The sequence below is a fragment of the Variovorax sp. N23 genome (assembly GCF_025486315.1).
Taxonomy (GTDB): domain Bacteria; phylum Pseudomonadota; class Gammaproteobacteria; order Burkholderiales; family Burkholderiaceae_C; genus Variovorax.
Genome location: NZ_JAOOPY010000015.1, coordinates 1 through 55,901 on the forward strand (window position 1 = coordinate 1; position 55,901 = coordinate 55,901).

53 protein-coding genes, 2 tRNA genes and 1 other RNA gene (1 of these 56 running past the window's edge) are annotated in these 55,901 nt (G+C 68.1%); 35 read left to right on the top strand and 21 right to left on the bottom strand.

Features of this window, described 5'->3' with window-relative positions; translation table 11 throughout:
- Positions 1–74: 74 nt before the first annotated feature.
- The 6 genes from N8A90_RS19825 to N8A90_RS19850 form a co-directional block, all read right to left on the bottom strand.
- Positions 75–545: a hypothetical protein gene (locus N8A90_RS19825; RefSeq protein ID WP_262076753.1), complete on the bottom strand. Its 471-nt coding sequence runs from the start codon at positions 543–545 to the stop codon at positions 75–77.
- 568 nt (positions 546–1,113) lie between these two features.
- Complete coding sequence (locus tag N8A90_RS19830; protein ID WP_262076754.1) at positions 1,114–2,352, bottom strand: tyrosine-type recombinase/integrase; 1,239 nt, start codon at positions 2,350–2,352, stop codon at positions 1,114–1,116.
- A 171-nt stretch (positions 2,353–2,523) separates the two neighbouring features.
- Positions 2,524–2,600: transfer RNA gene (locus N8A90_RS19835), tRNA-Arg, on the bottom strand.
- Positions 2,601–2,730: 130 nt separating this feature from the next.
- Positions 2,731–2,807, bottom strand: a tRNA-Pro gene (locus N8A90_RS19840).
- A gap of 54 nt (positions 2,808–2,861) precedes the next feature.
- A complete protein-coding gene (locus tag N8A90_RS19845) occupies positions 2,862–3,566 on the bottom strand; it encodes a glutathione binding-like protein (protein ID WP_262076901.1) in 705 nt (234 codons plus the stop codon).
- Positions 3,567–3,650: 84 nt separating this feature from the next.
- Positions 3,651–5,342: an FAD-dependent oxidoreductase gene (locus tag N8A90_RS19850; protein WP_262076755.1), complete on the bottom strand. Its 1,692-nt coding sequence runs from the start codon at positions 5,340–5,342 to the stop codon at positions 3,651–3,653.
- A gap of 123 nt (positions 5,343–5,465) precedes the next feature.
- Here N8A90_RS19850 and N8A90_RS19855 point away from each other — a divergent pair, with 123 nt between their 5' ends.
- The 3 genes from N8A90_RS19855 to N8A90_RS19865 all read left to right on the top strand — a co-directional run bounded on the left by N8A90_RS19855 (position 5,466) and on the right by N8A90_RS19865 (position 9,087).
- Positions 5,466–6,332 (top strand): GNAT family N-acetyltransferase, encoded by an 867-nt coding sequence (locus N8A90_RS19855; protein WP_262076756.1) that lies wholly within the window; start codon positions 5,466–5,468, stop codon positions 6,330–6,332.
- 145 nt (positions 6,333–6,477) lie between these two features.
- Positions 6,478–8,610, top strand: coding sequence for a polyphosphate kinase 1 (gene ppk1 / locus N8A90_RS19860; RefSeq protein WP_262076902.1), 2,133 nt, complete (start codon positions 6,478–6,480; stop codon positions 8,608–8,610).
- Positions 8,611–8,625: 15 nt separating this feature from the next.
- Positions 8,626–9,087, top strand: a complete 462-nt coding sequence (locus N8A90_RS19865; RefSeq protein WP_262076757.1) for a SixA phosphatase family protein — start codon at positions 8,626–8,628, stop codon at positions 9,085–9,087.
- 34 nt (positions 9,088–9,121) lie between these two features.
- Here the strand turns inward: N8A90_RS19865 and N8A90_RS19870 are convergent, their stop codons facing one another.
- Positions 9,122–10,639 (bottom strand): Ppx/GppA phosphatase family protein, encoded by a 1,518-nt coding sequence (locus N8A90_RS19870; protein WP_262076758.1) that lies wholly within the window; start codon positions 10,637–10,639, stop codon positions 9,122–9,124.
- A gap of 228 nt (positions 10,640–10,867) precedes the next feature.
- Here N8A90_RS19870 and pstS point away from each other — a divergent pair, with 228 nt between their 5' ends.
- The 7 genes from pstS to phoR are packed head-to-tail and all read left to right on the top strand — an operon-like array spanning position 10,868 to position 17,488.
- Positions 10,868–11,905: a phosphate ABC transporter substrate-binding protein PstS gene (gene pstS / locus N8A90_RS19875; protein WP_262076759.1), complete on the top strand. Its 1,038-nt coding sequence runs from the start codon at positions 10,868–10,870 to the stop codon at positions 11,903–11,905.
- Positions 11,906–11,923: 18 nt separating this feature from the next.
- A complete protein-coding gene (gene pstC / locus N8A90_RS19880) occupies positions 11,924–13,006 on the top strand; it encodes a phosphate ABC transporter permease subunit PstC (protein WP_262076760.1) in 1,083 nt (360 codons plus the stop codon).
- Complete coding sequence (gene pstA / locus N8A90_RS19885; protein WP_262076761.1) at positions 13,003–13,887, top strand: phosphate ABC transporter permease PstA; 885 nt, start codon at positions 13,003–13,005, stop codon at positions 13,885–13,887. The genes pstC and pstA overlap by 4 nt, the downstream gene beginning before the upstream one ends.
- 13 nt (positions 13,888–13,900) lie before the next feature.
- Complete coding sequence (gene pstB / locus N8A90_RS19890) at positions 13,901–14,683, top strand: phosphate ABC transporter ATP-binding protein PstB (RefSeq protein WP_262076762.1); 783 nt, start codon at positions 13,901–13,903, stop codon at positions 14,681–14,683.
- A gap of 10 nt (positions 14,684–14,693) precedes the next feature.
- The gene (phoU, locus tag N8A90_RS19895) at positions 14,694–15,395 is read left to right on the top strand and encodes a phosphate signaling complex protein PhoU (RefSeq protein ID WP_262076763.1); all 702 of its coding nucleotides are present in this window, start codon (positions 14,694–14,696) and stop codon (positions 15,393–15,395) included.
- A 15-nt stretch (positions 15,396–15,410) separates the two neighbouring features.
- Complete coding sequence (gene phoB / locus N8A90_RS19900) at positions 15,411–16,103, top strand: phosphate regulon transcriptional regulator PhoB (RefSeq protein ID WP_262076764.1); 693 nt, start codon at positions 15,411–15,413, stop codon at positions 16,101–16,103.
- A 41-nt stretch (positions 16,104–16,144) separates the two neighbouring features.
- The gene (gene phoR / locus N8A90_RS19905; RefSeq protein WP_262076765.1) at positions 16,145–17,488 is read left to right on the top strand and encodes a phosphate regulon sensor histidine kinase PhoR; all 1,344 of its coding nucleotides are present in this window, start codon (positions 16,145–16,147) and stop codon (positions 17,486–17,488) included.
- Here the strand turns inward: phoR and N8A90_RS19910 are convergent.
- From N8A90_RS19910 to N8A90_RS19920, 3 genes are all read right to left on the bottom strand, one after another.
- Positions 17,442–18,794 carry an MATE family efflux transporter gene (locus tag N8A90_RS19910; protein ID WP_410087717.1) on the bottom strand — a complete coding sequence of 451 codons (1,353 nt, stop codon included), beginning with the start codon at positions 18,792–18,794 and terminating at the stop codon, positions 17,442–17,444. The genes phoR and N8A90_RS19910 overlap by 47 nt on opposite strands.
- 14 nt (positions 18,795–18,808) lie before the next feature.
- Positions 18,809–20,557 carry a hypothetical protein gene (locus N8A90_RS19915; RefSeq protein ID WP_262076767.1) on the bottom strand — a complete coding sequence of 583 codons (1,749 nt, stop codon included), beginning with the start codon at positions 20,555–20,557 and terminating at the stop codon, positions 18,809–18,811.
- Positions 20,558–20,647: 90 nt separating this feature from the next.
- Positions 20,648–20,917: a type B 50S ribosomal protein L31 gene (locus N8A90_RS19920; RefSeq protein ID WP_140838007.1), complete on the bottom strand. Its 270-nt coding sequence runs from the start codon at positions 20,915–20,917 to the stop codon at positions 20,648–20,650.
- 185 nt (positions 20,918–21,102) lie between these two features.
- Here N8A90_RS19920 and N8A90_RS19925 point away from each other — a divergent pair, with 185 nt between their 5' ends.
- Positions 21,103–22,182 (top strand): oxidoreductase, encoded by a 1,080-nt coding sequence (locus tag N8A90_RS19925; RefSeq protein ID WP_262076768.1) that lies wholly within the window; start codon positions 21,103–21,105, stop codon positions 22,180–22,182.
- Between the two features lie 130 nt (positions 22,183–22,312).
- Here N8A90_RS19925 and rho read toward each other — a convergent pair whose 3' ends face one another.
- Positions 22,313–23,578, bottom strand: coding sequence for a transcription termination factor Rho (gene rho, locus N8A90_RS19930; RefSeq protein WP_262076769.1), 1,266 nt, complete (start codon positions 23,576–23,578; stop codon positions 22,313–22,315).
- A 177-nt stretch (positions 23,579–23,755) separates the two neighbouring features.
- Positions 23,756–24,088, bottom strand: coding sequence for a thioredoxin TrxA (gene trxA, locus N8A90_RS19935; RefSeq protein ID WP_262076770.1), 333 nt, complete (start codon positions 24,086–24,088; stop codon positions 23,756–23,758).
- A gap of 141 nt (positions 24,089–24,229) precedes the next feature.
- Here trxA and N8A90_RS19940 point away from each other — a divergent pair, with 141 nt between their 5' ends.
- Positions 24,230–25,486: a TIGR03862 family flavoprotein gene (locus N8A90_RS19940; protein ID WP_262076771.1), complete on the top strand. Its 1,257-nt coding sequence runs from the start codon at positions 24,230–24,232 to the stop codon at positions 25,484–25,486.
- A 69-nt stretch (positions 25,487–25,555) separates the two neighbouring features.
- Positions 25,556–25,837, top strand: coding sequence for a hypothetical protein (locus tag N8A90_RS19945; protein ID WP_262076772.1), 282 nt, complete (start codon positions 25,556–25,558; stop codon positions 25,835–25,837).
- A gap of 116 nt (positions 25,838–25,953) precedes the next feature.
- Here the strand turns inward: N8A90_RS19945 and ffs are convergent.
- Positions 25,954–26,050: signal recognition particle sRNA small type (gene ffs / locus N8A90_RS19950), an RNA gene on the bottom strand.
- A gap of 76 nt (positions 26,051–26,126) precedes the next feature.
- Here ffs and dnaX point away from each other — a divergent pair.
- The 7 genes from dnaX to N8A90_RS19985 all read left to right on the top strand — a co-directional run bounded on the left by dnaX (position 26,127) and on the right by N8A90_RS19985 (position 32,366).
- The gene (dnaX, locus tag N8A90_RS19955; RefSeq protein WP_262076773.1) at positions 26,127–27,974 is read left to right on the top strand and encodes a DNA polymerase III subunit gamma/tau; all 1,848 of its coding nucleotides are present in this window, start codon (positions 26,127–26,129) and stop codon (positions 27,972–27,974) included.
- Positions 27,975–28,015: 41 nt separating this feature from the next.
- Positions 28,016–28,348 (top strand): YbaB/EbfC family nucleoid-associated protein, encoded by a 333-nt coding sequence (locus N8A90_RS19960; RefSeq protein WP_262076774.1) that lies wholly within the window; start codon positions 28,016–28,018, stop codon positions 28,346–28,348.
- Between the two features lie 36 nt (positions 28,349–28,384).
- The gene (recR, locus tag N8A90_RS19965; RefSeq protein ID WP_262076775.1) at positions 28,385–28,975 is read left to right on the top strand and encodes a recombination mediator RecR; all 591 of its coding nucleotides are present in this window, start codon (positions 28,385–28,387) and stop codon (positions 28,973–28,975) included.
- A 31-nt stretch (positions 28,976–29,006) separates the two neighbouring features.
- Complete coding sequence (locus N8A90_RS19970) at positions 29,007–29,396, top strand: MAPEG family protein (protein ID WP_262076776.1); 390 nt, start codon at positions 29,007–29,009, stop codon at positions 29,394–29,396.
- A 111-nt stretch (positions 29,397–29,507) separates the two neighbouring features.
- The gene (locus tag N8A90_RS19975; protein WP_262076777.1) at positions 29,508–30,542 is read left to right on the top strand and encodes an ABC transporter substrate-binding protein; all 1,035 of its coding nucleotides are present in this window, start codon (positions 29,508–29,510) and stop codon (positions 30,540–30,542) included.
- Between the two features lie 70 nt (positions 30,543–30,612).
- Entirely contained in the window at positions 30,613–31,527 is a 915-nt protein-coding gene (locus N8A90_RS19980; RefSeq protein ID WP_262076778.1) for an ABC transporter ATP-binding protein, read from the top strand.
- 2 nt (positions 31,528–31,529) lie between these two features.
- Complete coding sequence (locus N8A90_RS19985; protein WP_262076779.1) at positions 31,530–32,366, top strand: ABC transporter permease; 837 nt, start codon at positions 31,530–31,532, stop codon at positions 32,364–32,366.
- A gap of 25 nt (positions 32,367–32,391) precedes the next feature.
- Here N8A90_RS19985 and N8A90_RS19990 read toward each other — a convergent pair whose 3' ends face one another.
- Both N8A90_RS19990 and gloB read right to left on the bottom strand, forming a co-directional pair.
- Positions 32,392–33,951: a transglycosylase SLT domain-containing protein gene (locus N8A90_RS19990; RefSeq protein ID WP_262076780.1), complete on the bottom strand. Its 1,560-nt coding sequence runs from the start codon at positions 33,949–33,951 to the stop codon at positions 32,392–32,394.
- The gene (gene gloB / locus N8A90_RS19995) at positions 33,948–34,733 is read right to left on the bottom strand and encodes a hydroxyacylglutathione hydrolase (RefSeq protein ID WP_262076781.1); all 786 of its coding nucleotides are present in this window, start codon (positions 34,731–34,733) and stop codon (positions 33,948–33,950) included. Before gloB ends, N8A90_RS19990 begins: the two co-directional genes overlap by 4 nt.
- Before the next feature lie 19 nt (positions 34,734–34,752).
- Between gloB and N8A90_RS20000 the strand changes: the two genes are divergently transcribed.
- On the top strand, positions 34,753–35,529 hold the full coding sequence (locus tag N8A90_RS20000) for a class I SAM-dependent methyltransferase (RefSeq protein WP_262076903.1): 777 nt from the start codon (positions 34,753–34,755) through the stop codon (positions 35,527–35,529).
- Positions 35,526–35,975: a ribonuclease HI gene (rnhA, locus tag N8A90_RS20005; RefSeq protein WP_262076782.1), complete on the top strand. Its 450-nt coding sequence runs from the start codon at positions 35,526–35,528 to the stop codon at positions 35,973–35,975. Before N8A90_RS20000 ends, rnhA begins: the two co-directional genes overlap by 4 nt.
- 37 nt (positions 35,976–36,012) lie before the next feature.
- Here the strand turns inward: rnhA and glp are convergent, their stop codons facing one another.
- The 3 genes from glp to moaA are packed head-to-tail and all read right to left on the bottom strand — an operon-like array spanning position 36,013 to position 39,106.
- On the bottom strand, positions 36,013–37,338 hold the full coding sequence (gene glp, locus N8A90_RS20010; RefSeq protein ID WP_262076783.1) for a gephyrin-like molybdotransferase Glp: 1,326 nt from the start codon (positions 37,336–37,338) through the stop codon (positions 36,013–36,015).
- Positions 37,335–37,970, bottom strand: a complete 636-nt coding sequence (gene mobA, locus N8A90_RS20015) for a molybdenum cofactor guanylyltransferase MobA (protein ID WP_262076784.1) — start codon at positions 37,968–37,970, stop codon at positions 37,335–37,337. The genes glp and mobA overlap by 4 nt, the downstream gene beginning before the upstream one ends.
- Positions 37,967–39,106, bottom strand: coding sequence for a GTP 3',8-cyclase MoaA (gene moaA, locus N8A90_RS20020; protein ID WP_262076785.1), 1,140 nt, complete (start codon positions 39,104–39,106; stop codon positions 37,967–37,969). Before moaA ends, mobA begins: the two co-directional genes overlap by 4 nt.
- A 179-nt stretch (positions 39,107–39,285) precedes the next feature.
- On the opposite strand from moaA, the gene N8A90_RS20025 reads away from it, so the two are divergent.
- The 4 genes from N8A90_RS20025 (at position 39,286) to N8A90_RS20040 (ending at position 43,729) form a co-directional block, all read left to right on the top strand.
- Positions 39,286–39,774: a hypothetical protein gene (locus N8A90_RS20025; RefSeq protein WP_262076786.1), complete on the top strand. Its 489-nt coding sequence runs from the start codon at positions 39,286–39,288 to the stop codon at positions 39,772–39,774.
- Positions 39,775–39,818: 44 nt separating this feature from the next.
- Positions 39,819–40,442 carry a superoxide dismutase gene (locus N8A90_RS20030; RefSeq protein ID WP_262076787.1) on the top strand — a complete coding sequence of 208 codons (624 nt, stop codon included), beginning with the start codon at positions 39,819–39,821 and terminating at the stop codon, positions 40,440–40,442.
- Positions 40,443–40,455: 13 nt separating this feature from the next.
- Positions 40,456–41,361: a ZIP family metal transporter gene (locus N8A90_RS20035; protein WP_262076788.1), complete on the top strand. Its 906-nt coding sequence runs from the start codon at positions 40,456–40,458 to the stop codon at positions 41,359–41,361.
- A 154-nt stretch (positions 41,362–41,515) separates the two neighbouring features.
- Entirely contained in the window at positions 41,516–43,729 is a 2,214-nt protein-coding gene (locus N8A90_RS20040) for a TonB-dependent receptor (protein WP_262076789.1), read from the top strand.
- A 12-nt stretch (positions 43,730–43,741) separates the two neighbouring features.
- Here N8A90_RS20040 and N8A90_RS20045 read toward each other — a convergent pair whose 3' ends face one another.
- On the bottom strand, positions 43,742–45,175 hold the full coding sequence (locus tag N8A90_RS20045; RefSeq protein WP_262076790.1) for an aldehyde dehydrogenase family protein: 1,434 nt from the start codon (positions 45,173–45,175) through the stop codon (positions 43,742–43,744).
- Positions 45,176–45,328: 153 nt separating this feature from the next.
- Between N8A90_RS20045 and N8A90_RS20050 the strand changes: the two genes are divergently transcribed.
- The 8 genes from N8A90_RS20050 to N8A90_RS20085 all read left to right on the top strand — a co-directional run bounded on the left by N8A90_RS20050 (position 45,329) and on the right by N8A90_RS20085 (position 52,369).
- Positions 45,329–45,691, top strand: a complete 363-nt coding sequence (locus N8A90_RS20050) for a hypothetical protein (RefSeq protein ID WP_262076791.1) — start codon at positions 45,329–45,331, stop codon at positions 45,689–45,691.
- Positions 45,678–45,911, top strand: a complete 234-nt coding sequence (locus N8A90_RS20055; protein WP_262076792.1) for a hypothetical protein — start codon at positions 45,678–45,680, stop codon at positions 45,909–45,911. Before N8A90_RS20050 ends, N8A90_RS20055 begins: the two co-directional genes overlap by 14 nt.
- Positions 45,912–46,131: 220 nt before the next feature.
- Complete coding sequence (locus N8A90_RS20060) at positions 46,132–46,704, top strand: hypothetical protein (RefSeq protein WP_262076793.1); 573 nt, start codon at positions 46,132–46,134, stop codon at positions 46,702–46,704.
- Positions 46,705–46,785: 81 nt separating this feature from the next.
- Entirely contained in the window at positions 46,786–47,778 is a 993-nt protein-coding gene (locus N8A90_RS20065) for a Bug family tripartite tricarboxylate transporter substrate binding protein (RefSeq protein ID WP_262076794.1), read from the top strand.
- A 46-nt stretch (positions 47,779–47,824) separates the two neighbouring features.
- The gene (locus N8A90_RS20070) at positions 47,825–48,604 is read left to right on the top strand and encodes a sterol desaturase family protein (RefSeq protein WP_262076795.1); all 780 of its coding nucleotides are present in this window, start codon (positions 47,825–47,827) and stop codon (positions 48,602–48,604) included.
- Positions 48,605–48,614: 10 nt separating this feature from the next.
- Positions 48,615–49,532, top strand: a complete 918-nt coding sequence (locus tag N8A90_RS20075) for a fatty acid desaturase (RefSeq protein WP_262076796.1) — start codon at positions 48,615–48,617, stop codon at positions 49,530–49,532.
- Between the two features lie 7 nt (positions 49,533–49,539).
- Positions 49,540–51,450 (top strand): iron-containing redox enzyme family protein, encoded by a 1,911-nt coding sequence (locus tag N8A90_RS20080; protein WP_262076797.1) that lies wholly within the window; start codon positions 49,540–49,542, stop codon positions 51,448–51,450.
- 1 nt (position 51,451) lies between these two features.
- On the top strand, positions 51,452–52,369 hold the full coding sequence (locus N8A90_RS20085) for a DUF6999 family protein (protein WP_262076798.1): 918 nt from the start codon (positions 51,452–51,454) through the stop codon (positions 52,367–52,369).
- Between the two features lie 3 nt (positions 52,370–52,372).
- On the opposite strand, the gene N8A90_RS20090 is transcribed toward N8A90_RS20085, so the two are convergent.
- A complete protein-coding gene (locus N8A90_RS20090; protein WP_262076799.1) occupies positions 52,373–52,927 on the bottom strand; it encodes a peroxiredoxin in 555 nt (184 codons plus the stop codon).
- Positions 52,928–52,948: 21 nt separating this feature from the next.
- On the opposite strand from N8A90_RS20090, the gene N8A90_RS20095 reads away from it, so the two are divergent.
- A complete protein-coding gene (locus N8A90_RS20095; protein WP_262076800.1) occupies positions 52,949–54,541 on the top strand; it encodes a phospholipase D family protein in 1,593 nt (530 codons plus the stop codon).
- Between the two features lie 22 nt (positions 54,542–54,563).
- Here the strand turns inward: N8A90_RS20095 and N8A90_RS20100 are convergent, their stop codons facing one another.
- Positions 54,564–55,901 carry the 3' portion of a sodium-translocating pyrophosphatase gene (locus N8A90_RS20100; protein ID WP_262076801.1) on the bottom strand. It continues 732 nt past the right edge of the window, so 1,338 of the gene's 2,070 nt are visible here — the last part of the coding sequence; its start codon lies off the right edge, out of view — the gene reads right to left on this strand; its stop codon occupies positions 54,564–54,566.

Sequence of the window (55,901 nt, forward strand, 5' to 3'; positions counted from 1 at the left end):
GGGTGAGAACTTGTTCGACTTGCTCATGGCTCAATCCTCTCAGAGTGTTGAGCCTCCTCAAAAACCGGGGCGATTCAGTTGTGCCTGGTCGCCAACGCCTCGGCCGCTGTACGAACATCAGCGGGCGTCTCGCGGTTTGTGGTCAGCGCGAAGACGACAGAGATGAGTTCGGGATGCGCGGCGCGCAGAGCAGTGATTTCTTCGATGCCTTTGACCAAGTCGCCGGCGGGCTGGGTCGGCCTTCCTGATGCTCCGCGAGGAGTGACAGTGGCGGGGTCGTGCAGCCACTTTCCATCAAGCTTGTTCTGCTCAGTGGTCGAATGCGCGGCGCAAACGAATGTGGAGCCCCCGGGCGTATTCACCCACCCCACGTTGTCGAATGGCGCCGGCACGGTTTTGCCGCCCGGCTGCGTGCCCGGGTGCGAGATGTTGCCGTAGACAGCAGGGCGGGCCCGCCTCAGGACCGCGCTTGCGAGACGCTCGAAATCTGCTGCATCTGTCATCGCGGCCAGGCGGCGCGCGGTTTCACCGGCCAATGAGCTCATCGAGAGTAAGTCTACTTGGGCGAGGGGAGCGAACTGGGGCGCTCAGCATCTCATGGTGTTGCGGCGCCTGAACCGTGCCCCGCCTCAGCGCGTTCCTGTGTACAAACACGACCCCGGGGTTTCGAGGTAGTGAGCTGGGTTCACCTGCAGCATGGGCGCTCCAGATATGTTTTTGATAATACTTGGACTACCTGCTAATTTTCGAGATTTCGGAACTGCCATCTCGCCAGACGAATCAGCCGATGCCAAATCGATACAGTGCGGGGCATCGCCGTCAGGCTGGATGACCAGGAGCGTGGAGGGTATCGCGTGTTCATCTCGGGCCCGAATGGTCTCCCCGTACACCGAGCCGCCCGAAAGGTCCATGGCGTCTCCGTCGATGATGCCGGCGACCTCGATGCCCCCTAGATTCAGCGCGCCCGTCTATGCCAGGAACCGTCGATTCGCGCTATGCGTCGTTCAGCACGCTCGGCAGCGGGCATTGATCAGCGCATCCCTAGAGGTTTGATTCGCGCGTCTGCGCTGGGGCGCGACTTGGCTCCATTGCCAATCGTTTCCCCCCTCAAATTCACGCCGCGCGAAGAGGAATCACCTTCGCACCGGCGCGCAGTTCGTCGAGATAGTCCGCCCAGGACTGCATGAGAGTGCGTCGCTTGCCCACGAACTCCGCCCGGTCATACGCGGCACCGAGCGGTCCGCTCTTGCCGTGTGCCAGTTGGGCCTCGATGACATCGGGATTGACGTCCATCTTCTCGACCATGATGGTCCGCGCCATTGCGCGAAATCCATGGGCTGTCATCTCGGTATTGGAATAGCCCATGCGGCGCAGCGCGGTGTTGACGGTGTTCTCGCTCATGGGTCGTTCGCCCGTCAGTAGGCTGGGAAAGACGAAGGAGCCGTGACCTGTGAGCGGTTGCAAATCTCTCAGTGCCTCGACCGCCTGCATCGCAAGAGGAACAAGATGGGGGCGGCCATTCTCTTTGTCATGCTTGCGACGCTTCATGTCCGCGGCCGGAATAGTCCACATCGCGTTATCCAGATCGATATCTGCCCAACGCATCTGGCGAATGTTGCCGGGGCGTTGAAAGAGAAGGGCAGACAGGAGGAGGGCGGCTCGGGTAGCTGGTTGGCCAGCGTAGTTGGCAATGGAACGCATGAGCTCACCGGCCTTGGATGGCTCCAATACAGCGGCCATGTGTTTTACGTTCACCGGGACCAGTGCGCCGTGTAAATCCGGAGCGGGGTTGTGCGTGCACTTGCCAATGGCAATGCCATGGCGGAACGCTTGGCCAGACCATTGCCGCAGGGTGTGGGCAACCTCGTGGGCGCCCCGTGCCTCGGCGCGCCGTAGTACCTGCAGCAGCATCGGTGCCGTGATGTCGCGCATGGGCAATCGACCAATCCACGGGAACGCATCGCGCTCCATCAAGGAAAGCCAGCGCTCGCCGTAGCGAGGACTCCAACTGCTTTTCTTCACCTTGTGAAACTCGCGGGCGACGGCTTCGAAGCTGTCATCCGTGGTGCTCCGACCCGTCAGTTTTTGGATCTGCCGCTGCTTTGCGGGGTCCACGCCGGTACGTTTGAGCTGCCGGGCTTCGTCACGGGCAGCTCTCGCGTCCTTGAGCGCGGTTTCAGGATAACTTCCCAGAGCTAGACGTTTTTCTTTGCCTTCGGAATAGAACTTCCAGAACCAGCGTTTACGTCCGTTGGGTGCTACCTCGAGGTAGAGGCCGCCTTCGTCGGCGAAACGGGCGCGAGCTTTATCGGCAGGACACTCGGCGCGCTTGCACTTGAGATCGGTCAGCATGGGGGAACAATCCTCCGGAATGGGCCCAGATGGTAACTGTTCCCCGTTCTGTGCCCCTACGTTCCCCTGGATTTGATTGGGCGCGAACGGAGGTTGATGGAAAAATCCCCGAGCCGTTCAGAGGAGAAGAGCAATCCAAAAGACCACGGTGGACTTTGATGGACGCCGAATTGGCCTGCCCGGAGGGGATCGAACCCCCGACAACCTGCTTAGAAGGCAGGTGCTCTATCCAACTGAGCTACGGGCAGCAGGTGCAGGTCGAGGGGCGCGGAGCGCGCCGTCGCTGCGGCGCGGATTTTGCCACGCATGCCGTGGTGGGGCGTGAAAGCGAAAAGCCGGTGACGACCTCGCAGTCGTCACCGGCTTTCACTTTTCCAATGGTCGGGGCGGTGGGATTCGAACTCACGACCCTCTGCTCCCAAAGCAGATGCGCTACCAGGCTGCGCTACGCCCCGACAAGCCTTCGATTCTAGCCTGACTTGCGGGGGCGATTTCGGGAGGCTGGGCGATCAGCGTTTCGTGTACTGCGATTTGCCGAAAAGAATGTCCCGTTCCTTGTCGCCGGTGAGTGGCTTGCGCAGGTCGGCCAGCACCTTCACGCCGCGCTGCACGGCCGGCCGCGCGGCGATGCCGTCGAACCACTGTTTCAGGTGCGGGAAGTCGGTCAGCACGATGCCCTGGTTCTCCCAGCTGCGCAGCCACGGGAAGATGGCGATGTCGGCGATGGAATAGTCCGGCCCCGCGATGAAGGCGCTCTGCGACAGGCGCTTGTCGATCACGCCGTAGAGGCGCTTGGCCTCGTTGGTATAGCGCTCGATGGCGTAGGGGAGCTTCTCGGGCGCGTAGAGCCGAAAGTGGTGCGCCTGGCCCAGCATCGGGCCGACGCCGCCCATCTGGAACATCAGCCACTGCAGCACGTCATAGCGGGCGCGGTCGCCCTCGGGCATGAAGCGACCGGTCTTGCCGGCGAGGTACACGAGGATCGCGCCGGACTCGAAGAGCGAGATCGGCTGGCCGTCGGGCCCCTGCGGGTCGACGATGGCCGGGATCTTGTTGTTGGGGCTGATCGCCAGGAAGTCGGGGGCGAACTGGTCGCCCTTGCCGATGTTGACGGGGTGGGCCACGTAGGGGAGGCCGCATTCCTCCAACATGATGTGGACCTTGTGGCCGTTGGGCGTGGGCCAGGAATAGACGTCGATCGGTGCTTGGGGCATGTCGTTGTTACCGGCGATGGAAAAAAGGGCTGTCAGCATATACGCGGCCTCGTTTTCTCGCAGGCGCCGCGCCGGGCGCCCCTGTCAGGCGCGGCTCGTCGTGGCCGCCTGGGCGGCGGCGAGGTGCTGGTGGATCTGCGCGACCACCGCGGCGCCTTCGCCGATGGCGCCGCCCACGCGCTTGACCGAGCCCGAGCGCACGTCGCCCACCGCGAAGACCCCGGGCACGCTCGATTCGAGCGGCGCCGCCGGCCGCGCCGGAAAGCCGCCGCTGGCCGCCGCGCCGGTCAGCACGAAGCCGTTGCGGTCGGTCGCCACCTCGCAGCCCGCCAGCCAGCCGGTCTCGGGTTCGGCGCCGACGAACAGGAAAAGGTTGTGCGCCGCGCAGTCGTATTCCTCCTGGGTGCGGCGGTGGCGCCAGGTGGCGCCCTGCAGGCCGGTGGTGAGCGGGTCGCCGTGCAGCGACACCAGCTCGGTGTAGGGATGCAGCTCGATGTTCGGCGTGGCCTCGATGCGGTCGATCAGGTAGCGCGACATGCTGGCCGCCAGCGAGGGCCCGCGCACCAGCACATTGACCTTGGCGGCCTGCTGCGACAGGAACACCGCCGCCTGGCCGGCCGAGTTGCCGCCGCCGACCAGCGCCACTTCCTGCTTCGCGCAGGTGCGTGCCTCCAGAGCCGACGCCCAGTACCAGATGCCGCGGCCCTCGAACTCGCGCAGGCGCGGCACGTCGGGCCGGCGGTAGCGGGCGCCGCTGGCGATCACGACGGTGCGGCCGCGCAGCCGACGGCCGTCGGCCAGCGCAATCGACATCTCGCCGTGGGCCGCGCCGCTACAGTCGAGCGACGAAACCTCCGACGGGATCAGCATTTCGACGCCGAACTTCTGCGCCTGCACGTAGGCCCGGCCGGCCAGCGCGCCGCCGGAGATGCCGGTGGGGAAGCCCAGGTAGTTCTCGATGCGTGCGCTGGCGCCGGCCTGGCCGCCGTAGGAGCGGCAGTCGAGCACGATGACGCGCAGGCCTTCCGACGCGGCGTACACCGCGGTGGCCAGCCCGGCCGGCCCGGCACCGACGACGATCACGTCGAACAGGTCGTCGTGCGCCACGCTGTCGATCATGCCGAGGCAGCGCGCCAGCGCGTCTTCGCTCGGGTTCATCAGCACCGATCCGTTGGGGCAGGCCACCAGCAGCGTCGCCTCGCCGTACTGCTCGAGCAGCGCGGCGGCGTCGGCTTCCAGCGTCGAATCGACCACCTGGTACGGGTGGCCGTTGCGGGTCAGAAAATTCTGCAGGCGCCGCACGTCGGCGGTGTCGGGCGGGCCGATGAGCACCGGGCCGCTGGCGCCGGATTCGATCAGCGCCACGCGCCGCAGGATCAGCGCCCGCACCAGACGTTCGCCCAGGTCGGCCTCCGCGATGATCAGCGCGCGCAGCTGATCGGGCGGGATCAGCAGCGCCTCGACGTCGGTGTCGGCATGGCCGTCGACCAGCGACGGCCGCCCCGAGAGCTGCGCGATCTCCGCCATGAACTGCCCCGGGCCCTGGCGCCCGATCGGCACGGTGTGGCCGAGCCCGTCGCGCTGGGTGATCTCGACGTGCCCGTCGAGCAGCACGAACAGGCCCAGCCCGGGCTCGCCGGCCCTGAACATGCAGTCGCCCCGCGCGTAATGCCGGACGGTGCCGAAGCGGCGCATCCGGTCGATATCGGCGTGCGACAGCACGGGGAACATCTGATGGCGTCGGGTCTCGACTTCCACTCTCACTTCGTCGGCCATGGCAACTCCTGTCGGAATGAACGGCATTAGACAACCGCTGGCCGCCGTCACGTAACTGCCATCGGAGAGACACGGCACTTTCACTTCTGGCCTGGAGACTCGCCCGAACAAAGAAGGGTCCCCATGCAAGAACTGCCCAATCCGATGTTCCCGCTGTCCCAACTGGGCGCGCGCCCGGCCTTCTGGCGGGCCCCCCCGTCGACCCGGCTGCCGGCCCCGGTGCCCGCCGCCCCGGCCGCCGTCGAGGCGCCGCGCGCGGCAGGGCAGGGCGTCACCGTGAGCTGGGCCCGCCACCAGGACGACGTGCGCGCCGCGCAGCGCCTGCGCTACGACGTCTTCGCCGGCGAGATGGGCGCCCGCCTGACCACCACGCTCGAAGGCCACGACATCGATCTGTTCGACGACTTCTGCGAGCACCTGCTGGTGCGCGAGGAAGACAGCGGCCAGGTGATCGGCACCTACCGCGTGCTGACGCCCGCACAGGCCCGCCGCATCGGCAGCACCTACAGCGACACCGAATTCGACCTGACCCGGCTGCGCGACCTGCGCGAGCGCATGGTCGAACTCGGCCGCAGCTGCGTGCACCGCGACCACCGCCAGGGCGGCGTCATCCTGGCGCTGTGGGGCGCGCTGGCCGGCTTCATGCATCGCAACCGGCTCGACACGATGATCGGCTGCGCCAGCATCCCGATGCAGCACAACGGTGTGAACGGCGGCGACGCGGCGGCCAGCATCTGGCGCCAGCTCTCGACCACGCACATGGCGCCGATCCAGTACCAGGTGCAGCCACGGCTGGCGCTGCCGGTCGAGCGGCTGAACACCGACCTGATCGTCGAGCCGCCCGCCCTCATCAAGGGTTATCTGCGCCTGGGCGCCAGGGTGCTGGGCGCGCCCGCCTGGGACCCGGACTTCAACACCGCCGACCTGCCGATGCTCATGCGCATCGAGGACCTGCCGCCGCGTTACCGGAAGCACTTCCTGGGGAATTGACGCCCGTCATGGGGGTGTGTGACAACGTCACGAAAATGTCATGAGGGAATTCGACACTGTCATCTACCCGCTGACAGAGACCTTCGGTGTCCTTGCGACAGAATCATTGACCATGCAGCCTTTCACGGCCTCTCCATCGGCCGACATGCCGGCCGCCCCCGAGGCGACTTCCGCACCCCCGCTGACGTTGCTCGACCGCGACCACAGCATCCTCGCGTTCAATCAGCGCGTGCTCGACTGGACGCAGCGCCCCGAGGTGCCGCTGATCGAGCGCTTGCGCTATCTGTGCATCGTCTCCTCGAACCTCGATGAGTTCTTCGAGGTGCGGGCCGCGCCGCATCTGATCGCCGCCAGCCTGGGCGAGGCCAAGGGCAACGAAACCGTCGACTCTTTCGAGCGCCTGGCCGAGGCCGCCCATGCGCTGGTCGACACGCAGTACGCGCTCTACAACGACGAGCTGATGCCGGCCTTTGCGGCGCACGGCGTGCAGATCGTGTCGCACGGCGAGCGCAACCCGGCGCAGCGCAAGTGGGTGTACGACTATTTCGAGCGCGAAGTGCGGCCGCTGCTCATTCCGGTCGGGCTCGACCCGTCGCACCCCTTTCCGCAGGTGGCGAACAAGTCGCTCAACTTCATCGTGCGGCTGGGCGGCAAGGACGCCTTCGGCCGCGAGAACCCGATCGCCATCCTGAAGGTGCCGCGCGTGCTGCCGCGCATCATCCGCATGCCGGCCAAGGTGTCGGGCGGCCAGACGCTGTTTGTGGCGCTGTCGAGCGTGGTGCGGGCGCATCTGTCGAACATGTTCCCCGGCCGCGAGGTGGGTGACTTCTCGCAGTTCCGCGTCACGCGCCATTCGGATCTGGCGGTGGACGAGGAAGACGTCAAGAACCTGCGCACCGCGCTGCGTCAGGGGCTGGAGCACCGGCACTACGGTCAGGCCGTGCGGCTCGAGGTGTCGGCCAGCTGCGCCGAGTCGCTGGCGAGCTTCCTGCTGGCCCAGTTCAACCTGCCGCCGCAGTCGCTCTACCGGGTGCACGGGCCGGTCAACCTGGCGCGGCTCACGCAGGTCATCGACCTGCTCGGCGAGCCGCAGTTCAACGCGCTGCGCTTCGCGCCGTACACGGCGTCGTACCCCGTCACACTGTCGCCGGGCCAGTCCTTCTTCGACCGGCTGCAGCGCAGCGACGTGCTGATCCACCAGCCCTTCGAGAGCTTCGACGGCGTGCTCGCCTTCCTGCGCGAAGCCGTGCTCGACCCGCAGGTGCTGGCGATCAAGCAGACCATCTACCGCACCGGCACCGATTCGGCGCTGATGGACCTGCTGCGCGAGGCGGTGCGCCGCGGCAAGGAAGTGACCGTGGTGGTCGAACTCAAGGCTCGCTTCGACGAAGAGGCCAACATCAACTGGGCCGAGATGCTGGAGTCGATCGGCGCGCAGGTGGTGTACGGCGTGGTGGGCCTGAAGACGCACGCCAAGATGCTGCTGGTGACCCGGCGCGAGGGCAAGCGCCTGGTGCGCTACGGTCACCTGTCGACCGGCAACTACAACCCGCGCACCGCGGCGCTCTACACCGACATCAGCCACCTCACGGCCGATCCGCTGCTCACGGCCGACATGGAAGCCGTCTTCGTGCATCTGGCGAGCCAGAGCCGGCTGCCCAAGCTCCACCGCGTGTGGCTCGCGCCCTTCGACCTGCACCGCAACCTGGTCGCGCAGATCGATGCGCTCGGCGCCGCGGCCGCGCAGGGCGAGCCGACGCGCATCGTCGTCAAGATGAATGCGCTGACCGACGAGCTGCTGGTGCATGCGCTGGTACGGGCCGGGCAGCAGGGCGTGAAAATCGACCTGATCGTGCGCGGTGCCTGCACTCTGCCGGCGCAGGTGCCGGGGTTGACCGACAACATCCGCGTGCGTTCGGTCATCGGCCGCTTCCTCGAGCATTCGCGGGTCTTCTATTTTCGCAAGGGCCCCGACGAGTCGCTCTACCTGTCGAGCGCCGACTGGATGAACCGCAACATGATGCGCCGCGTCGAACTGGCCTGGCCGGTGACCGACCCGGTGCTGCGCCAGCGCCTGATCGACGAGTGCCTGGTGGCCTACCTGCACGACGGGCAGGACGCCTGGGACCTGGGGGCCGACGGGGTGTACCACCGCGTCCAGGGCAGCCAGCTTCCTTCGGGCGAAGCGGGCGCGTCGCGCCGTATCGAGGCGCATGGGGCACAGGCGGCATTGATGGGCCGGTACGCTTCGCGCGGGCTGGGTGGACGGCCGAACTGACGGAGGAATTCAGTGATGGACTTGATCTTCTGGCGCCACGCCGAGGCCGAGGACTGGACAGAGGGCTGCGACGACATGCAGCGCTCGCTGACCGCACGCGGCGAAAAGCAGGCCAAGCGCATGGCAGGCTGGCTCGACCGCCAACTGCCCGAGGGCACGCGCATCGTCTGCAGCCCGGCGCGACGCTGCGAGCAGACCGTGCTGGCCCTGGGCCGCAAGTACAAGCTGCGGGACGAACTGGCACCCGACGCCACGCCCGACGGTCTGCTGGCGGCAGCCGGCTGGCCCAACGGCAAGTCGGTGATGCTGGTGGTCGGCCATCAGCCGGCGCTGGGCCAGGCGATCGCGCTGCTGCTGGGCATGCAGCAGGACAGCTGCCCGGTGCGCAAGGGCTCGGTCTGGTGGATTCGCACGCGGGAGCGTGACGGCGACGTTCAGACCGTCGTGGTCACGGTGCAGGCGCCCGAACTGCTGTAGCCGGCGCGCGCGGGCCCGGGCGGGTTTCGACGGATCAGCCGCCGCTGAGCAGCATGCGCCAGCCGGTCTTCTGCCAGGCCAGTGCCTCTTCGCGCAGCAGGTGCGCCGATTGCGGATAGGCGTCGGGCCAGCTCGCGCGGCAGGTGATCGAGAAGGTGCGCGCGTCGGGCTTCGCGAGGCGCAGCCCCTGGGTGTCGGGGTCGCGCCGCGCGTGGCAGAGGATCACGGCCAGGCGCAGCGCCACCAGTTGCGCCACGAAGGTCTCGTCGTCGAGGGACGCTTCGAGCTTGCGCAGCTTGCCGCGGTGGCCCAGCACCAGCTGGCTCAACTGGTGCAGCTCATTGGTGGCGAAGCCGGGCGCATCGGCGTTGTCGAGGATGTAGGCGCCATGCTTGTGGTAGTCGCTGTGCGAGACGAGCGCGCCGATCTCGTGCAGCTGCGCGGCCCATCCCAGCTTGCGCAGGGCACGGCCGGCCCGGCTGGTGGTGCTGCCGCCGCGGGCGGCCGGGTCGAGCTGCACGTACAGCGCCGAGGCCGTCTCGCCCACGCGCCGGGCCTGTGCGGCGTCGGTGGCGAAGCGGGTCGCCAGCCGCGTGACCGTGCCGGTGCGCAGGTCGGCCACGCTGTCGTCGCGCTCCAGCAGTTCGTAGAGTGCCCCATGGCGCAGCGCCCCCTGGGCGATCTTCATCTCGCGGATGTCGAGCAGGTCGAACACCGCGCGCAGCACGCTGAGGCCGCCGCCGATCACGGCCTTTCGGTCTTCGCGCATGCCGTCCATGCGCAGCTTGTCGACGCTGCCGGCCTTGAGCAGGCGGTCGAGCAACCAGTCGAGGCCGTCGCGTGTGACGACGCCCGGCTCGGCGCCGGAGGCGGTCAGCACGTCGCCGACGGCTCCGATGGTGCCGGACGCCCCGTAGGCGACATCCCACTGGTCCGAGGCATAGGTCGACAGCGCGTCGTCCAGCACGGCCTTGGCCGCCACCTCGGCGGCGCGGAAGGCCGTGGCGGTGAACTGGCCCTGCGGAAAATGCTTCATCGACCACGCGACGCTGCCGACGCGGTACGACTCCATCACCTGCGCCTCGAGCGCACGGCCGATGATCATCTCGGTGGAGCGGCCGCCGATGTCGACGACCAGGCGGCGTTCGCGGTCGGAGAGGTCGCTGTGCGGCAGCATGTGCGCCACGCCCTGGTAGATCAGCCGGGCCTCTTCGCGGCCGGGGATCACGTCGATGCCGAAACCGAGCGCCGTGCGGGCGCGCAGCAGGAACTCGTCGCGGTTGCGCGCCTCGCGCAGCGTCTGGGTGGCCACGGCGCGCACCTGCGATCGCTTGAAGCCGGCCAGCCGCTCACCGAAGCGGGCCAGGGCGTCCCAGCCGCGCTGCATGGCCTCGGGGGTCAGGTTGCGGCTGCTGTCCAGGCCATTGCCCTGGCGCACCACCTCTTTCAGGTACTCGGTGCGGTGGATCTGGCCATGGTCGACGCGGCCGATTTCGAGGCGAAAGCTGTTGGAGCCGAGGTCGACCGCAGCGAGAAGGGTGCCGTTTTGCATGAAGGAGGAGGGCGGTCGCAGAGAGACGCAGAGGAGAGAAAAGCAGGCGCCATGGTAGCCGCAGCGCTCGTAGCCAAACGTGACGGTTCTGTGACGGCGTCACGAAGTCTCGGCCGTCGCGAGGCCTGTTTTCATTGGGGCGTGCAGTGTCATATCGATGTCACACAAGCTTCCTACAGTCCGCTTCAACCCGATTTCGGGATTGCCTGACTTCACAAAGGAAGCCTCATGAAAACGACCTTCAAATTTGCAGCCGCCGGCCTCGTGGCCGCCGCTTTCGCCCATGTTCCCGCCTTCGCACAGAACGTGACCGGCGCCGGCGCCAGCTTCCCCGCACCCCTGTATGCCAAGTGGGCCAGCGACTTCGCCAAGGCCACCGGCACGCAAGTGAACTATCAATCGGTCGGTTCGGGTGCTGGCATCAAGCAGATCGAAGCAAAGACCGTCGACTTCGGCGCCTCCGATGCGCCGCTGAAAGACGAAGAACTGCAGGCCAAGGGCCTGATGCAGTTCCCCACCGTGATCGGTGGCGTGATTCCCGTCGTGAACATCACCGGCATCAAGCCGGGTGAGCTGAAGCTCACCGGCGAAGTGCTCGGCGACATCTACCTGGGCAAGATCACCAAGTGGAACGACCCGGCCATCAAGGCCCTGAACGGTTCGCTGGCACTGCCTGACGCTGCCATCGCGCCGGTTCGCCGCGCCGACGGTTCGGGCACCAGCTTCCTGTTCACCAACTACCTGAGCAAGGTCAACGCCGAGTGGAAGAGCAAGGTCGGCGAAGGCACGGCCGTGAACTGGCCCGTTGGCGCCGGCGGCAAGGGCAACGAAGGCGTCGCCGCTTTCGTGAACCGCCTGCCCAACTCGATCGGCTACGTCGAATACGCGTACGTCAAACAGAACAAGATGACCTTCGCGCAACTGAAGAACGAAGCAGGCAGCTTCGTGTCGCCCGAAGACACGGCCTTCAAGGCCGCCGCAGCCGGTGCCGACTGGAGCAAGTCGTTCTATCAAGTGCTGACGAACCAGCCGGGCGCGCAATCGTGGCCCATCACGGGTGCCACCTTCATCCTGATGCAGAAGTCGCAGGACAAGCCGGCCAACGCCGCCACGGTCCTGAAGTTCTTCGACTGGGCTTACAAGACCGGCGACAAGACCGCCGACGACCTCGACTACGTGCCGATGCCCGCCGCCGTCAAGGCCACCATCGCCAAGAGCTGGGGCGAGATCAAGGACGGTTCGGGCAAGGCCATCGCGTACAAGTAAGAAGGACCGGCGCGCCGCATGAGCAGTAAACCGCTCCACGGCGCGCCTCCCATGTCTCCACCGGAGCACCCCGTGTCATCCACCTTCCCCGCCAATGCCCAGACGCTCGACCTCACGGCCGAGCGCGCTCGCGCTTCTGCGACCCCGCCGCCGGCCAAGCGGCCGCGCACCGGCGCCCTGACCGACCGAGTCTTCGGCTGGGCCGCCAAGGGCGCCGCGTTGCTGACGCTGCTGCTGCTCTTCGGCATCCTGCTGTCGCTGGTCGTCGGCGCCTGGCCCGCCATCACCAAGTACGGCCTGAGCTTCCTCACCAGCAGCGTGTGGGACCCGGTGCAGGAAGAGTACGGCGGCCTGGTGATGATCTACGGCACGCTCGCGACCTCGTTCATCGCGCTGGTGATCGCTGTGCCGGTGAGCTTCGGCATCGCACTGTTCCTGACCGAGATGTCGCCGGCATGGCTGAAGCGCCCGCTGGGCACGGCCATCGAACTGCTGGCGGCGGTGCCGTCCATCGTGTACGGCATGTGGGGCCTGCTCGTGTTCGGGCCGATCCTGTCGACCTATGTGCAGCAGCCGCTGCAGAGTCTTCTGGCTGGCGTGCCCTACCTGGGCGCGTTGGTGTCGGGCCCGCCGGTGGGCATCGGCATTTTGTCGGCCGGGATCATCCTGGCCATCATGATCATTCCCTTCATCGCCTCGGTGATGCGCGACGTGTTCGAAGTCACGCCGCCGCTGCTGAAGGAGTCGGCCTATGGCCTTGGTTCCACCACCTGGGAGGTCGTCTCCAAGGTGGTGCTGCCGTACACCAAGGCGGGCGTCGTCGGCGGCATCATGCTCGGCCTCGGCCGCGCACTGGGCGAGACGATGGCCGTCACCTTCGTGATCGGCAACATGAATCAACTCAATTCGCTGTCGGTCTTCGAGGCCGCCAACAGCATCACCTCGGCCCTGGCCAACGAATTTGCCGAAGCCGGTGCCGGCCTGCACCAGGCCGCGCTGATGTACCTCGGCCTGGTGCTGTTCTTCATCACCTTCGTCGTGCTGACGCTGTCGAAGATCCTGCTGCAGCGCATGAAGAAAAGCGAAGGGAAGGCATCGTGAGCACCGCCGAAAAGCTGTTGAACGCCAAGACGCTCAATGAAACCCGTGCGGCGAAGTTCGCCGGTCGCAAGCGCGTCAACCAGGTCGCGCTGACGCTGTCGGTCGCCGCCATGGCCTTCGGCGTGTTCTGGCTCATGTGGATCCTGTGGGAAACGCTGCGCCTGGGCGTCGGCGGCCTCGCGATCGCGACCTTCACCGAGATGACACCGCCGCCGAATGAGCCCGGTGGCATCGCCAATGCGATCTTCGGCTCCTTCGTGATGGTGGCGATGGCTACCTTTGTCGGCACGCCCATCGGCATCATGGCCGGCATCTACCTGGCCGAATACGACCCGAAGGGCTGGCTGTCGAGCGTGACCCGTTTCGTCAACGACATCCTGCTGTCGGCACCCTCGATCGTGATCGGCCTGTTCGTCTACGCGGTGGTGGTGGCCTACTTCAAGACCTTCTCCGGTCTGGCCGGCGCGCTGTCGCTGGCGCTGATCGTGATTCCGGTCGTGATCCGCACCACCGAGAACATGCTGCAGCTGGTGCCGCCCGGCCTGCGCGAGGCGGCCTACGCCCTGGGCACGCCGAAGTGGAAGGTCATCCTGAGCATCACGCTGCGCGCTGCCCGCGCGGGTGTGGTCACCGGTGTGCTTCTGGCTGTTGCCCGCATCGCCGGCGAAACCGCACCGCTGCTCTTCACCGCGCTGAACAACCAGTTCTGGACCGCCGATCTAAGCCAGCCCATGGCCAGCCTGCCGGTCACGATCTTCAAGTTCGCGATGAGCCCCTACGAGAACTGGCAACATCTGGCCTGGGCCGGCGTGTTCCTGATCACCGTGGCCGTGCTTGCACTCAACATCCTGGCGCGCGTCCTGACGCGCACCAAACTCTAAGGAAGGCGACACCATGCCCACCACGCTCGCACCCCCGTCCGCGGCCTCGAAGATCTCGGTCAAGGACCTGAACTTCTACTACGGCAAGTTCCATGCCCTCAAGGGCATCAACCTCGAGATTCCCGAGAACAAGGTCACGGCCTTCATCGGCCCGTCGGGCTGCGGCAAGTCGACCTTGCTGCGCACCTTCAACCGCATGTTCGAGCTGTACCCCGAGCAGCGCGCCGAAGGCACGATCGCGATCGACGGCGAGAACCTGTTGACCAGCAAGCAGGACGTGGCGCTGATTCGCGCCAAGATCGGCATGGTCTTCCAGAAGCCCACGCCGTTCCCGATGTCGATCTACGACAACATCGCCTTCGGCGTGAAGCTGTTCGAGAACCTCAGCGCGAGCGACATGGACGACCGTGTCGAATGGGCCCTGAAGAAGGCCGCGCTCTGGACCGAAGTGCGCGACAAGCTGCAGCAGAGCGGCTCGGGCCTGTCCGGCGGCCAGCAGCAGCGCCTGTGCATCGCACGCGGCATCGCGATCAAGCCCGAGGTGCTGCTGCTGGACGAGCCGTGCTCCGCGCTGGACCCGATTTCGACGGCGAAGATCGAGGAGCTGATCGCCGAACTGAAAAGCGAGTACACCGTGGTCATCGTGACCCACAACATGCAGCAGGCCGCCCGCTGCAGCGACTACACCGCCTACATGTACCTGGGCGACCTGATCGAGTTCGGCGCGACGGAACAGATGTTCTTCAAGCCGCAGCGCAAAGAGACCGAGGACTACATCACCGGCCGTTTCGGCTAAGGAGACAGCGATGACCGAAAAGCATTTGTCCAGCCAGTTCGACAGCGAACTCAACGGCGTCTCGTCGCGCGTGATGGAGCTCGGCGGCATGGTCGAGTCGCAGATCCAGCAGGCGGTGTACGCCCTGGCGCAGTTCGACACCGAAGCCGCCGACCGCGTGATCGAGACCGAGACGCGCGTCAACGCGATGGAGATCGACATCGACCGTGAGCTGTCGTCGATCATCGCGCGCCGCCAGCCGACGGCACGCGACCTGCGCCTCTTGATCGCCATCAGCAAGACCACGGCCAACCTCGAGCGCGTGGGCGACGAGGCCAACAAGATCGCGCGCATGGTCAAGTCGATCATCGAGAGCGGTTCGTCGCGCGCGCTGCCGTCGTCCGACCTGCGCATCGCCGCCGACCTGGCCTCGGGTCTGCTGCGCAAGGCGCTCGACGCCTTCGCCCGTCTGGACACCGCTGCGGCGCTGTCGATCCTGAAGGAAGACGACCTGATCGACCAGGAGTTCGACGGCTTCGTGCGCAAGCTGGTCACCTACATGATGGAAGACCCGCGCACCATCTCGGCCAGCCTGGACCTGCTGTTCCTGGCCAAGGCGATCGAGCGCATCGGCGACCACGCCAAGAACATCGCCGAGTTCATCATCTACATCGTCAAGGGTGCCGATGTGCGGCACACTTCGATGCAGGAAATCGAATCTGCGCTGCAGTAGGCCCCACCAAAGCGAATGAAAAAACCACGCGTCCTGATCGTCGAAGACGAGTCGTCGATCGCCGAGCTGATCGCCGTCAACCTGCGTCACAACGGCTTCGAGCCGATCTGGTCGGAGGACGGTGTGTCGGCCCAGCGCGAGATCGACGCCTTCCTGCCCGACCTGATCCTGCTCGACTGGATGCTGCCCGGCCAGAGCGGGCTGCAGCTGGCGCGCCAGTGGCGCAAGGACCCGCGCACCAAGGCCGTCCCGATCCTCATGCTGACGGCGCGCGGCGACGAGCCCGACAAGGTGGCCGGCCTGGACGCCGGTGCCGACGACTACATCACCAAGCCCTTTTCCACGCAGGAGATGCTCGCGCGCATCCGCGCCGTGCTGCGCCGCCGTGCGCCCGAGGCGGTGACCGAACGTGTGGAGATCGGCGAGCTGGTGCTCGACACGGCCACGCACCGCGTGACCTGGCAGGGCGCGCCGCTGAAGGTCGGCCCGACGGAGTTCAAGCTGCTCGGCTACCTGATGCAGCATGCCGAGCGTGTGCACAGCCGCGCGCAGCTGCTCGACAAGGTGTGGGGCGACCACGTCTACATCGAGGAGCGCACGGTCGACGTGCATGTGAAACGCCTGCGCGAATCGCTCGGCGCGGCGGCACCGATGGTCGAGACCGTGCGCGGCGCCGGCTATCGCCTCACGGCGCAAGCCACGGTGTGAACCGCGCGTCGCGCCGCGCGCGCGGCGGATAATCGCCTGCCATGCCTTTTCGCATCGCCACTTTCCTCGCGGCTTCGGCGGTCGCGGCGGGCCTCGCCCAATGGTTTTTCGGCTGGCGCTTCGTCGGCTGGGGTGCCTGGATCGGTGCGCTGGCGTGGCTGACGCTCGACGCCTGGCGGGCCAACCGGCTGCTGAACGTCCTGCGCCAGGGCGGCGAGGGCCTGCCATCGCGCGGACCCGGCATCTGGGGTGAGCTGGCCGAACGCATCCGCAAGCTGTTGCGCGAGCGCGAGCAGGACACGCGGCAGGCCCAGGAGCGGCTGCAGGAATTCCTGGCCGCGTTCCAGGCGTCGCCCAACGGCGTGGTGCTGGTGGACGAGCAGGGCCGCATCGAGTGGTGCAACCAGACGGCGGCTGCGCAGTTCGGCATCGACGCCGATCGCGACATGGCGCAGCACCTGGCGAACCTAGTGCGCGACCCCGCCTTCGTGGCCTACCTGGCCTCCTGGAACTACAGCCGCGACGTGGTCATCGACGCGACGCATGCGCGCGGCCGCGGTGGCCAGCCGATGCGCCTGTCGGTGCAGGTGCACCCCTACGCGGGCAACCGCCGCATGCTGCTTTCGCGCGACGTCACCGCGGTCGAGCAAGCCGAGGCGATGCGCCGCGACTTCGTGGCCAACGTCTCGCACGAGATCCGCACCCCGCTGACGGTGCTCGCGGGCTTCGTCGAGACGCTGCAGAACCTGCCGCTCGAGCCCGAGGAGCGGTCCCGCTATCTCAACCTGATGGCGCAGCAGTCGCACCGCATGGAGACGCTGGTGAACGACCTGCTGACGCTGTCGCGGCTCGAAGGCAGCGCGGCACCCACGCTCGGTCAATGGACACGGGTGAAGGCGCTCATGGCGCAGTGCGAGGACGAAGGGCGCGGCCTGTCGAGCCGGCTCGCACCGCAGGCCGGGCATCGTCTGTCGTTCAAGATCGAGGCCGATTCCGAGATCGCCGGCGTGCCCACCGAATTGCAGAGCGCGATGTCGAACCTGCTGAACAATGCGATCCGCTACACGCCCGGCGGCGGCGAGGTCGGCGTGACCTGGCGCGTGCTGCCCGATGGGCGCGGCGAGTATGCGGTGCGCGACAGCGGCCCGGGCATCGCCGCGGAACATCTCCCGCGGCTCACCGAACGCTTCTACCGGGTCGACCGCAGCCGCTCGCGCGAGACCGGCGGCACCGGGCTGGGGCTGGCCATCGTCAAGCATGTGGCGCAGCGCCATGGTGGCGAGCTGCGCATCGAGAGCACCGTGGGGCAGGGCTCGCGCTTCGCGCTGGTCTTTCCCGTCACGCGCGTGCGGGCGGCGCGGGCTGCGGCGGGCGCGCTCGCCTGAGCGTGCGCCACAGCAGCGCGGCGAAGAGCAGCGCGGTCAGCAGCAACGCCGCGGCGCCCATCAGCCAGAAGGCGAGCGGCGATTGCATGGCGGCCCACGGCCCCAGTCCGTGGTAGGCCAGCAGGTAGCTGCCGCCCAGGCCCACGCCCCACAGCAGCGCGCAATACAGGACGAGCGGCGCGACCGTCACGCGGTAGCAGCGCAGCACGAAGACGCACAGCGTCTGGGTGGCGTCGGCCAGGTGGTAGCCCGCGGTCGCGAGCAGCAGGGTGGCCGCGACGGCGGTGACCGCCGGGTCGTCCGAATAGACGTCGGCGAGCCAGCCGCGCGCCGCGGCCATCGCCGATGCGACGACCAGCGCGCAGCCCAGCGTCAGCTCGAAGCCGCGCGCGCAGGCACGCCGCGCCCGGGTGGCGTCGCCGGCACCCAGCCAGTAGCTCACGCGCGCACTGGTGGCGATCGACAGCGACAGCGGCACCATGTAGGCCACGGCGGTGAGGTTCGAGGCGATCTGATGCGCCGCCGAGGCGGCGGTGCCCAGCCGGGCGATGAACAGCGCCATCAGCGTGAAGGAGGTGACCTCGACCAGCACCGAAAGACTGCCCGGCAGGCCCAGGCGCGCGAAGCGGCGCAACTGCGGCCAGTCGGGCGCCTCGATGCGCGCCCAGAGCCCGTACGCACGGTAGAACGCCTGCGTGCGGAGCAGCCACACGGCCAGGGCGAACATGCCCCAGTTGACCACCAGCGTGGCCCAGCCGCAGCCGACCACGCCGAGCGCCGGCAGCCCGGCGCCGCCGAAGGCGAACCAGATCGACAGCGGCACCTTGAGCACCAGGGCGCCCATCTGCACCCAGGTCACGAGCTTCGGCTTGCCCAGGCCCTGGTTGAGCGTGCTGAACAACCGGAACAGCAGCGCGGGAGGCAGCGCGAAGGCCAGCACGGCGAGGTAGGCCTCCACGTCGCCGCGCATGGCGTCGGGCACGGCGGTCCAGCGCAGCAGGGCACCTGGCATCAACAGCACGGCCATGCCGACCGCGATGGCGCCGCCGCACAGGTAGAGGGCCTGGCGCACCGATCGGCCGACCTCGGCCTGGCGCCGTGCGCCGTGGAGTTCGGCCCAGACCGGCAGCAGCGCCTGCAGGCCGCCGATCAGCGCGACGAAGACGCTGATGAAGATGGCCGAGCCGACCGACAGCGCCGCCAGCGCGTCCTGCGCATAGCGGCCGGCGACGATGGTGTCGGTGACGCCGAAGGCCATCACCGCGAACTGGCCGGCCAGCACGGTGCCGGCATGCCGCGCGATCATCCGGCGTTCGCTGGTCACGGGGCGATGCGTTGGTAGAGAAAAATGTCGTCGCTCGCGCTCGTCGGGCGGCGGAAGGTGCCGGCCAGCCGCCAACGCCCGAAGTCGATGGCGGTGCCGGGCTGGCCGAGCGCCTCGGGGCTCACCAGCAGCCAGGGGCAGGCGGCGTCGGCCGCATCTGCCGTCCCGGTGGTGAGCGGCTTCAGGTTGAAGTGGCCGTGGTACTGGAGTGCGGCGATGTGCGGTCGCGTCAGCGCGAGGGCCGAGACGCACGGTGTCGCGCCGATGCGATCGGCAATGGCACGCACCTGTGGCGCGTAGCTCAGCGCGTGGTCGAGCGCCGGCAGCCACAGCGTGGTCCCGAGCAGCCAGCACAGCGCCGCGCCACCACCGGGCAGCACCAGCGTCTTCCAGAGCGCAGCCCGGTGGCGCCCGGTGCGCCACCGCACCAGCCAGCACCACGCCAGGGTCGCCGCGATCGCGAAGCCGAAGTTGAGCCAGGAGAAGGCCGGCACGAAACCAGGCACCAGGCGCGTGATGCTCGCCGCCATCTTCGGCGGCACGCCGGTCTGCATCGCGATCCAGTAGCCCCAGATGATGAAGGCCATGCCGCTGAAGAAGAGCAGGGTGAACCAGTCGATCAGTGCCGATGCGCTGCGGCGGAAGGTGGGCAGCGCGAAGGCCGCCAGGGTGGCGAGTGCCGGCAGCGCCAGCAGCAGCGAACGATCGGAGAAGTCGGTGGTCCAGGTGGCAGCGAGCGGGACCAGCGCGAACCACAGCGGCAGCATCACGTGGCGCGCGGTGAGTTGCCGGCGCCAGCGCCACAGCGTCCAGAGCGCGAGCGGCCAGGCCGGCCAGGTGAACCACAACAGCAGCTTGGCCTGGCTGCGCAGGTCCGCGCTCAGGGGGTGGCCCTCCTGCTGGCCCGGCAAGGCGATCTGCCAGCGCCACAGCCCGAGCGCCACCGCTACGGCGATGGCGATCAGCGCGACACCGGCGATCTCGAAGGACGCCGTGGCCCGGTAGCGCGGCTCGTCGCTCGACGTGTTGGCCGTCTCGCGCCGATGGTCCAGGGCCACGAGCAAGGCGGCGCCCGCCGCCAGGCCCAGACCGACCGACGGTGCGCCGCTGAGGGACAGGCCGAGTGCGCCCACGCACAGGGCGAGGGTGGCGCCGAGGCGGTGGTAGGGCAGTGCCGCCACGCCGTAGAACAGGTGGGCGATGAAGAAGAGCTGGGCCAGCGCCGGCGTGGTCTCGTGTCCGAGCTGCGCCAGGCCCAGGCAGGCGATCAGCGCCAGCAGGGCGCCGTCGGCGATCGCGAGCGCGTAGTCGGTCGGCTGTGCCTCACCGCCGAAGGCGAAGGCCACGGGCTGGGCGTTGGGCGTGCGCGCCAGGTGGTACACCGCGTACCAGGTGGCGGTGAAGGCGCCCCAGAGGAGCAGTGCAAAAGCAATGCGCACCGCCAGGTCGGGATGCACCCACGACGGCGCGATCTTGATCGCCGCCGCGCCGATCCAGTACGGCAGCAGCGCCGGCGGTTCGGGCCGCAGGCCGAGCAGCAGGGGGTCGAGCCAACGGGCGAGACCCTCGGTGCTTCGGGCCAGCGCCGCCATGTAGCCGTAGGACGTGATGTCCGCGCTCTTCCAGGGGCCCCGGCCCAGCAGGCCCGGCATCAGGTAGGCGGCGCACAGCAGCAGGAGCGCCAGCCGCGGCAGGCGGCGAACGGCGCTCTGGGCAACGATGGCGGGCGTCGGCTGGGCGTTCAACGGAAGAGGACTGCGCTCGAAGGAGGAAAGAAAAAGGGCAGCGCGGTAAACCGGGCTGCCCTTGATCCGGGTCTGCGGGAAGCGGCGAGCTTACTTGGAAGCGGTGCCGGTGGTCTTGCCGAAGCGGTTGCGGAACTTCTCGACGCGGCCACCCATGTTGTCCACCGACTTCTGCGTGCCGGTGTAGAAGGGGTGCGATTCGCTCGTGGTGTCGAGCTTGAACAGCGGCAGTTCGCGACCGTCGTCGGTCTTGCCCATTTCCTTGGTGTTCGCGCACGAACGGGTCACGAACTTGAAGCCGTTCGACATGTCGACGAACAGAACTTCGCGGTAGTTCGGGTGAATGCCTTCTTTTGCCATGGTATTTCCTTTGGGGTCGATGCGAGAGCCACACACCCGGAGCACTTGGGCTCACGGACGGTTCCTTGGAATCATGCTGATCGAGGAACGGCAGGGCACGGCGCCCGGCTGCACTTTTCGCGAAGCCCGTGATTATCGCATACTGGGCATTTGCCCCTCAAGGCCCTCTTCAGGATCTGTCGTCCATGGTTTCCAGCCCTTCTTTGCGGCCGTCCACGCCGGTCCGGGTCGGCCTCGTCGGCTACGGCTTCGCCGGCCAGACCTTTCACGCCCCGGTGCTGGCGGCCACGCCGGGGCTGGTTCTGGCGGCCGTTGCCAGTTCCCGGCCGGAGAAGGTGCTGGCCGACTGGCCCGGGGTGCCGGTCGAACCCGACGCAGCGGCGCTGTTCGCCCGGCCCGACATCGATCTGGTCGTGGTCGCGACGCCCAACGCTCAGCACCATCCGATCGCCAAGGCGGCGCTCGAGGCCGGCAAGCATGTGGTGGTCGACAAGCCCTTCACGCTCGATGCCGGGCAAGCGCGTGACTTGGCGGCGCTCGCACGACGGCGCGGACGGCTGCTGTCGGTCTACCAGAACCGCCGTTTCGACGCCGACTACCTCACCTTGCGCGACGTGCTGGCGAGCGGGCAGTTGGGGCGGCCCGTGTACTTCGAGTCGCACTTCGACCGCTTTCGCCCCGGGGTGTGCGAGCGCTGGCGCGAGCAGGCCGTGCCGGGCGCGGGCCTCTGGGTCGACCTGGGTGCGCATCTGCTCGACCAGGCGGTGCAGCTTTTCGGCCAACCCGACACGCTCCAGCTCGACACGGCCGCGCTGCGCGACGGCGCTCAGGTCGAGGACCACTTCCATGCCCTGCTGCGCTACGAAACCGGGCCGAACGCGCCGATGCGCGTCGTGCTGCACGCCGCCACGCTGGCGGCCCATGCCGCGCCGCGCTACATCCTGCACGGCATGCGCGGGAGCTATGTGAAGCACGGCGTCGATCCGCAGGAGGATGCCTTGCGCGCCGGTGGCCGCCCGGGCGCTGACGACTGGGGCGTCGACCCCGTGCCTGGCGAACTGAAGGTGATGGCGATCGAGAACTGGGTGCGCGAGAGCACGGTGCCGAACCGTCGAGGCAACTACGTCGACTACTACGCCGCAGTGCGCGACGCCATCCTCGGCACCGGCCCCAACCCCGTGCCGCCGGAAGAGGCCGTGGCGTTGATGGAACTGCTCGACCTCGGCGCCCGAAGCGCACGCGAGGGCCGCGCGCTCGCGCCATGAAAAAAGCCCGTCGAAGAGACGGGCTTTCGTTGGTGGAACACCGCGGAACCGGCTTCGTCGGGCCGCTGGTGTTGCCCCCTCGAGGGGGAGTCGGCTACACGAAGTGAGCCAGCTCGGGGGTGGGCCGTGTTCAGCCGCCCCGGCGCATCATGTCGAAGAACTCGACATTGGTCTTCGTCGCCTTCATGTTCTTGAGCATCAGCTCCATCGACTCGATCTCGTCCATGTTGTACATGAGCTGACGCAGGATGCGGGTCTTCTGCAGGATCTCGGGTGCGAGCAGCAGCTCTTCGCGGCGCGTGCCGCTGCGGCTCAACTGGATCGACGGGAACACGCGCTTTTCGTACAGGCGGCGGTCCAGGTGGATTTCGCTGTTGCCGGTGCCCTTGAACTCTTCGAAGATCACTTCGTCCATGCGGCTGCCGGTGTCGATCAGCGCGGTGCCGATGATGGTCAGCGAGCCGCCTTCCTCCACGTTGCGCGCGGCGCCCAGGAAGCGCTTGGGGCGCTGCAGTGCGTTGGAGTCGACACCGCCGGTCAGCACCTTGCCCGACGAGGGCACGACGTTGTTGTAGGCACGGGCCAGGCGGGTGATCGAGTCGAGCAGGATCACCACGTCCTTCTTGAGCTCGACCAGGCGCTTGGCGCGCTCGATCACCATTTCGGCGACGTGCACGTGGCGCGCGGCGGGCTCGTCGAAGGTCGACGCGATGACCTCGCCGCGCACGGTGCGCTGCATTTCGGTCACTTCTTCCGGGCGCTCGTCGACGAGCAGCACCATCATGTGGACGTCGGGGTAGTTGGCGCTGATCGCGTGGGCGATGTGCTGCATCATCACCGTCTTGCCGCTCTTGGGCGGCGCCACCAGCAGGGCGCGCTGGCCTTTGCCGATGGGGGCGATGATGTCGATGATGCGGCCGGTGATGTTCTCTTCGCTCTTGACGCCTTCGCGTTCCAGCTTCATCTGTTCCTTGGGGAACAGCGGCGTCAGGTTCTCGAACATCACCTTGTGCTTGTTCTGCTCGGGCGGGCCGTCGTTGACCTTGTCGAGCTTGGTCAGCGCGAAGTAGCGCTCGCCGTCCTTGGGCGTGCGCACTTCACCTTCGACCATGTCGCCGGTGTGCAGGTTGAAGCGGCGCACCTGGCTCGGCGAGATGTAGATGTCGTCGGTGCTGGCGGTGAAGCTGGTGTCGGGGCTGCGCAGAAAGCCGAAGCCGTCGGGCAGGATTTCGAGCACGCCGTCGGCGAAGACCTGTTCGCCGGCCTTCGCGCGTTTCTTGATGATCGCGAACATCAGCTCCTGCTTGCGCATGCGGCCGGTGTTTTCGATCTCAAGGGCTTCGGCCTGCTTGAGGACTTCAGACACGTGGAGTGCCTTGAGTTCGTTTAAGTGCATGGAGCGACCCCTTGCGGGGTGTTGTCGAACGGAAAACGGGGGGAGGTTGAAGGAGAGGCGAGAGATGCCTCACAAACCGGGGAACTCAAACCGGGCGGGCCGGTGAACTGAGAGAGATTATGACAGGAAAAAACGAAGCGGCCGGCGCATTGCGCGGCGGCCGCCTTGGGGGTCGACTCAGGCGAGTTGCTGGTCGATGAAGGCGGTCAGTTGCGCCTTGCTCATCGCGCCCACCTTGGTGGCGGCCAGTTGGCCGTCCTTGAACAGCATCAGCGTGGGGATGCCGCGGATGCCGAACTTGGCGGGGATGTCGCGGTTCTCGTCCACGTTCATCTTGGCGATCTGCAGCTTGCCTTCGTAGGTGCTGGAGACTTCGTCGAGGATCGGCGCGATCATCTTGCACGGGCCGCACCATTCGGCCCAGTAGTCGACCAGCACAGGTTTGCCGGACTGCAGCACGTCGGCTTCGAAGGAGGAGTCGGAGATGTGTTTGATCAGATCGCTGGCCATGGTGTTGTCCTTGTGACGCGGGGTTGCGGTGCAGCTAAAGTGCTGGGCATTGTGGCAGAAACCAAGTGGCAGCGTCCCCGGTGCGGACGCTATGGGCGCGATAGCCGAAGGCCCTTTTCTCTTCGAACTTGGATCCCCTGAATGAATACTCCAAAGACCGTTGCCGTGATCGGCGGCGGGCCCGCCGGCCTGATGGCGGCCGAGACCTTGAGCGCCGCCGGCGTGCAGGTCGACCTCTATGACGCGATGCCCTCGGTCGGGCGCAAGTTCCTCCTGGCCGGCCGCGGCGGCCTCAACCTCACGCATTCGGAACCCTTCGAGGTCTTCGTGCAACGCTTCGGCGATCGGCGCGCGCAGATCGAGCCGATGCTGCGCGACTTCGGGCCGGATGCGCTGCGGGCCTGGGCGCAGGGCCTGGGTGTCGAGACCTTCGTCGGCACCTCGGGGCGCGTGTTTCCGGTCGACATGAAAGCCGCGCCGCTGCTGCGCGCCTGGTTGCAGCGCCTGCGAGGCGCGGGCGTGCGCTTCCACATGCGGCATCGCTGGCAGGGCTGGTCGTCCTCCGAGGGCGTGCCCACGGGGCTCGACTTCGCCACGCCCGCGGGGCGCGTCACGGTGCAAGCCGATGCGGTGGTGCTGGCCTTGGGCGGTGCGAGCTGGCCGCGCCTGGGCTCCGATGGCGCATGGGCGCCCTGGCTGCAGGCGCGTGGCGTCGACGTGGCGCCGCTGCAGCCGGCCAACTGCGGCTTCGACGTGGCCTGGAGCGAGCACTTCGCATCACGTTTCGCCGGTCAGCCCTTCAAGTCGGTGGCGATCCGCGCCGTCGACGCGTCGGGCCGCAGCTTCGAGCGCAAGGGCGAGTTCGTGGCGACCGCCACGGGCATCGAAGGCAGCCTGGTCTATGCGGCTTCTGCGCTGCTGCGCGACGAGATCGCGAAAGCGGGCCATGCCACGCTGTCGATCGATTTGCTGCCCGATCGCTCCTTCGAGCAGGTTCATGCCGCAGTGATGCATCCGCGCGGATCGCGATCGCTCAGCAGTCACCTGAAAAGCCGGCTCGGTCTCGAGGGCATCAAGGCGGGCGTGCTGCACGAAGCGCTCGGTCGTGACGGAATGCAGGCGAACGAGACCTTGTCGCGCGCCATCAAGGCGTTGCCGCTTCGGCTCGTCGCGCCACGGCCCGTGGCCGAGGCGATCAGCACGGCGGGCGGCGTGCGCTTCGATGCGCTGGACGCCCACGCCATGCTGCGTGCCCTGCCGCATGTGCACTGTGCGGGCGAGATGCTCGACTGGGAAGCGCCCACCGGCGGCTATCTGCTGACGGCTTCGATGGCAAGCGGCATCGCAGCGGCGCGAGGTGTGCTGCAGACGCTCGACGGCAGGGTGTCAATCCTCTGATACTTGTGATTGACATGCAATTGTTCTGTCGCCCGCACACAATCGGGACACGAGAGGGTTCGTTGCCGCATGCATCCGCAAGTCGATATCAGAAAGATCCGAGACAGGTATTTCAACTACAGCGTCAGCACAGGCTCGGCTGACGAGCGCCATGTTCGCGAAGGGCTGCGGTCCGTCGCCGAATGCCTGCACGATGCCGCGACCGCACTGAGCCATCATTTCAGTGTGGCGGTGCTGAGCTACGAAGGCCGTCGCCTGGGCACGTACCGCATCGCCAGCATGGAGCACGACACGCTGGCGCTGGTCGATGCGCTGCGCGCCAAGCTGAACGCCGACCACAACACGGCTTGACGGGGCCGTCAGCGTGGCCGATCCAGGCGCTGAGCCTGTCGGAGGGGCGTGCGTCGCGTTCGGCTGTACGCCAGCGCGGCGGCCGTATCGGACGGAACGAGACGTCGAGAAAGGAGGTTGACGAGCCTTACCCCCGGCACTGGCTACGCAGTTAGGGCTGCTTGGTTCCCCACCTGACCCGGTTGGCCGCTTCACCATGCGGGGAGGCCCGTCAGTCGCCATTCTAACGTGGAGGGAAGTGCACACGCCGAGCACGGGAATCGCTTTGGGCGGCTTTTAGAATGGCCCGATGTCCTATCTCGTGCTCGCCCGCAAATACCGGCCTCGCAATTTCGAAGAAATGGTCGGCCAGGAGCATGTGGTGCAGGCGCTCTCGAATGCACTGACCACGCAACGGCTGCACCATGCCTACCTGTTCACCGGTACCCGCGGTGTGGGCAAGACCACGGTGTCGCGCGTGCTGGCCAAGTCGCTCAACTGCCAGGGGCCCGACGGCCAGGGCGGCATCACCGCCACGCCGTGCGGCGTCTGCCAGGCCTGCCTCGACATCGACGCCGGCCGCTTCGTCGACTACACCGAGCTCGATGCCGCTTCGAACCGCGGCGTGGACGAGGTGCAGTCGTTGCTCGAGCAAGCCGTGTACAAGCCGGTGCAGGGGCGCTTCAAGGTCTTCATGATCGACGAAGTGCACATGCTCACCAACACCGCGTTCAACGCGATGCTCAAGACGCTGGAGGAGCCGCCCGAGTACCTCAAGTTCGTGCTGGCGACCACCGATCCGCAGAAGGTGCCGGTCACCGTGCTCTCGCGCTGCCTGCAGTTCAACCTGCGGCCGATGGCACCCGAGACGGTGCTGGAGCATCTCACGCAGGTGCTCGCGGCCGAGCAGGTGCCGGCCGAGCCGCAGGCCCTGCGCCTGCTCGCGCGCGCCGCGCGCGGGTCGATGCGCGACGCGCTGTCGCTGACCGACCAGGCCATCGCCTTCGGCAACGGCGCGCTGGTCGAAGCCGGGGTGCGCCAGATGCTGGGCAGCGCCGATCGCAGCCACGTGTTCCGGCTGATCGACGCGCTGGCGCAGGGCGATGGCAAGACCGTGGTCGAAACGTCGGAGGTGTTGCGTTGTGATGGCCTGTCGGCCGCCTCCACGCTGGAGGAAATGACGACGGTGCTGCAGGCCATGGCGGTGCTGCAGGCGGTGCCTTCGCGCGCCGCAGTGGCCAGCGACACCGATCCCGACGCGGCCGAGACGGCCCGGCTCGCCGGCCTCATGCCGCCGGACGAAACGCAGTTGCTCTACAGCCTCTGCCTGCACGGCCGTGGCGAGCTGGGCTTGGCACCCGATGAGTACGCCGCGCTGACGATGGTGCTGTTGCGGCTGCTGGCCTTCAAGCCCGCCGAAGCGGCATCCGCGGAAAAAAAAACTCTGAATGATGGCCAGGCGGCGCCGCGCGTGGTCGCCGCGCCGTCGGTCGCACCTGTGGAGGCGGCAGCGGCACCGGTGGTCGCCACCGTGCGCGCGGCCTCGCCGCCGCCAACCGTCGCGGCGGCACTGCCGCGTGAAGCAGGGCCGGCCCCCGCCGTTCCCGCCGGCCAGCGGCTGCCGGTGCGCGAAGCGCCGCCGCTCGCCGCCGGCCCGGCGCCGGCGCAAGAGCCGCCGGCGCGCGTGCTCGCGATGCCGGTCCGTGTGCAGCCTGCACCCGGCGCGCGCGAGCAGATGCGCGAGAGCGAGGCGCCCGTCGCGGCCATCGAGCGGAGCGAGGAGGGCGACTTCTGGTATGCCACGGTGACGCAGATGGTCGTGGCCGAAGCCATCGGCGCCCTCACGCGCGAGCTGGCGCTGCAATCGCAGCTCGTGGCGCGGGACGTCGACCAGTGGCTGCTGCGCGTCGAGCGCGAGTCGCTCAACCAGACCTCGACCCGGGAGAAGCTGCAGGCGGCGCTCGCGGGCATCGGCCATGCGGTGAGAATCGCGATCGAGATCGGCGGTGTGACGGACAGCCCCGCACGCCGCAACAAGCTGGCTGCCGAAGCGCGGCAGCGGACGGCGGAGGACACGATCCGCAACGACCCCGAGGTGCAGTCGCTGATGCAGCAGTGGGACGCGAAGATCGTCCCCGGCACGCTGCGACCCGCCTAACATCACCCCTTTCATATCAACGAACTTTCAGGATCAACGCGATGTTCAACAAAGGACAACTGGCCGGCCTCATGAAGCAGGCGCAGGCCATGCAGGACAACCTCAAGAAGGCGCAGGAAGAGCTGGCCCACATCGAGGTCGAGGGCGAGTCCGGTGCCGGCCTCGTGAAGGTCGTCATGACCTGCAAGCACGACGTCAAGCGCATCACCATCGACCCGAGCCTGCTGGCCGACGACAAGGACATGCTCGAAGACCTCGTGGCCGCTGCTTTCAACGCCGCCGTGCGCAAGGCCGAGGAGACCAGCGAGGCCAAGATGGGCAAGCTCACCGCCGGCATGCCGGGCATGCCCCCCGGCATGAAGCTGCCGTTCTGATGACGCGCCTGCGCCGCCTCCGCACGAGCCCGTGCCGTGGCTGACACCAGCTCGCTCGACGCGCTGATCGATGCGCTGCGGCGCCTGCCGGGCGTGGGCGTCAAGTCGGCCTCGCGCATGGCCTTCCACCTGCTGCAGCACGACCGCCAGGGCACACAGCTGCTGTCGCGCGCGCTGCAGGAAGCGGCCGCGAACGTGCGGCACTGCGAGCGCTGCAATACCTTCACGGAGGCGACGATCTGCCAGGTCTGCGCGGACCCGCGCCGCGATGCGAGCAAGCTGTGCGTGGTCGAGACGCCGGCGGACCAGGCCGCGCTCGAACGCACCAACGCCTTCCGCGGCTACTACTTCGTGCTGATGGGGCGTCTGAGCCCGCTCGACGGCATCGGGCCGAAGGACATCGGCTTGCAGAAGCTGTTCGACCGCGCACTCGACGGCAGCGTGGTCGAGGTGATCCTCGCCACCAACTTCACCGCCGAGGGCGAGGCGACGGCGCACGTCATCGGCGAAACGCTGCGCCAGCGCGGGCTCACGGTCACGCGGCTGGCGCGTGGGGTGCCGGCCGGCAGCGAGCTCGAATACGTCGACCTCGGCACCATCGCGCATGCGCTGGTCGACCGACGCTAGCCTTGCACTTCGAATCGACGGGATCGCACGCATGAACTTCCATCTCACGCTCGCCTACTGGTGTGTGCTCGTCGCCGTCGCGTTGCCCTACCTCTGCGCCTACATCGCGAAGGCCGGTGCCTTCGGTCCGCGCGACAACGTGACGCCGCGCGACTGGGCGGCCAGGCAGAGCGGTTGGCGTGCGCGCGCCAATGCAGCGCAGGCCAACAGTTTCGAAGGGCTTGCCTTTTTCATCGGCGCGGTCGTCATCGCGCATCAGCTGGGCGCGCAGCAGGGCCGCATCGACGCCCTCGCGGTCGCCTACATCGTGCTGCGCCTGATGTTCATCGCGCTCTACCTGCGCGGGGCCAACGCGGCGCGCAGTGCGGTTTGGGCACTGGCTTTCCTGGTCAATATCGCCATTGTTTTCGCGGGACGGTAGTCCTCTTTCTGCTTACGTGAAAACCCGCGCGGGATGTTCCCGATGCAGGTGACGCAGCGCACGCCTAAGCTCGATTCGATCGTCAAGAACCGAAAAACTCAGGTCCAACGCATGCTTCATCGCCGTACCTTCACGTCTGCAGCAGCACTGGCGGCCGCATCGATCGCAATTCCCCGCGTCTTCGCGCAGGCCAAGCTCGAGCGCACGAAGATCTCCATCGCCGTCGGCGGAAAAGCGGCCTTCTACTATCTTCCGCTCACCATCACGGAGCAACTGGGCTATTTCAAGGCCGAGGGGCTCGACGTCGAGATCGCCGACTTCGCCGGTGGCGCGCGCGCGCTGCAGGCCGTCGTCGGCGGCTCGGCCGATGTTTGCTCGGGCGCCTACGAACACACCATCAACCTGCAGGCCAAGAACCAGGTGTTCCGGGCTTTCGTGCTGCAGGGCCGCGCACCGCAGATCGCCGTGGGCGTGTCGACCAGGAACATGGCGGGCTATGCGAACGTGGCCGACCTCCGGGGCAAGAAGATCGGTGTGTCCGCACCGGGTTCGTCGACCAACATGGTGGCCAACCTGGTGCTGTCGCGCGGCGGCCTGAAGGCCAGCGACGTGAGCTACATCGGTGTCGGCGTGGCGGCGGGTGCGCTCACGGCGCTGCGCTCGGGCCAGATCGATGCCATCAGCAACACCGACCCGGTGATGACCATGCTCGAGCAGAAGGGCGACGTGAAGATCATCAGCGACACGCGCACGCTCAAGGGCACGCAGGATGTCTTCGGCGGGCCGATGCCTGCGGCTTGCCTCTATGCACCGGCGGAGTTCATCCAGAAGAACCCGAACACCTGCCAGGCGCTCGCGAATGCCATCGTGCATGGCCTCAAGTGGCTGCAGACGGCCGGGCCGAGCGACATCATCAAGACCGTGCCCGAGACCTATCTGCTGGGCGACCGCGCGCTGTACCTGGCGTCCTTCGACAAGGTCCGCGAGTCGATCGCGGTCGATGGCCTGGTGCCGGCCGACGGCCCGAAGACGGCGCTGGCCGCCATCGCCAGCTTCGACACCTCGGTCAAGGCCGACAAGATCGATCTGGCCAAGACGTACACCAACGACTTCGCCCGACGCGCCAAGGAGCGGTTCAAGGCCTGAACCCATCCCGCGCTGCAACCCGGCTTCGGCCGGGTTGTTTTTTCGAGCGCCTTTCTTCCCGCACACCACCATGGCCGACATCGCCGATCTCTCCGACCACGCGCTCGAACTGCTCGGCATCAACTGCACCTTCCACGCCAAGGACAACCCGGGCCAGCGCTACACCGCCGTGGCCGACACCACGCTGCGCATCCGTGCCGGGGAGTTCGTCTCGGTGGTCGGCCCCACCGGCTGCGGCAAGTCGACCCTGCTGAACGTGGCGGCAGGGTTGCTGGCCCCGTCGTCCGGTGCGGTGAAGGTCTTCGGCCAGCCGCTCGCGGGCATCAACACGCGCGCGGGCTACATGTTCCAGAGCGACGCGCTGATGCCGTGGCGCAGCGCGCGCGACAACGTGATGGTCGGTCTGCAGTACCGCGGCGTGCCTGACGGTGAGGCGGCCGCGCAGGCCGAGGCATGGCTCGCGCGCGTGGGCCTGGCCGGTTTCGGCGACCGCTATCCGCACCAGCTGTCGGGCGGCATGCGCAAGCGCGCGGCCCTGGCGCAGACGCTGGTGCTGGACCCCGACATCATCCTGATGGACGAGCCCTTCAGCGCGCTCGACGTGCAGACACGGCAGCTGATGGAGAACGAGGTGCTGGAGCTTTGGGCCTCCCCGAGCGCCGGTCGCCGGGCCGCCCCAAGGCCGGCGCTCACCCCCTCGGGGGGTGGGCGCGAAGCGCCCGGGGGCACTCATGGACGAAAAGCGGTGCTGTTCATCACGCACGACCTCGACGAGGCGATCGCCATGAGCGATCGCGTGGTGGTGCTCTCGGCCGGCCCTGCGACACATCCGATCGGCGAGTTCCTCATCGACCTGCCTCGCCCCCGCGACGTGGCCGAGGTGCGCACGCATCCGCGCTTCGTCGAACTGCACACGCAGATCTGGAACGTGTTGCGCGACGAGGTCCTCAAGGGCTACGCGCAGCAGCTGAAGAAGGCGGCCTGAGCATGGCGAGCTCCCGACCCGACGCGCGCAATGCGCGCCTTTGGCAACTGGGCCTGCTGGTCGTGTTGCTGGTGATGTGGCACGTCGCCTCGCGCAATGACCAGTTCGCCTTCTTCCTCGGTGAGCCGATCCAGGTGGCGGGGCGCATCTGGAACTGGTTCCTGCCCATCGCCGTGCCGCCGAACGCGCTGTTCCCGGATGGCCTCGCGGGCAACGCCGACATCTACCGGCACCTGGGCACCACGCTGCTCGAGACGGTGCTGGCCTTCGGCATCGGCACGGTGCTGGGCCTGGCCTGCGGCCTGTGGCTGGCGCTCGCGCCGACGGCCAGCCTGATCCTCGACCCCTACATCAAGGCGGCCAACTCGATGCCGCGCGTGATCCTGGCGCCGATCTTCGCGCTGTGGTTCGGCCTGGGCATCTGGAGCAAGGTGGCGCTGGCGGTCACGCTGGTGTTCTTCATCGTCTTCTTCAACGTCTACCAGGGCGTGCGGGAGGTGAGTCCGGTGGTGCTGGCCAATGCGAGGATGCTGGGGGCCAGACAGCGCCAGCTGCTGCGCACCGTCTATCTGCCGAGCGCGACGAGCTGGGTGTTCTCCAGCCTGCACACGTCCGTGGGCCTGGCCTTCGTGGGCGCGGTGGTGGGCGAGTACCTGGGCTCCGCGCGCGGCGTGGGCTACCTCATCCTGCAGGCCGAGGGCACCTTCGATGTGAACACCGTGTTCGCCGGCATCGTGGTGCTCACGGCCTTCGCGCTGGGGCTCGACGCGATCGTCGGCGTGGTCGAGCGGCGCCTCATGAAGTGGCAGCCGCGCAGCGGCGAGACGGAGAAGCTCTGAGGCGAAGCGCGAAGCGCGAAGCGCCTCAGCGCTTGCTCTTGGCCGGCGTGCCGCCGCGCTTCTGACGCACGATCGCCTGCTTGGCCGCCACCGGCGTCTTGCTGACGAGGCCCTTGCGCGGCGGCGCCTTGGCGCCCACACCGCGCGGGGTGCCGGTGCCGACGCGGGCGCTCACGGCGGCGCGCACCGGCAGGTAGACGACCACGCTGAAGCCGCGTGCGAACACATGATTGGTCTTGACGTCGTTCCAGTCCGCCACATTGGCCGCACTCAGCTGGTAGCGATTCGCGATCGACGCGACGCTGTCGCGGCGGCCGGCCTTGACCACGGTGCGGCGGGTCACGATCTCCGGCTGGAAGCTCAGGTGCCCGGTGTCGGCCACCAGCGCGGTCACGTCTTCCTGCACCCGCACGCCGCGCGGCACGATCAGCGTGGAGCCGGCCTTGATCAGCATGCGCGGCGGCACCTGGTTGATGGCGCGCAGGTCGGCCTCGCTCATGCCCGAGCGCTGCGCCGCATCGGCGACCGTCATGGTGCTGGGCACCACCCAGGCGGTCCAGCTGGCGTATTGGCCTTGCGTGTAGGCGTCGAAGTTGCGCTGGAACACGGCGGCGTTGTCCCAGGGCAGCAGGATCTGCGGCGTGCCGGCAGCCAGCAGCACCGGCTTGTGGGCGGCGGGGTTGAGCGCGCGGAAGTCCTCGATGCGCACGTCGGCCAGCTTGGCGGCGAGGGCCACGTCGAGGTCACGCGTGAGGTTCACGGTCTGGAAGTAGGGGTGGTTCGAGATGATCGGCAGGTCGACGTTGTAGCGCTGCGGGTTGGCCACGATGTTCTTCACCGCCTGCAGCTTCGGCACGTAGCTGCGGGTCTCGGCCGGCATGCTGATGTCGGTGTAGCCGGTCGGCAGGCCGGCGCGCTGGTTCTTCGCGATCGCCTTCCCCACGTTGCCTTCGCCCCAGTTGTACGCGGCCAGCGCGAGCTGCCAGTCGCCGAACATGTTGTAGAGCCGCTGGAGGTAGTCGAGCGCCGCGCGGGTGGAGGCCAGCACGTCGCGCCGGTCGTCGCGGAAGATGTTCTGCTTCAGGTCGTAGTCGGTGCCGGTGGCGGGCATGAACTGCCACATGCCGGCGGCGCGTGCGGTGGACACGGCCTGGGGGTTGAAGGCGCTTTCGATGTAGGGCAGCAGCGCCAGTTCGGTCGGCATGTTGCGCCGCTCGAGTTCCTCGACGATGTGGAAGATGTAGCGGTTGGAGCGCTCCGTCATGCGTTGCACGTAGTCGGGTCGCGTGGCGTACCACTGCTCCTGATCGCGCACCAGGTCGGTGTCGAGGTCGGGCATCTTGAAGCCGCGGCGGATGCGGTCCCACATGTCGACCGGCGGTGCCAGCGTGACCACGCTGCGCGAGCCGAAGCTGCCTGCGGTGATGGGGGTGAGGGTGCCGCCGGGATAGACCGGGGCGGCCGAGCCCGAAGCCGATGCCGTGCCGCCAGGGTTTCCGGCGGCGTCGGGCGTCGAAGGCGCGGTGCTCGCGCAGCCGGTCAGGAAGAGGGCGCCGGCCACGAGGGCCGCGGAGAGAAATTTCATCTGAAGTCGTTTTTCCATTGGCGCAATGCCGCGAACACCTCGACCTCGTCCGCAGCGGCGGACAGTTCGGCCCGCGCTCGCACAGCGCGGTGGACGGTGGCTTCGCGGCTGCGAAGAAAGGGGTTGATACGGCGCTCGGTGCCCAGTTGCGAAGGCAGTGTGGGCTCGCCGCGTGCTCGCACGGCTTCGCAGTGCGCGAGGTACTGAGTCAGATCGGCGTTGCCGGGTTCCACGGCCTGTGCGAAGCGCAGGTTAGCAAGTGTGTACTCGTGCCCGCAGCATACGCGCGTGTCAGCCGGCAGTGCCGCCAGCGCGTCGAGCGATGCCAGCATCTGTGTCGGCGTGCCCTCGAAGATCCGGCCGCAGCCGCCCGAGAAGAGGGTGTCGCCGCAGAAGACCAGCGGTGTGTCGATGCCCGCAGCGCCGGCCGGCAGGAAGAAGGCGATGTGGCCGGCCGTGTGGCCCGGGATGTCGAGCACCTCGAAGCGCAGGCCCAGCACCTCGGCGTGATCGCCCTGGCGCAGCGGCGTGCAGGGCTCGGGAACCGTCTCGCCGGCGGGCCCGAAGACCTGCGCGCCGGTGGCCTCGCGCAGCGCAGCGACGCCGCCGGTGTGATCGGCGTGGTGGTGCGTGACTAGAATCGCGGCCAGCTGCAGATGCGCGCGCGCCAGCGCGTCGAACACCGGCTTGGCTTCCCCGGGATCCACCACGATCGCGTGGCTTCCGTCCTGCAGCATCCAGATGTAGTTGTCAGCGAAGGCGGGCAGCGGAACGAGGGTCATGAGCGGTCAAATTATAGGTTTGCAGGATTGGTTCGAGACCCCCCCCGGCCGGTACCTGCTCGCCTGGGAGCAGGCCCAGTTCGACGAGGCGGTCGCCGACATCTTCGGCTATCACGCGCTCCAGCTGGGCCTGGGCTGTGTCGACGGCCTGCGGGCCAACCGCATGCCGCACCGCTGGCTCGCCACCACCGACCCCGCGGTGCCGGCGCCGCGTGCCGCGTTGCTCACCGATTTCGCAGCCCTGCCGTTCACGGCCAACAGCCTCGATCTGATCGTGCTGCCGCACACGCTCGAACTGAGCCCCGACCCGCACGCCACCCTGCGCGAGGTCGAGCGGGTGCTGGTGCCTGAAGGCCGCGTGGTCATCTGCGGCCTCAACCCGACCAGCCTGTGGGGCATGCGGCAACGCCGCGCGCGGCTGTACCGGCGCCTGGGGTTCGGGGAGCTGTTCCTGCCCGAGGCCGGGGACTTCATCGGCTACTGGCGCCTGCGCGACTGGCTGCGGCTCTTGAGCTTCGAGGTCGAGTCGGGGCGCTTCGGCGCCTACCGTCCTGCCGTGCGCAGCGAGGCCTGGCTGGAGCGCTGCCGCTGGTTCGACCCTGCCGGCGAACGCTGGTGGCCGATCTTCGGCGCTGTCTATTTCCTGGTCGCGGTCAAGCGCGTGCGCGGCATGCGGCTGCTCAGCGCCGACTGGCGCCGCACCGCGCAGCGCGCCAGCGCCCCGGTGCCGATCGCCGGGCGCGTGCACCGCGGACCACCCACCTCATCCACATCTTCCGAAGGAAATGGTTTTTGACTGAAGTACAGATCTACACCGACGGGGCCTGCAAGGGCAACCCCGGGCCGGGCGGCTGGGGCGCCTGGCTCAAGTCGGGCGCGACCGAGAAAGAGCTTTTCGGCGGCGAACTCAACACCACCAACAACCGCATGGAACTGCAGGCGGTGATCGAAGGGCTGGCCGTGCTCAAGCGGCCGTGCAAGGTCGTGCTGTACCTCGACAGCCAGTACGTGCGCCAGGGCATCACCGAATGGATCAAGGGCTGGAAGGCCAAGGGCTGGATGACCGCGAGCAAGCAGCCGGTGAAGAACGTCGAGCTGTGGAAGCGCCTCGACAAGCTGGTGCAGGAGGGCGGTCACACCATCGAATGGCGCTGGGTCAAGGGCCACTCGGGCGACCCGGGCAACGAGCGGGCCGACCTGCTGGCCAACAAGGGCGTGCTGAAGGCGCAGGGGCGGCTCTGACCCCCGCGCCCGGCACGGATGATTCGTTCACAGCTTCTCAGATCACGCCGTCGAACATCATCACGTCGACGGCTTCGCCGGCCTCGACGCTGCCCTGTGCGTGGTGCAGCACCACCAGGCCGTTGGCCTCGACCATCGAGCTCAGCACGCCCGAACCCTGGTTGCCGGCGATGCGCACTTCGGGCAGCGCGCCCGGCACCGCACGCACGAAGCCGCGCTGGTATTCGGTGCGGCCTGGCTTCTTGCGGATGGCGGTGGCGCTGGTGGCGCGCAGCAAGGGCGGCGGCCGGCGCGCCTCGGCATGGCAGCCCATCAGTTGCAGCAGGGCGGGGCGCACGAAGGCCAGGAAAGTGACCATCACCGCGACCGGATTGCCCGGCAGGCCGAACAGCACGGCGTTGTCTTCGGCACTGGCTTGGGCACGATCGCCGCGCGGGATCAGCCCGACGGCCATCGGCCGGCCCGGCCGCATCGCGATGCGCCAGAAGGCCATGTCGCCCAGCCGCTGCATCACGGCGCGGGTGTGGTCGGCCTGGCCGACGCTGACGCCGCCGCTGGTGATGATGGCGTCGGCTTCGCGTGCGGCACGGCGCAGCGTGGCCTCGAGGGTGGCCGGGTCGTCGCGCACCAGGCCCAGGTCGACGACCTCGCAACCCAGGCGCGTGAGCAGGCCGAAGACGGTGTAGCGGTTGCTGTCGTACACCGCGCCTTCGCGCGGCGCGTCGCCCAGGCTCAGGATCTCGTCGCCGGTCGAGAAGTAGGCCACGCGCAGCCGCCGCAGCACGGGCAGCGTGGCCAGGCCCAGGCTGGCAGCGAGGCCCAGTGCGGCGGGGCCGAGCCGGTCGCCCGCGCGCAGTGCGGCACTGCCGGCCATCAGGTCTTCGCCGGCGAAGCGGCGGTTGTCGCCGCGGCGCAGCGCGCTGGCGGGGAAGCGCAGCGCGTCGCCGTCGACCGCGCAGAACTCCTGCGGCACGACCGTGTCGAGGCCGGCCGGCATGACGGCGCCGGTCATGATGCGCAGCGCCTCGCCCGGCCGGACGTCGCCGCGCCACGCGGCGCCGGCCAGGGCGGTGCCGACGATGCGCAGTGGCACATCGCCCGTCGCGCCGTCGAGCACGGCGCCGTTGAAGGCGAAGCCGTCCATGGCCGAGTTGTCGTGCGGCGGCACGCTGAAGGGCGACACCACGTCGTCGGCCAGCACGCGGCCGAGCGCATCGCGCAGCGGCGCGTCCTCGCGCTGTTGTTGCATGGCGGGCACCGCCGGAGCGACCAGCTGTTCGACGAAGTGCTGCACGCCTTCGACGCTCAGCGCCTTCGGGTCGTAGCCGGCCAGCGCGGCCGCGATCTCGGCGATGCGGCTCATCGGGTGGGCCGGGCCTCGAGCGCCTGCAGCTCGGCCAGGGTGTTGGCATTGGCGAAGGCATCGGCGGCGTCGCCGGGCCGATCGAACGGCACCTGCACCGTGCGGTGCTGCGCGGTCCACGCATCGATCTTGCGGCCACCCTGGCCGACGAAGCGGGTGAGGCTCTCGAGCAGCGCGGTGTGCATCAGGCAGAAGACCGGCTGCGGCCGCAGCGCGGTGGTGCCCGCCTCGTCCGGCTCGAGCGCACTCACCATGGCGATCTCCGCATCCTGCCCGGCCAGAGCGTGGCTCAGCCGCCCGGCCAGGTCGAGCGGGAACAGCGGCGTGTCGCATGGCACCGTCAGGAGATAAGGTGTTTCGCAGCGCTCCAGGCCGGTCAGGAAGCCGGCGAGCGGGCCCGCGTAGCTGCTGTCGCCGTCGGGCCAGACAGGCGTGCCGAAGGACTCGTAGGCCGCGAGGTTGCGGTTGGCATTCACCATGACCTCGCCGACCTGCATGCCCAGGCGCAGCACCGCATGCAGGGCGAGCGGCGAGCCGTTGAAACTCTGCAGGCCCTTGTCGACGCCGCCCATGCGCGAGCCGCGCCCGCCGGCGAGCACCAGGCCCGTGATGTCTTGTGTGGAAATCGTCATCCGCCGATGTAGCTCATTTCGACGCGTCGCGGTGCGGCGGCGTCGGTGGTGTCGGGGCCGCGCAGGGCGCGCAGTTCGGAGTAGCGGTCGGCCCGGCCCTGCCAGATGTGGCCGATCGCCGAGAGGATGTCGTCGTCGTTCGCACCGGCGGCGTCCGCGCCGTCGCCACGCAGCAGCGGCCGAAGGTCATGGCCGCCGCTGGCGAAGAGGCACAGGTACAGCCGGCCCTCGGTCGAGAGGCGTGCGCGGCTGCAGTCGCTGCAGAAGGCTTGCGTCACGCTGCTGATCACGCCGATCTCGCCGCTGCCGTCTTCGTAGGCCCAGCGCTGCGCCGTCTCGCCGGGGGCCGAGGCTTCCAGCGGGCGCAACGGGAACTCGGCGGCGATGCGCGCGACGACCTCGGAAGAGGGCATCACCTCGTCCATGCGCCAGCCGTTGGTGGCGCCGACGTCCATGTATTCGATGAAGCGCAGCACGACGCCGGTGCCCTTGAAGTGCCGTGCCATCGGCAGGATCTCGGCGTCGTTGGTGCCGCGCTTGACGACCATGTTGACCTTGATCGGCCCGAGCCCGGCGGCGCGGGCGGCCTCGATGCCGGCGAGCACGTCGGCCACCGGGAAATCGACATCGTTCATGCGGCGGAACACGGTGTCGTCCAGGCCGTCGAGGCTCACCGTCACGCGCTGCAGGCCGGCGGCCTTCAGCGCCTCGGCCTTGCGCACCAGCAGCGAGCCGTTGGTGGTGAGCGTCAGGTCGAGCGGCTGTCCGTCGGGCGTGCGCAGCGCGGCGAGCTGCTCGACGAGCGATTCGATGTTCTTGCGCAGCAGCGGCTCACCGCCGGTCAGCCGGAGCTTGCGCACCCCGTGCGCCGCGAACAGGCGGGCGAGCCGGGTGATCTCCTCGAAGCTCAGCAGTGCGCCGTGCGGCAGGTATGTGTAGTCCTTGTCGAACACTTCCTTGGGCATGCAATAGCTGCAGCGGAAGTTGCACCGGTCGGTCACGCTGATGCGCAGGTCGGTCAGCGGACGGCCGAGACGGTCGAGCAGGGTGCCTGTGGCCGGCACGGGCGCCAGCGGCGCGTGCGCACGGACGTGCGCACGTCCGATGCTGGCGAGGGGAACGAAGGTCTCGGTCATGGGCGGGTGGGGTGCGGCAATTTACCTGATTGCCCATGCTTCTTCGGCCGGAGGGGTCAAGCCGGTGGGCCCGTCGATCCCGAAAATCCCGCTTGGATTTCTCAAATAAGAACGACTATCATCTGCGAGCCCGAGTACGCAAAGCTCCATTCGACGCAAAGGGCCGAACAGGAGCTTGCATGAATCCGTTTTTCACGGTCTCGGAAGGCATGGAGGCGTTCGCCACCGGCGGGCTGCGCGCCTGGGAGCGCGTGATGCGCCGTGGCGTCGACGCGGCCCGCTGCGGTCATCTGCTGCTGGCCGAGGGCCTCTACCTGCAGGCACTCGGCCTGGCGCAACCGCTGCTCGACGCCGGCTGCGCCGAGCGCCCCGACGACCGCATCGCGGCCTTCGTCGTCACCCATCTCAACCTGTCCGACCTGCACCGCGACGCCGGGCGCATCGAGGACGCGGTCGCACACCTGTGCGTGGCGCACTGCCGGCTGATGGCGCTGCTGCGCGACCCGCAGGCCGAGCCCGCGCTGCAGCAGGCCGCCTGCCGCCACAGCCGCGAAACCCACGCCGCCCTGGTGGCGCACCTGGGCGAGCACGGCGTCCACCCGGCCATCCTGGCCGCCCTGCGCGCCGGCTGCATGCCCTTTCCGCCGCCGGGCGTCACGCTGCACTGAAACGGCAGCTCCCCGCATTTTCAACGTCGAAGGACTTTTCTTCCATGCCCCATTCCCTCCCGAAGCTGCCCTATGCCTACGACGCGCTCGAGCCGCACATCGACGCGCAGACGATGGAGATCCATTTCACCAAGCACCACCAGGCCTACGTCAACAACCTCCATGCCGCGCTCGAGGGCACCGTCTACGCCGAGCTGCCGGTGGAGCAGCTGATCGTGAACGTCGGCACCCTGCCCGAGCGCTTGCGTGCCCCGGTGCGCAACAATGGCGGCGGCCATGCCAACCACAGCCTGTTCTGGACCGTGATGTCGCCCACCGGCGGCGGGGCGCCGACGGGCGAGCTGGCCCGGGCCATCGATGCCGAGCTCGGCGGCTTCGACGCCTTCAAGGACGCCTTCACCAAGGCGGCGCTGACCCGCTTCGGCAGCGGCTGGGCCTGGCTCGGCGTGGCGAAGGACGGCCGGCTCGCCGTCGAGAGCAGCGGCAACCAGGACAGCCCGCTCATGACCGGCATCGGCTCGGGCAACACGCCCATCCTGGGACTGGACGTGTGGGAGCACGCCTACTACCTGAAGTACCAGAACCGTCGCCCCGACTACATCGCGGCGTTCTACAACGTGGTGGACTGGGTCGAGGTGGCCCGGCGCTACGCGGCAGCGCGTGCCTGAGGAGGGCAGCACGATGGACGAGACACGAGCGATGCCGGTGCGGAGCGGTCGGACCCTGCGTGAGTGGGTGGGGTGGGCGATCGTGTTCGCTGGCGCGCTCGTGGTCGCTAGCCAGTTCTGGCGCTTCGTGAGCGGCAACCCGGTGGTGCTCGCGGCCTTTGTCGGCGGCTCCATCGCGGCGCTGGCGACGGCGCTGGGCACAGTGCCGGTGCTGTTCTCGCAGAAGCTCTCCGACCGCGTGCAGGACACGCTCTTCGGTTTCGGCGCCGGCGTGATGCTCGCGGCCTGCGCCTTCTCGCTGGTCATTCCGGGCCTCGAAGCGGCGCGCACCCACCCTGCCTTCGGTGGCGGTCCCTGGGCGGCCGGTGGCGTGGTCGGCAGCGCGATCCTGCTCGGGGCGCTGGCGCTGCTGACGATGGACCGCCTGCTGCCGCACGAGCACTTCATCAAGGGGCGCGAAGGCCATTCGGCGCAGAAGATGCGCCGCACCTGGCTCTTCGTCATCGCGATCGCGCTGCACAACCTGCCCGAGGGCCTGGCGATCGGCGTCGGCTACGCCGGCAACGAAGGCCTGCGCGCCAATGCGCTGGCCACCGGCATCGCGATCCAGGACGTGCCGGAAGGCCTGGTGGTGGCCGTGGCGCTGCTGGGCGCGGGTTACCGCCGCCTCTTCGCGGTGGGGATCGGCATGGCCTCGGGCCTGGTCGAGCCGCTCGGTGCCGTGCTGGGCGCGGCCGTCGTGGGCTACTCGGCGGCGCTGCTGCCCTGGGGCCTGGGCTTCGCGGCCGGTGCGATGCTGTTCGTCATCAGCCACGAGATCATCCCGGAGTCGCACCGCAAGGGGCACGAAGCCTTCGCCACCGGCGGGCTGATGATCGGCTTCGTGCTGATGATGCTGCTGGACACGGCGCTCGCCTGAGCCGGCGCGGCACGCAAAGTTTTGTTCGCGCCTGCACGTCCCAGACGTTCTCGCGCCCGGCACTGGGGCAAGGTGCCATGCTCGTTTTCTTTTCCATTCCCGCACCAGCCAGCCGACGCCAGCCCGTGCAGTTTCATACTGCAGGAGTCTGATCGTGTCTTTTCTTTCCATGCGCCGCACCCGGCGCCTCCCCGGCGAGTGCTCGCCGCTCTGGCTGGCATTGTTCGTGGCCTTGCCTCTTCCTGCGTTGGCGCAGGCCGCTGCATCGGGCGAGGATGCGGAAGACGGTCGCGGTCGCGAGCTGCGCCCGATCGAGGTGCGCGAAGGCCGTGAGACGGACCTGCGCAGCGAGGGCACGGCCGCGCAGGGCTACCGCAGCAGCACCGCATCGCGCGTCGGCCCGATGGCCGACAAGGCGCTGCAGGATCTGCCCTATGCCATCCAGGTGGTGCCGCAGGCGCTGATCGAGAACGTACAGGCGACCAAGCCCGACGACGTGCTCAAGCTGAGCCCGGTGCTGCAGCTCACTACGCCCCAGTCGCGCTTCTTCACCGGTGCCACGCTGCGCGGATTCAGCGTCGGGGCGAACAAGCGCATCGACGGCATGCCCAATGCCAACATGGTCAGCGTCGACATCGAGGACAAGGAACGGGTGGAGGTCCTGACCGGCCTGTCGGGCTTTCTCTATGGTCCGGGCAACGTGGGCGGCACGCTCAACTACGTGCTGAAGCGGCCGACCTACGAGCGCTACAACAGCATCACCACCGGTCTGGCCGAAGGCCGCAACGGCTATGTGCATGGCGACTTCGGCGGCCCGATCGATGCCGAAGGCCGCTTCGCCTACCGGCTGAACGTGCTCGGGCAGGACGGAGATACCGCGACGGACTACCAGTCGATCCACCGGGGCCTGGTGAGCGGCGCGCTCGACTGGAACCTCAGCAACCGGCTGCAGTTGCAGTTCGATGCCTCGCGAAGCAACTACCGCATGCGCGGCAGCGAGCCCTACTGGTCTGCCGTCAGCGGCGTGAAATACCCCTCGGCCTCCCGTGCGACCGACGGCTACTACGGCCAGCCCTACACCTGGACCGAGACGCAGCAGGCGCACGCGGGCGCGCGCCTGCGCTGGCAGCTCTCGGACGACCTGACCCTGCGCGCCGGCATGGCGCGCCGTACCAGCGAATCGGACCTGGTGGTGGCCAACAACACCTTCACCACCGGCACGTCAGGCAGCTACCGGGTGCAGAGCAGCGCGTGGGAGTACCCGGACTTCACCAATCGCGCCGCCTATGCGTTCGCCGACTGGAAGTTCGCCACCGGCGGCGTGCGACACCTCGTGACGGCCGGCTTCTCGGGCGATGTGGTGGAGAGCACCAACTACCGCAGCTCGGCGGGCGGATGGCAGACCGCGACGAGCGCCACCTTCAACATCGATCAGCCGGTCTACATCGACAGCGCGGTGACCGCACCGACCGGCCCGAAGTACCGCGCCCAGCGCAACATCAACCGCAACCTGGTGCTGGCCGACGACATCCGCTTCGGGCCGCAATGGTCGGCGCTGGTGGGGCTGAACCGGGCCACGCTCGTCGCCAACAGCTACGGCGCGACCGGTGCGTCGACGGCCGCGTACGACCAGAGCCGCACCTCGCCCAGCGTGTCGCTGATCTACAAGCCGGTGCCGGCGCTCTCGGTCTACACCAACTACATGGAAAGCCTGGAGCAGGGCGGCACCGCGAGCGCCACCTACAACAGCCGGGTGGTGAGCAATGCCGGCGTCGTCATGGCGCCGCTGGTGAGCAAGCAGGTGGAAGTCGGCGCCAAGCTCGAGGGCGGCGGTGTTCTGTGGACGGCGGCGCTGTTCCAGATCGACAAGGGCCTGGAGTACTACGACACCACCGGAACCGGCCCGGTGACTTTCGTGCAGGACGGCCGGCAGGTGCACAAGGGGCTGGAGTTCACCGCCACCGGCCGGCTGGCACGCCAGCTCAGCGTGGTCGGCGGCGTGACGCTGCTCGACGCCCAGGTGACGCGCAACACCCAGACGCCGGCGCTGGTCGGCAAGACACCTGCCAACGTGGCGGAGCGGCTGGCCAAGGTCTACCTCGAATACGACCTGGACGCGGTGCCGGGGCTGACGCTGACCGGCGGCGTCTTCTATACCGGCCGCCAGTTCGTCGACGCCGCCAACACCGACGTGCTGCCGTCGTACGTCACCGCCGACCTGGGCGTGCGCTACGCCACCCGTGTGGGCGCCATGCCGCTCACCCTGCGCCTGAACGTGGCGAACCTCACCGACAAGCGCTACTGGATGAACAGCAACTACCTCGGCGCCGGGCGAACGCTCGGGCTGTCGGCCCAGCTGAAGTTCTAGTCCAGAGAGGCCTCAGCCGTGCTTCACGGCCACGGTCTTCAGCGTCGTGAAGCCGTACAGCGCCTCGAAGCCCTTCTCGCGGCCGTAGCCCGAGGACTTCACGCCGCCGAAGGGCAGTTCGACGCCGCCGCCGGCGCCGTAGTTGTTGATGAAGACCTGGCCCGCGCGCACCCGCTTGGCCATGCGGAACTGGCGGGCGCCGTTCTCGGTCCAGACGCCCGCGACCAAGCCGAACTGCGTCGCATTGGCCATCGCCACGGCTTCGTCCTCGCCGCTGAAGGCCATGGCGGCCAGCACCGGGCCGAACACCTCTTCCTGCGCCAGCCGGTGGTCGACCGGCACGTCGCGCAGCAGCGTCGGGGCCTGGTAGAAGCCGGTGTCGGGCGCCTCGTCGACCACCGTGCCCTGGGCCACCATCGGGATGCCGGCGACCTGCGCGTCGGACAGGAAGTCCCACACGCGCTGCTGCTGCGTCTGGCGGATCAGCGGGCCGACGTCGAGGTCCATCGCAGCCGGGCCGACGCGCAGCGCCTCGAAGGCGCGGCCCAGGCGTTCGAGCACCGGTTCGTAGATGGCGCGCTCGATCAGCACCCGCGAGCCGGCCGAGCAGGTCTGGCCGGCGTTCTGCACGATGGCGTTGATCAGCACCGGAATGGCGGCGTCGATGTCGGCGTCCGCAAAGAGGATCTGCGGGCTCTTGCCGCCCAGCTCGAGCGTGACCGGGCAGTGCCGTTCGGCCGCCACCTGCTGGATCAGCGTGCCGATCTTCGGGCTGCCGGTGAAGCTGATGTGGTCGATGCCTTCGTGGCGCGCCAGCGCGTCGCCCACCTCGTGGCCGTAGCCGGTCACGATGTTGATGGCGCCGGCCGGGAAGCCGGCCTCGGCCGCCAGCTGCGCCACGCGAATGAGCGACAGGCAGGCGTCCTCGGCCGGCTTGACCACGCAGGCGTTGCCGGCGGCCAGGGCGCCGCCCACGCTGCGCCCGAAGATCTGCATCGGGTAGTTCCAGGGAATGATGTGCCCGGTGACGCCGTGCGGCTCGCGCCAGGTGAAGACGCTGTAGCCGTCCTGGTAGGGGATGGTCTCGCCGTGCAGCTTGTCGCAGGCGCCGGCGTAGAACTCGAAATAGCGCACCAGCGCGACGGCGTCGGCGCGGGCCTGCTTCACGGGCTTGCCGCAGTCGCGCTGTTCGAGCAGCGCCAGTTCGTCGACATGCTCGGCGATCTTGCGCGACAGGGCGTAGAGCAGGCGGCCGCGCTCGGCGGCGCTCACCTTGTGCCAGACGCCGTCGAAGCAGTCGCGCGCGGCGCGCACGGCGGCGTCGATGTCGGCCGCATTGCTGCGCTGGAGTTCGTCGAAGGGCTGGCCGTCCGACGGATCGATGACGGGCAGGGTGCGGCCCGACGCGGAGGCGACGTCGGCATTGGCGATGTAGTTGAATTGCATGTCGATGGGCGGCGCATGGCCGCTGGGGGATGTCTCTGAAGATGCCGGGCGCGGCGTGCGCGCGGCATCCAATGGTAAGAGCGTCGGCGCCCGGCTGCAGCGGGCGCCATGGGCCGCTCTTGCAATCGGCCCCGGGCGCCCCACATGCGATGCATGAATGCAACACGTTCTTCCGTCTCCAAGACCAGCCTCGACGTCACCGAACGGCTGGCCCAGCTTCTCGAACGGCTGGAGCACAGCCCCGTGCCGGTCGGTGCCGACCAGTACCGCTCGGTGGTGGTGCACCTGGTGAACGAGTTCGGCGATGTAGCGCCCGGCGACGCGCTGGGCCGCCTGCTGGACAGCTACCCGGCCGCGGCGCAGGTCTACGAGAACCTCCAGTACGCGCACGCCGGCCTGTGCCGTTCCGGCCTGGACGCCGCCATGGCCGCCGAACTGCGCGCCAAGGAGGCGATCGCCCGCGCCATGGCCGGCCCCGCGCCCCGCACACCGGATGCCGCCGATGTCCAAGCCTGATACCAAGACCGCGGTCGTGGCCGACGGCCTGCGCTACAAGTCCAAGCCCTCGGGTTCGCCGTTCCGCGCATCGGCCTCGTTCAGCGGCGCCACCATGTCCTGCTTCATGTGCGGCAAGCACCGTCTTCGCTCGCAGATGCGCACCCGACAGGTGCTTGGCAAGTCCCAGAGCGTCTGCGCACCCACCTGCAAGGCGCTGGACGAACAGGTCGAGGGCTGAAGCCCCAGCCCGGGCGTCCCGAAGTCGCCCGGAATGTGTGGCGTGTAATTCAAACGTGTACTTGAATTTCCCGGCGTGGTGAGTTGAAATTCTGTCAAGAATTGAAAACGAAGCGGGTGCAAAAATTGCATTTGTCATTCAATTCCTGATCGAAGGGCCTCCCGTGGTTGCGAACCGTGCATTTCTCTGATTTCCAGGCCCGGCAGCAAGGAGGATCACCATGAGCACCGTGCGCCACGTCGTCATGCAGGTCGTCAAGCGCTCCGGCGGGGCGACGCACCATGTCGGCTTCACCATCGACGACCATTTCGTGGAACGGCTGCGCCAGCTCCGCTCGCTGGTGCCGCAGCTCACGACACTGAACAAGCAGCGCGACCTCGTCATCGACAAGGTGCGCGTGCGGCTGCCCAACGCCGTCTGGCGCTCCGGCGCGCAGGTCGAGGAGCAGATCGAAGGCTCCTGCATCGTCATCGCCAGCGAAGGCTTCTTCAGCTGCGGCGGTCGCGATCGCCGCACCAAGGAAAAGCTGGTCACCTACGCCTTTCCGATCGCGCGTCTGAGCGAACTGCACGCCGAGCGCCCGGCCGGCGAGACGCTCTACATCCGCGACGGCGTGTTCACCAACGACGAGCCGGCCGATTCACCGGCCGGCCGCTGGGTCGCCTCGCTGCACGAACTCGACGAAATGCGCGTGCCGGATGTCCCCTCCGACTTCGACACGCTGCAGGGCCTGCCGCCGCTGCGCGCCGAGCCAGGCGGCCACGTCGCCACCGGCAGCTTCCGGCTCAACTGACGGCCGCGCTTCCTCTCCAGTAGACTGCGCGCCCTGAAGACCGGCGCGACCTCCGCGTCGGCGACGGAGACATCCCTGGACATGAACCGCAAAACCCTGCTCTCGCTGCTGGCCTGCTCGGCCTTCTCTGCACTCGCCTTCGGGCCCCATCTGGCCCACGCCCAGCCCGCGGCCTACCCCAGCAAGCCGATCCGCCTGATCGTGCCGTTCCCGCCGGGCGGTGGCACGGACATCCTGTCGCGCATCATCGGCACGCGCCTGACCGAGGCGAACAAGTGGACCGTGGTGGTCGACAACAAGCCCGGTGCCGGCGGCACCATCGGCATCACCGAGGCGGTGCGCATGCCGGCCACCGGCTACGAGATGGTGATGGGCCAGAAGGACAACCTCGCCGTCGCCCCCTGGCTCTACAAGAGCCTGAGCTACGACCCGTCGAAGGACCTGACGGCCGTGGCGCTGGTGGCCGAATCGCCGCTGGTGATCGTCACCGCCGCCAATTCGCCGTTCAGGAACATGGCCGACGTGATCGCTGCCGCCAAGGCCGCGCCGGACACCATCACCTACGGCAGCCCGGGCAACGGCACGACCATCCACCTGGCCGGCGAGATGTTCAAGATGGCGGCCGGCATCAAGATCACGCACGTGCCGTACAAGGGCTCGAACCCGGCGGTGATCGACACGATGAGCGGTCAGGTGGCGATGATGGTGTCGTCCATTCCCTCGGCCATCGCGCAGATCAAGGCCGGCAAGCTGCGCGCCCTGGCCGTGACCTCGGCCAAGCGCAGCGTCAGCCTGCCCGACGTGCCGACCGTCGCCGAATCGACCGCGCTGAAGGACTTCGACGTGAGCTCCTGGTACGGCGTCTTCATGCCGGCCAACGCGCCGAAGGACGTGGTCGCGACCATGAACGCGGCCATCAACAGGCAGCTGGCGCTGCCGGAAGTCAAGGAAGCCATCCATGCCCAGGGCGCCGAGCCGCGGCCGATGACGCCAGCCGCCTTCGCCGCGCTGGTGAAGGCCGACCACGCCAAGTGGGAGGGCATCGTCGCCGCGTCCGGCGTGAAAGTCGAGTGAAGGTGAGGGCCGCCTGGCGGATGCGCGCGCTGCCGTCGGTCGCCTGATGGGACAGGCCTTCGCGTCGCTCTCGGCCGTGCAGGTCATGGGGTGGGGCCTGGCCTTCTTCGGCAGTCTGTACCTCGGCTTCGGCACCATCACCTGGTTGCTCACGCAGCGGGTGCTGCCGGCGTTGGGCATCGGGCGGGTGCTCGATCCGCGGCCCGTGCGCGCCGAGCAATGGCGGCGGGAGTTCGCGCAGTCTGCGTGCTCCGTGCTGATCTTCGGGCTCGGCATGGTATTTCCCTGGGGTCTGCTGCAACTTGGCTGGGCCCAACTCGCGGCGGATGCCAGTGGCTGGCGCATCGCCGCCGAGATCGTCGTTCTGGCGATCTGGAACGATGTGCATTTCTGGATCAACCATCGCCTGCTGCACAGCAAGGTATTGCGGCGCTTCCACGGGCCGCACCACCGATCGGTGGTCACCACGCCGTTCTCCACCTACAGCTTTCACCCCGTCGAGGCGCTGATGCTGGGCAACGTGATCCTCTGGCCGATGCTGGTGCACGACTTCAGCTTCTGGTCGCTCGCGTCGGTGCCGGTGTTCAGCCTGTTCTTCAATTGCATCGGCCACGCCAACTACGATTTCGTCACGGGCGTGTCATACGGCCACTGGTTCGCGGCCAGTCGTCGACACCATCTGCACCATGCCGCGCACGCCGGCAACTACGGCTTCCAGTTCACCTTCATGGACCGGCTCTTCGGCACGCGGCTGGCGGCCGATGCCGCCGACGCGCAGCTCGATGCCTTCCGGCGCAGGCAGGCCGCGCACGGGCTCGGTGCCTGAGCGGCGGCGCATGCCTCGATTGCCCCGATTGCGACATCCGCGCGACTGGCAGAGCTTGGCGTACCTCGTGGCGTTGCCGGCGCTCGCCGCGTGGCAATGGGTCCACGGCTTCCGGTGGCCGCTGTATGGGCTGATGCTGTTCCTCACGCTGGGCATCGGCGTGATCCACCACAACCACACGCATCGGCGCCTGTGGCGCGGGCGTCGAGCCAACCGGCTGACCGACTTCGCCATCACGCTGTTGCAGGGCCACCCGACCTTCGTGTTCTGGCCGACGCATGTGGCCAATCACCATCGGTACCGGCACGGCGAGAAGGATGTGGCGCGCACCTACCGATTTCGCGGCGGTGACACCAACCACCTGAGCGGCTATCTGCTGCATCCGCTGCAGGCCGTGTGCGTGCTGTACCCGACCATCCTGGTCTGGCTCGCCGCCTTGCGCCGGCGTTCGCCCGGCGCATTCCGCTACTGCCTGGCGCAGTACGGCCTGTGGCTGGGCGCGTGGGCGCTGCTGCTGGCGATCGACTGGCGCCGCGCGCTTGTCTTCGTCATCGTCCCGCAGCTGCATGGTCTGCACTGGCTGCTGGCCACCAACTACCTGCAGCATGCCCATGCCGATGGTCGCGCGGGGGCGCGTGGCGATACCCCCGGGAGCGCGCTGAACTACGCGCGCAACTTCGAAGGGCTGGTGAACCCCTTGCTGTTCAACATCGGGCTTCACACCGCACACCACGAAAACCCGCATGCCCATTGGTCCGAACTCACCCGTCTGCACCGCGCGCACTACCGCGCCCGCGTGGCGCCCGCACTCAACGAAGGCGGCCTCGTGCCTTACATGCTGCGTGTCTTCGTCCTCGGCACCGTGGTGCCGCGGTTCCGAAGCCGTGCGCTGATGCCATCGATGTCCGTCGACCCGTCCCACCACTGAAGCCACCATGCCCGTTCCCTTTCAACGCGTGTACCTCCAGAGCGCCGGCGCCTTCCTGCCGGGCGCGCCCGTGAACAACGCGCAGATGGACGACTACATCGCACCGCTCAACCGCCTGTCGCAGCGCATCAAACGGCGCATCCTGGCCGAGAACGGCATCCGTGAGCGCTACTACGCAATCGACGCCGAAGGCCGCACGGTGTTCAGCAACGCGCAGCTCGCGGCCGCTGCCATCCGCGACTGCCTCGTGCGCGGCGGGGCCGAGCTGTCGCAGGTGTCGATGCTGGCGAGCGGTTCGTCGGGCGGCGACACGCTGATGCCCGGCTTCGCCAACATGATCCAGGGCGAACTCGCCGCGCCGCCGATGGAGACGCTGTCGGTGCACGGCATCTGCGCGGCCGGCGTCGGGGCGATCCAGGCCGCGGCGCAGGGCATCGAGCTCGGCGCACACCGTTCCGCGCTGGCGGTGGCGAGCGAGATGCCGTCGCGGCTCTTCAAACGCTCGCGCTTTGCAGCCCGCGGCTACGAAGCCGATTTCGACTCGCACTTCCTGCGTTGGATGCTGTCGGACGGCGCCGGCGCCCTGCTGCTGTCGGACGGGGCGGCGCTGGCCGGCGGTCACGGGCTGCAGCTGAAGCTCAAGTGGGTGCACCAGCGCGCGTTCTCCGGCGACTACCCGGTCTGCATGCAGCTCGGGCTCACCGAAGACCGCGAACGCGGTCACCTCGACTTCGGCTCCTGGGCCGAGGCGGAGGCGGCCGGCGCGCTGTCGCTGCGGCAGGACATCCGGCTGCTGCCGCACCTGTTCGACATCGGCATCCACGAGTACGCGCAGCTGGTGAAGGACGGCTGGGTCGAGCCGGCGCGCGTCGACCATTTCCTGTGCCACTACTCGTCGGAGAAATTCATTCCGGTGGTGGAGGACCTGATGGCCAAGGCCGGCCTCTCCATCCCGCGCGAGCGTTGGTACAGCAACCTTGCGTGGCGAGGCAACACCGGCGCGGCCTCGATCCTGATCATGCTGTCGGAGTTTCTGCAGACCCGCACATTGAAGCCCGGCGAGCAGATCTTCTGCTACGTGCCGGAGTCGGGCCGCTTCATGGCGGCGTACCTGCTGCTGGAGGTGGAGTCGGCCGACGCGGCGCCGCAGCGCGCGGCCGAGCCGCAGGGCAGGGCGTCGCCGGCCGCGGCCGCCATGGAAGACGAGGTCATCGCGCCACCGCACGACCCGGCCGCCGCGCCCGATGGCCTGCGTGATCTCCTCACCGAACTGGCCTCGATCTGGCACGACTACCGCTCGCAGGTCTGGCGCACGCCACTGGTGCGGCAGATCCGCGCGCGCCGCTTCGCTGTGCCCGACTACCTGAACTGGATGGCACAGTGGGTGCCGCAGGTGCGCGAGGGCAGTCTGTGGATGCGCGAGGGCGCGGCGTCGCTCACCGGCGACTACCAGGCGCTGGCCGCGCTGATCGACGTGCATGCCGGCGAGGAGCAGAACGACTTCCAGATCCTGTTCGACGACTACCGCCAGGCCGGCGGCACGGTGAGCGACATCGCCGACTTGCGCCGCAACCCCGGCGGCGAGGCGCTCAACGCCTACCTGCACGGGCTGGCCGCGACGACCAACCCGATCGGCCTGCTCGGCGCCATCTACATCATCGAGGGTACGGGCCAGCGCATCGTGCCGGCCCTGCTGCCGCTGCTGAAGGCGTCGCTCAAATTGCCGCCGCAGGTGTTCCGCTTCCTCGAGTACCACGGCCACAACGACGTGCATCACCTGAATCGCTGGCTGATGGCCGTCGAGATGGTGGTGGCGCTCGACACCGACGGCCGCGCACAGCGCCAGATTATCGAGACCGCACGCCACACGGCGGCGCTCTACCTGATGCAGTTTCAGCACATCACCGAAAGCCGATGACATGAGCCGACACCCGACGCCCGACTTTCTGGCGAAGCCGCACGACGAACGCGACCCGAGCCCCTGGCTCGCGCTCTACCTCGACCGGAGCACGCCGCTGCCGGACGACGTCAAGGCAGCCTGGCTCACCGATTCCAGCTCGGCCTCGCGCCAGTTCCTGCTGCCTTTCCTGCGGCCGCTGGCGCGCAGCTTCATCATCCTGTTCCAGGTGATCAAGGTGTTCGTGCCGCGCAATTGGTCGCACTCGGGGTTGTTGCACCGTTTTCTGGCGTGGGGGTTGCAGCACTTCGTGTCGCCCGAGGCCAACTGGCTGATCCTGCGGCACTTCCACCTGGGGTCGCAGGTGCTGGCCTTCATCGGTGCCAACTCGCCCGCGCCGGTGGGCACCAGCCCGCTCGCGCCGATGACCATCGCCGCGCTCAAGGACGACCTGTTCCTCAAGCACGACCTGAACCTCTTCAACTTCGTGATCCGCCTGAACAAGGCACTGCGCGAGCAGGGGCTGGAACTGTGCAAGCCCGAGCGCGTCGACTTCTCGATGATCCGCGACCCGGGCCTGAAACTGGAGGACATGCCGCACGGCAAGCTCAACGTCATGGATTTGCAGAGCGCGATCGAGTTGTTCACGCCGCTCTACCAGTTGATGCTCACCGACAACGATTTCTGGCGCGCGGCCAATTCGCTGCAGCTCGACGAAACCATCGGCATCTACACCGCGACGCTGCTGGCGGCGCCGGAGCACCTGGTGCTGGTGAACAACAAGCATCCGCTGGTGCCGCTGTCGACGCTGCGCGCCGGGCACCGGCTGGTGATCCACGGCCTGTCGACCGAGATGCTGCACAGCCTGCTCGACCGCTTCCGTCGGGCCCAAGCCGAGGGGACGCCCGTCAACACGACCTCGGGGCCCACCACGGCGTGAACGTCACTTCTGGGCGGACGGAAGTTCCTTCACCGCGGCCAGCACCTTCTCGACGTGCTTGGCCGGGTTCAGGCTTTGGTAGTAGAAGGCAATCGCTCCTGTGGGAGAGATCACGTAGGAGATGCGGTTGGCATACTCGGGGCGGGTCTGCATCAGCGCGTCGAAGGACTTGCTGATGGCCCGGGTTTCATCCGACGCCACCGGAAACTTGCCCTGGCAGGACTGGCTGGAAAACTTGGCGAGGGTCTCGGGGTCGTCGGTGGACACGCCGATCACGCTGGCGCCGACCGCCTTGAAGTCCTCGATGGCTTCGGCGAAGGCATGGGCTTCGATGGAGCAGCCGGTCGAGAAGGCCGCGGGGAAGAAGTACAGCACCACCGGCCCCTTCTTCAGTGCGTCGCCCAGCGAGTAGGTGAAGGGCTTGCCATCGAGCGCCGCGGGGGCGCTGAACTTCGGCGCGGGCTCGCCGATGTCGAGCGCGGCAGCCGCTGGCAGGGAGACCCCCAGACAGAGCATCATCAGCGGTACGGCAAACCGTGTCGAAGCAGCCAGCAACATGTTCTCGATCCCCAAAAAACAATGACGCGCATCTTATTCCGGCGAGCCCTGATGCGCGCGGCCGCATGGCTTTCCCTGCTCGGGCTCGTGGCCTTGGTGACGGCCTGCGGCAGCCTGCCGGCCGTCAAGCACATGCCGCCGACGCTGTCGCTGGCGCCCGACCCGACCACGCCGCTGGCCAAGGTGGTCGCGGCTTCCACGCCGCCCGACGAGCATTCCGGCTTCCGCCTGATGCCGCTGGGCGTGTATTCGCTCGACGCCCGCATCGAACTGGCGCGGCGCGCCCAGCGAACGCTCGACGTGCAGTACTACGTGATCGCCAACGACGGGGCCGGCGGCCTGCTGCTGCGCACGCTGAAGGAAGCGGCGCAGCGCGGCGTGCGGGTGCGGGTGCTGGTGGACGACCTCTACACCGCCAGCACCGACCAGATGCTGCTGGCCATGACGGCGACACCCAACATCGAGGTGCGGCTCTTCAACCCCTTCTGCTGTGCGCGCGGCAGCCTGGCGGGCCGCTTCGCCGCGTCGATCTTCGACATCTACCGGCTCAACCACCGCATGCACAACAAGCTCTTCATCGCCGATGGCGTGATGGGCGTGATGGGCGGGCGCAACATCGCCGACGAGTACTTCACGCTCAACAGCGCGCAGAACTTCATCGACATGGACACGCTGGTCGTGGGCAAGGTGATCGAGCAGCTCGCCAACATCTTCGACGCCTACTGGAACAGCGAAGAGGTCTACCCCATCGGCGAGATCGTGACGCCCTACGCCGGCCGCACCGTGATGGATAGCGATTTCGACGCGCGCGTCGGCATGGGCGCGCCGCCGCCCAAGGTCATCCTGCCGCCGACGGATGTGCTGGGCTACGGGCCGATCGGCGAAGAACTCGATGCGGGCCGCATCGGCTTGCTCTGGGGCGTGGCCAACGCGGTGGCCGACCCGCCGGCCAAGCTGCGTTCCATGACGCGCGACGAAGCCTTCGCGAGCAGCGTGACCGCGCGCTTCTGGCAGCGGCTGCTCACGGCCGAGAACCAGGTCGTGCTGACCTCGCCGTACCTGGTGCCCGGCGAGCGCGGGATGGCGGGCTTCAAGCAACTGCGCGACTGGGGCGTCGACGTGACACTGCTCACCAACTCGCTGGCCGCCAACGACGAGCCGCTGGTGCACAGCGGCTACGTGCGCTACCGAAAGCGGCTGCTCGAGGATGGTGTCGACCTGTACGAGCTGAGCCCGGCGCGCACCACGCGCAACAAGCGGCTCGGCCTGTTCGGCAGTTCGCTGGGGCGTCTGCATGCCAAGACGGCGGTGGTCGACAAGCACCTGGTCTTTCTCGGCTCGGTCAACCTCGACCCGCGCTCGGCCACGCAGAACACCGAACTCGGCCTGGCCGTGTTCAGCCCGCAGCTGGCGCGCGAGATGCTGCGCATCATCAACATCAGCAAGCTCGAGAGCGCCTACCGCGTGCGCCTCGACCCGAAGACCGGCCGGCTCGAATGGCTGTCGATGGACGAGGACAAGGAAATCGTCCTGCACAAGGAGCCGGAGTCGACCTGGCTGCAACGCCTGAAGATCAACATGCTCGGGCCGCTGGTGCCCGAGGATCTGCTGTAGCGCCGCGCCAGTTGCGGGGACTTCAGCCGCCGTGGAACCTGACCACCAGCGGCACGATCAGCAGCGCCACGATGTTGATGATCTTGATCAGCGGGTTGACCGCCGGGCCGGCCGTGTCCTTGTAGGGGTCGCCCACGGTGTCGCCGGTGACGGCGGCCTTGTGCGCCTCGCTGCCCTTGCCGCCGTGGTGGCCGTCCTCGATGTACTTCTTGGCGTTGTCCCACGCCCCGCCGCCGGTGCACATGCTGATGGCGACGAACAGGCCGGTGACGATGGTGCCCATCAGCAGCCCGCCCAGTGCCTTCGGCCCGAGCAGCAGGCCCACCAGGATCGGCACCACCACCGGCAGCAGCGACGGGATCATCATTTCCTTGATCGCTGCGCCGGTCAGCATGCCGACGGCCTTGCCGTATTCGGGCTTGGCCGTGCCTTCCATGATGCCGGGGATCTCGCGGAACTGGCGGCGCACTTCCTCGACCACGGCGCCGGCTGCGCGGCCCACGGCTTCCATCGCCATGGCACCGAACAGGTAGGGGATCAACCCGCCGATGAAGAGGCCGACGATCACCATCGGGTCGCTCAGGTTGAAGGTGATCGCCTGGCCGTAGCTCTCCAGCTTGTGCGTGTAGTCGGCGAAGAGCACCAGCGACGCGAGGCCGGCCGAGCCGATGGCGTAGCCCTTGGTCACGGCCTTGGTGGTGTTGCCGACCGCGTCGAGCGGGTCGGTCACCGCGCGCACGCTGGCGGGCAGCTCGGCCATCTCGGCGATGCCGCCGGCGTTGTCGGTGATGGGGCCGTAGGCGTCGAGCGCGACCACGATGCCGGCCATGCTCAGCATCGCAGTCGCCGCGACGGCGATGCCGTAGAGCCCGGCCAGCGTGTACGACACGATGATCGCGATGCACACGAAGATCACCGGCCAGGCGGTCGAGCGCATCGATACGCCCAGGCCCGCGATGATGTTGGTGCCGTGGCCGGTGGTCGAGGCCTGCGCGATGTGCCGCACCGGCTTGTACTGCGTGCCGGTGTAGTACTCGGTGATCCACACCAGCGCGGCCGTCAGCACCAGGCCCACGGCACAGGCGCCGAACAGCTTCATCGCGCTGCCCGTCGGGGCGATGGCGTTGTCGGGGATGAGCCACTGCGTGACGAACCAGAAAGCGATCAGCGACAGGATGCCTGCCACCGCCAGCCCCTTGTAGAGCGCCGGCATCACGTTGGTCATGCCCGGCGACGCCTTCACGAAGAAGCAGCCGATGATCGACGCGATGATCGACACGCCGCCCAGCGCCAGCGGGTACAGCACCGCGTTGACCGGCGCCGCCGCCACCATCAGCGCACCGAGCACCATGGTGGCGAT

Coding starts and splice junctions, on each gene's coding strand:
- N8A90_RS19825 (WP_262076753.1), bottom strand. CDS start 545: ATGAGCTCATTGGCCGGTGAAACCGCGCGCCGCCTGGCCGCGATGACA.
- N8A90_RS19830 (WP_262076754.1), bottom strand. CDS start 2,352: ATGCTGACCGATCTCAAGTGCAAGCGCGCCGAGTGTCCTGCCGATAAA.
- N8A90_RS19845 (WP_262076901.1), bottom strand. CDS start 3,566: ATGCCCCAAGCACCGATCGACGTCTATTCCTGGCCCACGCCCAACGGC.
- N8A90_RS19850 (WP_262076755.1), bottom strand. CDS start 5,342: ATGGCCGACGAAGTGAGAGTGGAAGTCGAGACCCGACGCCATCAGATG.
- N8A90_RS19855 (WP_262076756.1), top strand. CDS start 5,466: ATGCAAGAACTGCCCAATCCGATGTTCCCGCTGTCCCAACTGGGCGCG.
- ppk1 (WP_262076902.1), top strand. CDS start 6,478: ATGCCGGCCGCCCCCGAGGCGACTTCCGCACCCCCGCTGACGTTGCTC.
- N8A90_RS19865 (WP_262076757.1), top strand. CDS start 8,626: ATGGACTTGATCTTCTGGCGCCACGCCGAGGCCGAGGACTGGACAGAG.
- N8A90_RS19870 (WP_262076758.1), bottom strand. CDS start 10,639: ATGCAAAACGGCACCCTTCTCGCTGCGGTCGACCTCGGCTCCAACAGC.
- pstS (WP_262076759.1), top strand. CDS start 10,868: ATGAAAACGACCTTCAAATTTGCAGCCGCCGGCCTCGTGGCCGCCGCT.
- pstC (WP_262076760.1), top strand. CDS start 11,924: ATGAGCAGTAAACCGCTCCACGGCGCGCCTCCCATGTCTCCACCGGAG.
- pstB (WP_262076762.1), top strand. CDS start 13,901: ATGCCCACCACGCTCGCACCCCCGTCCGCGGCCTCGAAGATCTCGGTC.
- phoU (WP_262076763.1), top strand. CDS start 14,694: ATGACCGAAAAGCATTTGTCCAGCCAGTTCGACAGCGAACTCAACGGC.
- phoB (WP_262076764.1), top strand. CDS start 15,411: ATGAAAAAACCACGCGTCCTGATCGTCGAAGACGAGTCGTCGATCGCC.
- phoR (WP_262076765.1), top strand. CDS start 16,145: ATGCCTTTTCGCATCGCCACTTTCCTCGCGGCTTCGGCGGTCGCGGCG.
- N8A90_RS19910 (WP_410087717.1), bottom strand. CDS start 18,794: ATGATCGCGCGGCATGCCGGCACCGTGCTGGCCGGCCAGTTCGCGGTG.
- N8A90_RS19920 (WP_140838007.1), bottom strand. CDS start 20,917: ATGGCAAAAGAAGGCATTCACCCGAACTACCGCGAAGTTCTGTTCGTC.
- N8A90_RS19925 (WP_262076768.1), top strand. CDS start 21,103: ATGGTTTCCAGCCCTTCTTTGCGGCCGTCCACGCCGGTCCGGGTCGGC.
- rho (WP_262076769.1), bottom strand. CDS start 23,578: ATGCACTTAAACGAACTCAAGGCACTCCACGTGTCTGAAGTCCTCAAG.
- trxA (WP_262076770.1), bottom strand. CDS start 24,088: ATGGCCAGCGATCTGATCAAACACATCTCCGACTCCTCCTTCGAAGCC.
- N8A90_RS19940 (WP_262076771.1), top strand. CDS start 24,230: ATGAATACTCCAAAGACCGTTGCCGTGATCGGCGGCGGGCCCGCCGGC.
- N8A90_RS19945 (WP_262076772.1), top strand. CDS start 25,556: ATGCATCCGCAAGTCGATATCAGAAAGATCCGAGACAGGTATTTCAAC.
- dnaX (WP_262076773.1), top strand. CDS start 26,127: ATGTCCTATCTCGTGCTCGCCCGCAAATACCGGCCTCGCAATTTCGAA.
- N8A90_RS19960 (WP_262076774.1), top strand. CDS start 28,016: ATGTTCAACAAAGGACAACTGGCCGGCCTCATGAAGCAGGCGCAGGCC.
- N8A90_RS19970 (WP_262076776.1), top strand. CDS start 29,007: ATGAACTTCCATCTCACGCTCGCCTACTGGTGTGTGCTCGTCGCCGTC.
- N8A90_RS19975 (WP_262076777.1), top strand. CDS start 29,508: ATGCTTCATCGCCGTACCTTCACGTCTGCAGCAGCACTGGCGGCCGCA.
- N8A90_RS19980 (WP_262076778.1), top strand. CDS start 30,613: ATGGCCGACATCGCCGATCTCTCCGACCACGCGCTCGAACTGCTCGGC.
- N8A90_RS19985 (WP_262076779.1), top strand. CDS start 31,530: ATGGCGAGCTCCCGACCCGACGCGCGCAATGCGCGCCTTTGGCAACTG.
- N8A90_RS19990 (WP_262076780.1), bottom strand. CDS start 33,951: ATGAAATTTCTCTCCGCGGCCCTCGTGGCCGGCGCCCTCTTCCTGACC.
- gloB (WP_262076781.1), bottom strand. CDS start 34,733: ATGACCCTCGTTCCGCTGCCCGCCTTCGCTGACAACTACATCTGGATG.
- glp (WP_262076783.1), bottom strand. CDS start 37,338: ATGAGCCGCATCGCCGAGATCGCGGCCGCGCTGGCCGGCTACGACCCG.
- mobA (WP_262076784.1), bottom strand. CDS start 37,970: ATGACGATTTCCACACAAGACATCACGGGCCTGGTGCTCGCCGGCGGG.
- moaA (WP_262076785.1), bottom strand. CDS start 39,106: ATGACCGAGACCTTCGTTCCCCTCGCCAGCATCGGACGTGCGCACGTC.
- N8A90_RS20025 (WP_262076786.1), top strand. CDS start 39,286: ATGAATCCGTTTTTCACGGTCTCGGAAGGCATGGAGGCGTTCGCCACC.
- N8A90_RS20030 (WP_262076787.1), top strand. CDS start 39,819: ATGCCCCATTCCCTCCCGAAGCTGCCCTATGCCTACGACGCGCTCGAG.
- N8A90_RS20035 (WP_262076788.1), top strand. CDS start 40,456: ATGGACGAGACACGAGCGATGCCGGTGCGGAGCGGTCGGACCCTGCGT.
- N8A90_RS20045 (WP_262076790.1), bottom strand. CDS start 45,175: ATGCAATTCAACTACATCGCCAATGCCGACGTCGCCTCCGCGTCGGGC.
- N8A90_RS20050 (WP_262076791.1), top strand. CDS start 45,329: ATGAATGCAACACGTTCTTCCGTCTCCAAGACCAGCCTCGACGTCACC.
- N8A90_RS20055 (WP_262076792.1), top strand. CDS start 45,678: ATGTCCAAGCCTGATACCAAGACCGCGGTCGTGGCCGACGGCCTGCGC.
- N8A90_RS20060 (WP_262076793.1), top strand. CDS start 46,132: ATGAGCACCGTGCGCCACGTCGTCATGCAGGTCGTCAAGCGCTCCGGC.
- N8A90_RS20065 (WP_262076794.1), top strand. CDS start 46,786: ATGAACCGCAAAACCCTGCTCTCGCTGCTGGCCTGCTCGGCCTTCTCT.
- N8A90_RS20070 (WP_262076795.1), top strand. CDS start 47,825: ATGGGACAGGCCTTCGCGTCGCTCTCGGCCGTGCAGGTCATGGGGTGG.
- N8A90_RS20075 (WP_262076796.1), top strand. CDS start 48,615: ATGCCTCGATTGCCCCGATTGCGACATCCGCGCGACTGGCAGAGCTTG.
- N8A90_RS20080 (WP_262076797.1), top strand. CDS start 49,540: ATGCCCGTTCCCTTTCAACGCGTGTACCTCCAGAGCGCCGGCGCCTTC.
- N8A90_RS20085 (WP_262076798.1), top strand. CDS start 51,452: ATGAGCCGACACCCGACGCCCGACTTTCTGGCGAAGCCGCACGACGAA.
- N8A90_RS20090 (WP_262076799.1), bottom strand. CDS start 52,927: ATGTTGCTGGCTGCTTCGACACGGTTTGCCGTACCGCTGATGATGCTC.
- N8A90_RS20095 (WP_262076800.1), top strand. CDS start 52,949: ATGACGCGCATCTTATTCCGGCGAGCCCTGATGCGCGCGGCCGCATGG.